Genomic DNA, 51,483 nt, shown 5'->3' on the forward strand with positions numbered 1-51,483 from the left:
CCTTGCCCGGATAGACCCAGATCTCGGCCTGCATGCCGTAGCGAAACATTCTATGCCCTTCCCTCAGGTCAAGCCCGTCACGACTGGCTTTGCCATGCTGTCTTGCTGGCAATGCTGACGATCGGCGAAACCATCCATGACATCCACAGCCCTGCAGGGAAGAGTCATTCTTCCCCGCGCAGCGCCGCCATTCCACTACCGCCTTGTCACGATAGACGGCCGCCGGGTTTCCCAGCCTTCCCGCTCCAGTTCCGGCACGCTGTGGTTCTCGCTGGGGTAGCCGATGCAGAAGTAACCGATCAGTGTCCACTCCGGCGGCACGTCCAGGATCGTCGCCATCTCGGCCGGATCGAGGATCGAGACCCAGCCCATGCCTATTCCTTCGGCTCGCGCCGCCAGCCACATCGTGTGGACCGCCATGACAGCCGAATAGTCTATGGTGGCTGGCATGGTCTGGCGGCCGAGCCCATGCCCTTGCTCGGTTGCGCGGTCGGCGAAAACCGCAAGCTGGCAGGGCGCCTCATTCAGGCCGGCAAGCTTCAGGCGCGAATACAGGGCGGCGCGTTCACCGCAAAAGGTTTGGAGTGCCTCCGCGTTGCAGCGCTCGAAGCAGGCCCTCACGGCGGCGCGGCATGCTTCGCTCTCGGCGACGACGAAGCGCCAGGGCTGGCTCAGCCCGACGGACGGTGCGGCGCTGGCAAGCTCGAGCAGCCGCTCCAGCGCTCCATCGGGGAGCGGCGTCGGCTTGAACCGCCTGACGTCGCGCCGCCACAGGAAGAGGCTGGCGAGCGCAGCGCGAAAATCGGCCGGGAACTCTGGGTTTGCGGTCATGGCGCGCTGCCTTTGTTGTGATTGCCCGGTTCGCCGGATGTTCGTCTTGTTTGCTTCGATCCAGGCGCTGATGAGGCGCTTCGAGCGACACTTCGTCTACCCGCATTGTCGCATTTCGCCGGCTGGCAACTTTCAGCTAAAGGCCGGACGGCATCGCCGCGATCTACGCCGTTGGACCTCGATCGGCAAAACAAAACCCGCCTCGGCAAGCCGGGCGGGCGTCGGTGCGAATCATCACCATATCCAAATTAGTAGCATAGCTGCCGGCACAAAGCAAGAACAAAATGTGGCGCCGCCGATGAAAACTGCCGATTTCAACTCTCGAGCGGGGCGATCGCTGCGGCCGCAACCGTGCGGCCGAGGCCGCCATGCAGATCGAGGCATCGTTCGAACCATTGCGCCACGACATCGCTGTCGTCGAGCAGCCGGTAGGGCGTGGCGATGCGCGCCCATTGCAGCGCGCCGAAAACGATGTAGTCGGCAAACAGCGGCGACCGGCCGCCGATGAAGGGCTGATAGCCAAGCATCGAGCGCAGCGGCTCCAGCGAGGCGCGGAAGCCGGCGAGCCCGGCGTCGCGGGTGGCGTAAACCGCCTCCAGGGGCTTGCCGAAGCGCTGCTCGCGGTTCTGCCGGAAATAGGCGGCGTTCGCCTCGTCCTGCATGGCGTGCAGGTCCAGTATCGCAGCGGTGGTGACGTAGGGATGGATGGTCAGCTGCGACCAGCGTTCGATAAAGCGCGCCGTCGCCTTGCCGCCGTCGCCGGAAAACAATGTCGGCCGCTCGGGATAGGTCTCCTCGAGATAGAGCGCGATGGCGAAGGAATCGGCGACCACCGTCTCGCCGTCGCGGATCACCGGAACGAGCTTCGAGACGCCGCCTTCCACCTTCGGCACTTCAAGGAAACGGGTCGGCACGCTGGTGATGTCGAGCCCTTTGTGGGCAAGCGCCATCGCCGCCTTCCAGCAATGTGGGCTGAATGGGCGGGCGGCATCGCGTCCGACAAGGTCATAGAGCAGAATGGTCATTGGCGGCAGCGTCCTTGCAGTCTAACTATGCCCGAAACAGACCCGCGCAGGGGGTCTCGCAGGTCGGGAGAAAATGAAACAGCATTTCAGGATGTTTGCGGCCTACAATCAATGGGCCAACGGCCGCATCTACGATGCCGCCGCCGATCTCGACGAGCAAGAGTTCGACCGCAATGTCGGCGTCTTCTTCGGTTCGATGATGGGAACGCTCAACCACCTCCTGGCAGCCGACCGTATCTGGATGAAACGCTTCACCGGCGAGGGCGACGCGCCGGCAAGGCTCGACACGATCCTGCACCGCGCCTTGCCAGGCTTGCGGCTGGCGCGCGAGGTCGAGGACAAACGGATCATCGACTGGGTCGACGGCCTGAGCGACAAGGCGCTGTCGGGCCGCTTCTCCTACATGACCGTCTCGGATATGCGCACCGTCTCGCAGCGGCTGGCGCCGGCGCTCGACCACTTCTTCAACCACCAGACCCACCACCGCGGCCAGGCGCATGCGATCCTGACCATTCTGGGCAAGCCAAGCCTCGGACTGGACCTGACGATGTTCCAGCGCAGCGAGGAGGGCAGGGCCTTCGCCTGAACCTGGGGCGGCTGGTGAAGCGGACGGAGGATAGAGGACGATCTGCCGAGATTGCAAAACGCGCCGAAACATTTTATGGAGCGGATGGTCGTGAGGGCGGCCGCTTCAGCAGCATTCAGCAGCAACAGCGAGAATTGGCACGCATGCCCAATGAACCCTTGCGCCTCGTGGCGTTCTTCGCCGTGGTCCTGGCGCTTCTCAACTCCGGTTATTATTTCCACCAGGGCGACATTGTCGCGACCATCTATTTCATGATCGGCGCCATTCTTGTGACCGCGGTAACGCGGATGAGCATCAGACGGCAGCTGATTTAGGACCGATCTTCTTATCTGGCCGCCATCTCGACGGCTGGTTCGCTTCGACTGCGATCGAATTGAAAGCAAAGTCTTAGGACTTCGTTTGCGCTGTTGCTTCAAGGTAGCCTGCTGAAGCAGGAGCAAAAGCATGCAGATCGATTTGTCCTCGACGAGCTGGGGCAGGGTCGTGGCCGTTACCGTCGCGGGCACGGCGGTCTGCATTGCAGCCGCATTCCTCGTCGATTCCTTCAATTTCCCATATTTGTCGCCGGAAGCGCTGTGGCGGGCGCAGCTCACAGACCTGCTGCTGCCGCTTGTCCTGGCCAGCTCGTTCTTCTTCTTCCTCATGTGGAAAATGCGCCAGCTGGCGATCGCGCAGAAGGTACTGGCCGTCGTCGCGGCGACCGACAGCCTGACGGCGGTATTCAACCGGGGTGCATTTTCCATGCTCGTCGAGGCCTATCTCGAACAGGCCCGCAGCCATTCCGTCGTCAATGCCGGAGCCTTGCTGATCGTCGATGCCGATCATTTCAAATCCGTCAACGACCGCCTCGGCCACGACTGCGGAGACCAGGCGCTCAAGCTGATCGCCAAGACAATCCAGGGCCAGCTACGCGGCGCCGACATCGTCGGCCGGATCGGCGGCGAGGAATTTGCGGTCTTCCTTCCCGGCGCAGATCCTTCGCAGTCCTGGCTGGTGGCGGAGACAATTCGCCGGCGCGTCCGTGAGGCGGAGTTCTCGCCTGGCGGCCGGCCCTGTCCTCTCTCGGTCAGCATCGGCGGCGTCGCCTTCAGCGGGCCGACCACCTACGCCGAGATGTTCGTGGTGGCGGACAAGCACCTTTACAAGGCCAAATCGAACGGCCGCGATCAGGTCAGTTTCGAAACCGCGGCAGCGGGCGACCCGCCGGGCGGCGGCCCGATGACGGTCCATTGATGGTCGTTTCTGTCAGGCGGCGTAGCCGCCGAGGCCCCGGGCGACCGGCTTGACCGAGACCGCCGGCTGGGCGGCCGGCCAGAGGATGCCTGCCGTTACGGCAAAGGTGATCAGGGCGTCGCGTGCCGCTTCGGCCGAGATATCGCCGGCACGTGCCGCCTCGCAGGCCTTCACCGCGGCGCCATAGCTCAGCCGGCGGCGCGAAGGCGGGAACTCGGTCAGGAATTCGTGCATCTCGGAGAACGAAGCGATCGTACGCTTGTAGCCGGCGCCAACGGTTAGGGCGACCGGGGTGGAAAACGTCCTGTCGTGCATTCTGGCCTCTCGAATGGGCGGAGGTCACGGCGGACGCCGTTCTCCGGTCTGGGGGTCGGGCAGAAACGCGGATCACGGCGCGAGGTTCCATGTTGCCGGGATTGTTTTTTCGCCGGCTCCGGGAGCGGTCGCCGGGCGAGCAGCGCCGACGTCGAGGCAGGTGCCTATTTCCACATGCCGCGCATGCGGGCGCCGAGGTCGACACGTACCTGCGGCTGGCGGCGCGGATCGTCTCTGGCCTGGACGCTGGCCCAAGCCAGCTGTTCGAAGGCGCCTAGGATCGAGCGCGGGATGAAGCGCGTGCGCGAGGCATAGACATGGCGGTCGCCGCGCGCCGCCTGGCCGTGGACGAAAAAGCGATGCGGCATGACCATGTGCAGGCTGTCCTTGGCCCGCGTCATCGCCACGTAGAGCAGCCGCCGCTCCTCGTCGACGTCCTCCTTGCTGCCGACGCCGAGATCGATCGGGATGCAGCCGTCGACGGTGTTGAGCACGAAGACGTTCTTCCACTCCTGGCCCTTGGCCGAATGGATCGTCGACAGGATCAGATAATCCTCGTCGCGGTGCGGCGGGCCAGCCTCGTCGCTGGTCGCGTCCGGCGGATCGAGTGTCAGCTCGGTGAGGAAGCGCTCGCGCGACGCATAGCCGGAAGCGATCTGCTCGAGCTGCAGGAGATCGGCCCGGCGCGTCGTTGCATCCTCGTGGATACGTTCCAGATGCGGCTCGTACCAGAGCCTGACCTGTTCGATGTCGGCCGGCCATTTTTGCGCGCCGGCGCGCAGGCCGCTATAGAGCGCGACAAAACCCGGCCAGTCGTCGGCGGCACGCTGCGGCGGCCGATAGCGGGCAAGCCCCATCGTCTCGTCGAGCGAATTTGCCATGGTCTCGACGATCGCATTGGCGGCCGAAGGGCCGATGCCCGGCAGAAGTTGCAGCACGCGAAAGCCGGCGACGCGGTCGCGCGGGTTTTCGGCAAAGCGCAGCACGGCCAGCAAGTCCTTGACGTGAGCTGCATCGAGAAATTTCAGCCCGCCGAACTTGACGAAGGGGATGTTGCGGCGCGTCAGCTCGATCTCCAGCGGGCCGCTATGGTGCGAGGCGCGAAACAGCACCGCCTGTGATTTGAGAACAGTGCCGGCCTCGCGTTCGGTCAGTATCGCCTGGCAGACATAGCTCGCCTGCTCGGTCTCGTCGCGCACGCTGACCAGCTTCGGCTTTTCCGCCGATTTGCGCTCGGTCCAGAGATTTTTGGTGAAACGCTCCGACGCTTCGCCGATCACCGCATTGGCCGCCGCCAGGATCGTCTCGGTCGAACGGTAGTTGCGCTCCAGCATGACGACCTCGGCCGGCTGCGCGAACTGCTTCGGAAAATCCAGGATATTGCGCACTTCCGCGGCGCGGAACGAATAGATCGACTGCGCGTCGTCGCCGACCACCGTCAGCCCCGATCCGTCGGGCTTGAGGGCCGTCAGGATCGAGGCCTGCAGCCGGTTGGTGTCCTGGTATTCATCGACCAGCACATGGTCGAAACGTGCACCCAGATGCGCGGCGATTTCCGGCTCGCCGGCCATCTGCGCCCAGTAGAGCAGCAGGTCATCGTAATCGAGCACGTTCTGCGCCTGCTTGGCCTCGACATATCGGGCGAACAATTGCTTCAGCTGTTCGGCCCAGCCGGCGCACCACGGGAACACCGAACCCAGCACCTCGCCGAGCGGCGCCTGTGCGTTGACGGCGCGCGAATAGATCGCCAGGCAGGTGCCCTTGGTCGGGAAGCGGGCTTCGGTCTTCGAAAACCCAAGCTCGTGGCGGGCGAGGTTCATCAGGTCGGCGGAATCCTCGCGATCGTGGATGGTGAAGGCCGGATCGAGACCGATCTCCAGCGCATAATCGCGCAGCAGCCTGGCGCCGATGCCGTGGAACGTGCCGGCCCAGCTCAGCGCATCGGTGATCACCGAGGCATCGCGCCCCAGCACCTCGCCGGCGATGCGCTCGACCCGCTTGGCCATTTCCGCCGCGGCACGGCGCGAAAATGTCATCAAAAGGATGCGGCGCGGGTCGGCACCCCTGACGATCAGATGCGCGACCCGGTGCGCCAGCGTGTTGGTCTTGCCGGAGCCGGCGCCGGCGATGACCAGCAACGGCCCGGCGATCTTGCCGTCGCCATGTTCGACGGCAAGCCGCTGCTCGGCGTTGAGCTTCGCCAGATAGGCCGGCTGGAAGGACGAATCACGGGCGGCGAGGTTCATCGCCCATCAAGCATCGTTTCTGCTTTGTTCGCAACGGTTTGCGGAGCCGGAATAGGGCTCGTGAACGAAGAAGCCTTGCGGGCAGGCCTGTCGACTAACGCTCGGGCTCGACGCCCATCCTTGCCGATTGCCGCCGCAGCGCCTCGCGATCGTCCTGTGGCGGCGGCAGCAGCAGCGGATCAAAATCGTCGGGCACCTCGTCGATCACTTTCTTGGCGACGCGATAGGCGACATAGACGATTGCCCCGGCGATGAGCAGACGGATCATGCCTTCCTCCATTGATTGTGCAGCAACCGGAGACGCGGCATTTTGTTCCCGGGCCCCCTGGCGAATGCAGGAACGACACCGGCCGCGCAACCAAATCGCCGACGCCTCGTTGTCGGGCGAGAGGAGACTGCGATGAAAAAGCGCTCAATCCTGCTGCTTATGGCAGCTCTGACTGTTGCGGGTTGCGACAACAACATCCAGCCGACCAAGGCCCCTGGCGACACGGTCGATCAGAACCCGCAGGTCGACAAGAATCCGGTGCCGAAGTCGACGACCGGCGGCGATCAGCCCGGCACGCCGCCGAAACAATGACCGCCTCAAATGGCGTCGGCGCCGGTCAAGGAAGGTGGCCGGCGCCGCTTGGGAGGAAGCTGATGGCGCCGGCCAGGCGGAGATCAGGCCCGCCGCACATCCAAGGATAGCCGAGTCTTTCCGCAGCGTCATGGTCGATAACGTACAGACGGCACGCCCCTGTGGACAAACCTGCCGGCCACAGCAGCGTTTGTTCATCACATAGTTCATTCTTCCCATGGAACAAACCAAGCTGCTGCGTGTTTGGATGTCGATCGGACGCTCCCAAGGCCGCCGTTCACGAAAGAGCCCGCTCTCCTTGTCCCCCCTCAGGATAGCGGGTTCTTTTTGCGTTTTGCGGGAAGTCGCGGCGCGCGGGGTCGACATCACCAGCTTTGTCGGTTTTCGCGGCTTATGCGGCGAACCGGGGCTCAAGCCCTTGCGAAGCATGGTTGTCCCGTGCAAAAGCCCGGCCATGCTGATCATCAACGACCTTTCGCTCCGCATGGCCGGACGCCTGCTTCTCGACCATGCCTCACTGACCTTGCCGGCCGGTAGCAAGGCTGGCCTTGTCGGCCGCAACGGCACCGGCAAGACGACCCTGTTCAAGGCGATCACCGGCGACCTCGCCTCCGAGACCGGCTCGATCAGCCTGCCCAAGAACACGCGCATCGGCCAGGTGGCGCAGGAAGCGCCGGGCACCGAGGAGCCGCTGATCGAGATCGTGCTCAAGGCCGACCTCGAACGGAGTGCGCTGCTCGAAGAGGAAAAGACGGCGGCCGACCCGCACCGCATCGCCGACATCCACATGCGGCTGGCCGATATCGATGCGCACTCGGCCGAGTCACGCGCGGCCACCATTCTCGCCGGCCTCGGCTTCGACGATGCCGCGCAGCGGCGCCCGGCCTCGTCCTTCTCCGGTGGCTGGCGCATGCGCGTCGCGCTGGCCGCCGTGTTGTTTGCCGAGCCCGATCTGCTGCTGCTCGACGAGCCGACCAATTATCTCGACCTCGAAGGCACGCTGTGGCTGGAAAACTACGTGTCGAAATATCCGCATACCGTGCTGCTGATTTCGCACGATCGCGACCTGCTCAACCGCGCCGTTAATTCGATCGTTCATCTCGACCAGAAGAAGCTGACCTTCTGGCGCGGCGGCTACGACCAGTTCGAGCGCCAATACACCGAGCAGCGCGAATTGCAGGAGAAGGGCCGCGTCAAGCAGGAAGCCGCGCGAAAGCACATGGAATCCTTTGTCGAGCGCTTCCGCGCCAAGGCATCGAAGGCGAGGCAGGCGCAGTCGCGCATCAAGGCGCTGGAGAAGATGAAGCCGATCGCCGCGATCGTGAACGACACGGTGCGGCCGTTCTCCTTTCCGGAGCCGGTGAAGACGGTGGCCTCGCCGATCATTGCGCTGAACAACGTCAATGTCGGCTACGTCGAGGGTGCGCCGATCCTGAAGAAGATGACGCTGCGCATCGATGCCGACGACCGCATCGCGCTGCTCGGCGCCAACGGCAACGGCAAGTCGACCTTCGCCAAGCTTTTGGCCGGCCGGCTGAAGCCGGAGACCGGCTCCATGACTGTGGCGCCCGGGCTGAAGGTGGCAATCTTCGCCCAGCACCAGCTCGACGACCTCAGGCCCGATGAAAACGCCTATGAACACGTCCGCCGGCTGATGCCGGACGCGCCGGAATCCAAGGTGCGCGGCCGCGTCGCCCAGTTCGGCCTGACCACCGAAAAGATGAATACCGCGGCCAAGGATCTGTCCGGCGGCGAGAAGGCGCGGCTCCTGATGGGCCTGTCGGCCTTCGAGGGGCCGAACCTTTTCATCCTCGACGAGCCGACCAACCATCTTGATATCGACAGCCGTGAATCGCTGATCCATGCGCTGAACGATTTTCCCGGCGCGGTCATCCTGATCTCGCACGACCGCCATCTGCTCGAAGCGACCGCCGATCGGCTTTGGCTGGTCAAGGACGGCGCGGTTAATCCGTATGACGGCGATCTCGAGGATTACAAGACACTGGTCACCGGCGTCTCCGGCGACCGCCGCGGCAAGCGCGAGGCGGACAAAGCGTCGAAGGCCGACCGCCGCCGCGATGCGGCCGCGCGCCGCGCCGCCTTCGAGCCGCTGGCCAAGGAAATCCGCGCCACCGAAGCGCTGATGGACCGCCTCCGCAAGCGCATCGACCTGATCGAGGACGAACTCGCCAACCCGGCCGTCTACGAAAAGGACCCGTCGACCGCGACAAGGCTGGCCAAGGAGCGCTCACAACTTGCGCAACAGCTGGCCGGCCATGAGGAAAAATGGCTGTCGATGTCGGCGGAGTACGAGGAAGGCACGGCGGAGTAGGACGATGTCGACAAAACTTTGGATCGAAGTTGCCAAGGTTTTGGTTGTCAATTCCGAAGCTGTCGCAAAATGCCCTGAGTGTGGAGACGGCAATCTGCTGGTCATCGACGCCGGAGCCGGATCATCGCATGTCGAGCGCCACATACATTGCCCGAAATGCGGCGCCTACAACGCCTTGCTCAAGCGCATTGATGGCGGGTAACTGGCCCTACACGCCGCCGCCATAAACGACTAGTTTGCTCCCATGAATCAGCACGCGAAGCTCAGAATCGGCCATTCGGCCTGTCCGCATGATTGCCCGTCGACCTGCGCGCTCGAGGTCGAGCTGCTCGATGAAAAGCGCATCGGTCGCGTCCATGGCGCCAAGGCCAACAGCTATACGGCCGGCGTCATCTGCGCCAAGGTCGCCCGTTACGCTGATCGCGTCCATCATCCCGACCGCCTGCTGAAGCCGCTGATCCGAGCCGGCGGCAAGGGCGAGGGCGCCTGGAAGGAATCCAGCTGGGAGGCGGCGCTCGACCTCGTCGCCGAAAGGTTCATAGCCGCCGAGGCAAAATATGGCTCGGAGACGGTCTGGCCCTATTACTATGCCGGCACGATGGGTCTGGTGCAGCGCGACGGCATCGAGCGGCTCAGGCACGCCAAGAAATATTCCGGCTTCTTCGGCTCGATCTGCACCAATCTGGCCTGGACCGGCTGGATGATGGGCGCCGGCGCGCTGCGCGGCCCCGACCCGCGCGAAATGGCAAAGTCCGACTGCGTGGTGATCTGGGGCACCAACGCCGTGGTCACGCAGGTCAACGTCATGACCCACGCCATCAAGGCGCGCAAGGAACGCGGCGCCAAGATCGTCGTCATCGACGTCTACGAAAATGCAACGATGAAGCAGGCCGATCTCGGCCTGGTGCTGAAGCCCGGCACCGACGGCGCGCTGGCCTGCGCGGTGATGCACGTGCTGTTCCGTGACGGCATGGCCGACCGCGCCTATCTGGAACAATACACCGACGATCCTCACGGTCTGGAAGCGCATCTCAGCACAAAGACGCCGCAATGGGCGGCTGATATCACCGGGCTTTCTGTCGACGAAATCGAGGCCTTCGCCCGTCTCGTCGGCACGACGAAGAAGACCTACTTCCGCCTCGGCTACGGTTTTTCGCGGCAGCGCAACGGTTCGGTCAACATGCATGCCGCGGCCTCGATCGCCGCGGTTACCGGCTGCTGGCAATATGAGGGCGGCGGCGCCTTCCATTCCAACTCAGGCATCTTCAAGCTCAACCAGGAACTGCTGGAAGGCACGCGGATGCGCGATCCCTCGATCCGCCATCTCGATCATTCGCGCATCGGCCCGGTGCTGACCGGGGCTGAGGATGCGCTCTATGGCGGCCCGCCGGTGACGGCGCTGCTGATCCAGAACACCAATCCGGTGAATGTCGCGCCGGAGCAGCGGCTGGTGAAGCAAGGTTTTCTGCGCGACGATCTGTTTTCCTGCGTGCACGAGCAGTTCATGACCGACACCGCCAAGCTCGCTGATGTGGTGCTGCCGGCGACGATGTTTCTCGAGCATGACGACGTCTACAAGGGTGGCGGCAACCAGCACATCACACTCGGGCCGAAGCTGATCGACCCGCCGGAAGGTCCGCGCACCAACCATTTCGTCATCGAGGAGCTCGGCAAAAGGCTCGGTGTCGCCGATCGTCCTGGCTTCGGCATGACCGAGCAGCAGCATATCGACATCATTCTGGGCAAGCGCGGGCTGGGCAGCTTTTCGAGCCTGAAAGAGCAGAAATGGGTCGATTTGCAGCCGGATTTCGCGGCCGCGCATTTCCTCGACGGCTTCGGCCATGCCGACAAGAAGTTCCATTTTCGCGCCGACTGGACGGGCCAGGCCGCGCCCAACCGGCCACCGAAAAGCATGGGCCTGTTCGGGCCGGTGGCGAGCCTGCCGGAATTCCCCGACCATGTCGACCTGATCGAAGTGGCGGACGAGGCGCACCCGTTCCGGCTGACCACCTCGCCGGCGCGCAATTTCCTCAATTCGACCTTTGCCGAAACGCCGGTATCGCAGGCAAAAGAGCGCCGGCCGGAGCTGCTCCTGCATCCCGATGATGCGGCGGCACTCGGCGTCGCCGACGGCGGCCGTGTCGAAGTCGGCAACCAGCGTGGCGAGGTGGTGCTGCACGCAAAGCTGTTCGACGGCATCAAGCGCGGCGTCGTCGTCGCCGAAGGCATCTGGCCGAACAGCGCCCATGAGCGCGGCGAGGGCATCAACGTGCTGACCGGCGCCGATGCGCCGGCGCCCTATGGCGGCGCCGCCTTCCACGACAACAAGGTCTGGCTGCGCCCGGCGGATTGAGCGTCGGAACGATATCTCCATCCGGCCGTTTTCGCGTGGCGGGTGGAGGCATTGTCATGGCAGAAGTGTTGCCGGCGCCGGATCCCATCGGAAGGACACTGTCGTCCGGCGAACTCGTAACCACGATGTCCCACTTTCATCGCGCCGAGATTGCGCGCATGGCTGGGTGGCGTGACCGCCTGGACCGGACGAGCAACTGGGCGATAACCGTTGTCGCAGCAATGCTGTCGGTTTCGCTTTCGACAGCCAGCGCTCACCATGGCGTGCTGCTGTTTGCCATGCTGCTTGTTCTGCTGCTGCTGTGGATAGAGGCCCGCCGATATCGCTTCTTCGACTTCTATCGGGCTCGCGTGCGCCAGTTCGAACGGCACTATTTCGCGCAGATATTCTCGCCGCAGCCGGACTTCGCGTCCGATTGGCTGTTGATCGTCGGCGAGAGCCTGCGCGCGCCGAAATTCCTGATTTCGCAACGCATGGCTTTGGCGCGCCGCCTGCGTCGCAATTACATCTACATGCTGCTGATCCTGCTGCTGGCCTGGATCCTCAAACTGTCGACCCCCAGTCTTCTGACCGAAGGTGTCCGCATCGGCTTCGTCGGGTCGATGCGTGAGGCGGTCGCCAGTGCTGCCTTGGGTCCAATTCCGGGCGCCGTCATCGTCGTGCTGGTCGCCGTCCTCTATGCGGGCCTGCTGGTGACAGCATTTCTGACAGAGAGCGACGACGGCGAACTCTCCTTCGGTGACGTCCACGTCTAGCAACGCAACGCCCTGTCTAGCAACGCAACGCCCTGTCGCGCGTTGTTGGACACGTGCATTGGGCGATGGGGGTTTCATGGCTTGGCAGGCTCCGACACGTTCCAGCCTGGCGCTGCTGGTTTGCGCTTTCGTCCCCGTGGAGGCGGCCTGGGCAGCGCAGACGCTCGTTGCCGGTACCCGGGCCTCGGGCATGGGTGGTTCGGGCGAAGGCGCTTTCGTCGCCGAGATCGTGCTTCTGCTGCTTGTCGGGCGCGGCTTGGGCGAAGTGCTGCAGCGTTATGGCCAGCCGGCAATCATGGGCCAACTGATCGGCGGCATCCTGCTCGGTCCTTCACTGTTCGGCTGGCTGTGGCCGTCGGCCCAGCACCTGATCTTTCCCAGTGATCCTGCGCAAAAGGGCATGATCGACGCCGTCTCGCAGCTCGGCATCCTGATGCTGCTTTTGCTGACCGGCATGGAGACGGACCTGCGGCTGGTGCGCCGGGTTGGCGCGGCCTGTTTTTCCATTTCGGCTACCGGCGTCGTGGTGCCCTTCATCTTCGGTTTTGCGCTGGCGCAGTTCCTGCCGGACGCATTGCTGGCTGACCCCACGCAGCGCACCGTCGCCGGGCTGTTCCTGGGCACGGCGCTGTCGATCTCGTCGGTCAAGGTCGTCGCCATGGTGGTGCGCGAGATGAACTTCATGCGCCGCAACCTCGGACAGGTGATTATTTCCTCGGCGATCATCGAGGACACGATCGGCTGGCTGGTCATCGCCGTAACCTTCGGCATCGCCACCAATGGCAAGCTACAGTTCGCGCCGCTGGTGACCACCATCGCTGCGGTGGCACTGTTCATGGTGTTCTCCTTCACCATTGGCCGCCGTCTTGTCTTCACCTTGATCCGCTGGACCAACGATCAATTCCGCAGCGAGTTTGCGGTGATCACCATGATCCTCATCATCATGGGAGCGATGGCGCTGATCACTAATCTGATAGGCGTCCATACCGTGCTGGGGGCGTTCGTCGCCGGCATCCTGGTCGGGGAATCGCCCATCCTCTCCAGCCATATCGAAGGTCAGCTTCGCGGCGTCATCACCGCCCTGTTCATGCCGATCTTCTTCGGCATGGCGGGGCTTTCCGCCGATCTCACAGTGCTCGCCGATCCAACCCTTGCCATGCTGACGGGCGCTCTCGTGATCATCGCCAGCATCGGCAAGTTTGGCGGCGCGTTCATCGGCGCCAAGCTCGCCGCCATGTCGCTCAAGGAAGCAATCGCCGTCGGCAGTGCCATGAACGCACGCGGCTCGACCGAGGTGATCGTCGCCAGCATCGGCCTGTCGATGAACATCCTGTCGCACAATCTCTTCACCATGATCGTCACCATGGCCGTGATCACCACCTTGGCCATGCCGCCGATGCTGCGCTGGGCGCTCGGCCGGCTGCCGGTTGGGCACGACGAGCAGCAGCGTGTCGAGCGCGAGGCGTTGGACGAATACGGCTTCATTTCCAGGCTGGAGAGGCTGCTGGTGCTGGTCGACGACAGCAGGATCGGCAAGTTCACCGCATATCTCGCCGGACTGGTCGGCGGAGGCAGCGGCATGCCCACCACCTTGCTTCGCCTGCCCACCACCTTGCTTCAGCCGAAAGACGGCCGAGTTGACAGGCCGACCGACAGCAAGGGACAGGAGCGCGCCCTCCAGGAAATCAAAAAGGGTGCAAAAAAGAGCGCTCAGGCGGTGAAACGGATCGAAGATACGCTTGTCGACAAAGTCCATCTGACGGCCCGCACCGAATTGGATGCCACGGGTGAGACGATTGCCGAAGAGGCCCGCAAGGGATACGGCCTGTTGCTGGTCGGCCTGGACAATGTGCTGACCGCCGATGGCGCCTTCGCGCCGGCCCTCAACGACATTGCCGCAGGATTTGACGGCCCGCTTTGCCTGGTCCTGAACGGCGGCAATGCTGGCGAAAAGATGCCGACGCTGAGGGCCGGCACCAGCATTCTCGTCCCCGTCAACGGTACCCAGGTGGCGCGTCGCGCCGCCGACCTGGCGCTGGCGCTGGCCCGTCCAAACCGGGCGCGGATCAAGGTTCTCTACGTCTCGCAAAAGGCAGCCAAGGGCCGCAGGTCGACATCGGTGTCGCATAGCCGCGAAGAGGCCGTCCTGAAAGACATCGCTGATCTGGCGGGCCGCTACGGCCTGCATATCGACACAGCGTTCCATACCCGCGTCACACCCGACAAGGCGATCACCCGGGAGGCGGCCAAAGGAGCGGCGATCGTCGTGATGGGCGTCACCCAACGTCCGGGTGAGGACCTGTTCTTCGGTGAAACCGCCGGCGCTGTTTTAGCCGCCTGCAACTGCCCCGTCGTGCTTCTGGCCAGCGCGCGGCCCAAGCACGACGCCGCCGGCGCCGAGCTGGCAGCGTGAATTTCACGGCGCCCATCGGCAGGAATGTCGATCGAGCCTCTGAAAACGCTGATCCGCCAAACGTAAAGAACTCGAACCGAACGGTTCGGTTCCGTTGACTGAGAGTACAGGAAAGGGTGAACGCCGGCTCAAAGAATGTTCGCGCGGCAAATCACCACTGACCGCATAACTAGTTGAAAAGAAGAAAGAACATTGTGGCGCATGGAGCTGCATGTCGAATTTCAAGCGGCCAATTTGGCGCACCCGTACAAAATTTTCGTGATTGGAAACGACAGACTTGCCGACCCATCTCGGGGTGGTCCGAGCGACGCGAATTCCTCCCGAGGCACGCCACTTGACGGACAGACCAAAGAACTACCGGAGTACCCGAAAATGACCAAGCTCGCTCTTACCGCCGCCGCCATCCTCGTTGCCACCGGCACTGCTTTTGCCGGCAGCGACCATTATGGCTCGGACAACGTCAACCAGCCGGCCGCTGCTGCTGCTGCCAACGTCGACAACACCTTCACCGGTTCGATCCGCAAGCCGGTCACTTCCGAGCATACCGGTGCCAAGATAACTTCCGAGTCGGTGGCGCCTGAATCCGGCCAAGGCATCTGGGGCCGCTGATTATAACGGCCTGCAACACAAAGAGCGGCGGGCTTGGCCCGCTACTCTTGCTTTCGCGTATCAACGGGCGTGTGCGCCGAATAGCATCCTGCGCCAATCGAATACTTTGATTTGCAGGTTTCATCTGTAGCCACAATCTCGGTTGCTGAAATCGTCCAGCAACGTGCACGTCGGAAAAAGCCGGGTGCGTATTCGTCGGCGCGGACAGCGCTCTCATCTCGAATGCGTCGAAAGCAACGACAACTCACGAATGACCAGTACACTGGAGTACCTGAAATGACCAAGACTGCTCTTACCGTCGCCACCATCGTCCTCGTCGCCACAGGCAGCGCCTTTGCAGGCAGTGATCACTATGGTTCGGACGGCGTCAACCAGCCGGCCGCGCCTGTTGGGAACGCGCCTGTCGGCACCATCGACAGCGGGTTTACCGGTTCCATCCGCAAGCCGCTGACGGCCGAGCACAACGCCGTCGACACCGAGGCGACGACCCGGTTCGGCACGGATCAACCCGTAGTGCCCCAATCTGGCCGGGGCAACTGGGGCCGATAGTTCCTCAAACCCCGGAGCACGAAGAGCGGCGGGCTTGGCCCGCCGCTTTTGTTTGTGCGAAGCCGGGTTTGGTCGAAAGGTCGGCGATCCCCCGGCCTGTCGGGCAGTCCCTAGCGAAGATCCTTCGGCCAAATGCAGTGCGTCAGTCGGGCGCTGCCGAAGGTGAGACCGGTCCAATCGCCGTCGACGTCGAACCGAGCCAGGCCCGCGGTTGGGTATTTCTCCGCCAGCTTCTTCAGCGCCGCTTGGTCCGATCCAGCCTCGGCAAGCCCGCGCGCGAACTCTTCCAGCCCGGGATTGTGGCCAAGCACCAGCAGTGTTCCAGTCCCCGCCTTTACTTGCCGCACCTTGGCGAGGATGTCCGCCGCCGCTGCCTCGTAGAGCGCCTGGGAAAATTTGGCCTGCACCTTCGCCGGCAATTCCGCCGAGACCAGCCGCCACGTGTCGCGGGTGCGCAGCGCCGGCGACACCAGCGCCAGCTCCGGCAGCCAGCCGCGCCGGGCCAGTTCGCGCCCGACCAGTGGTGCTGCCTTCAGCCCGCGCGCGGACAGCGGCCGGTCGAAGTCGATGAGGTCGGGATCGTCCCAACTCGACTTGGCGTGACGCAGGAGCAGCAGTTGCTTCATGGATTCAACTCAAGTCCAAGGGATGTCGGGCTGAAAGTCTTTCCCATAGCCGCCGCCATGTTTTGTGCCCATGGCGGTATCAAAACTCGCCCAAAGCGCACCAAAGATGAACAGGCCTACATGCCGTTCATCTTTATCCCATCTGACCAAAATGTCTGCTTCAGTGATGGCCCAATCGCCCGATCGAACGTGAATTGCACCGACGACGGGACCTACTCCTCCGTCCTCGATCCGACAGAGATAAAAATATGCCGTGGCACTTTTCGGATCGTCCGCCGCGTCGTACTCGAAGACGCCGGCCAGATCACGCTTTGTCCGGATCGCGCTGTCGAAAACGTCCATTTGCTTGTCCGCAATCTATCAAAACAGTGCCGAAGCGTCGCGGGCGCCGTGTACGGCGCGGACGATCTCGACGCGCTGTTCGGCCAGGCGATAAAGCACGAGATAGTTGCCGATCGTCAACGCCCGCACCTCGGCAGCGACGTCGGGCCTCTTGGGACCGGATTCCGGGAATGTGCCCAATTGCACGATGCGCACGGCAATAGCATCCAAAAAGCGGTCCGCGGCAAGCGGGTTGTCCCTTGCAATGCCAAACCAAATATCGATCAGGTCGTCTTCTGCCGCCGGGCTGCGGACAATGCGGACGTCAGCCATTCCGCCGGTTTTTGCTGGTGTTGCCCAACCGGCTGCGGGCTTTCTGTTTTATGTCCTCGATGTCGAACGGCGCAAACGGACCGCTCTCCAGCCCTTCCGTCCAGGCTTTCCGCAACCGCTCCGCTTCGGCCTCGCGCAAGGGCTGGCGAAGCCGCCATTCGCGCAGTGCCTCGCGGATCACTTCACTTGCCGAACCGTACTGCCCGCTGGCCACCGCGCCTTTGACCATGTCCAGCAGTTCCGGGGAAAGCGCTACGCTGACTTTTTCGACTGTCGCCATCAAGCCGTCTCCTCACGAAAACGGTAGCAAAATTTGCTACCAAATTCAAGAACTGACTCTTACGGCGTTATCCGCGCCAGGTGCTCGAGATCGGTCTCTTCGCGCAGCGGGTCGGGCGCGATCACCACCGACGTGGCGTTGTCGGCATCGTCGGCGAAGCGCGAAAACACCGTGCGGCCGCCTTCCATCCGCGCCTTGCCTTCGGCGACCAGCCCCAGCGCCAGCGGATAGAGCTGGTGCTCGGCCTTGAGCACGCGCGCGGCCAGCGTGTCCTCATTGTCGCCGACCATCACCGGCACGGCGGCCTGGGCGATGATCGGCCCGTCATCCATGTCGAGCGTGACGAAATGCACCGTGCAGCCATGGATGCGCATGCCTGCGCGGAGGGCCCGCGCATGCGTATCCAGCCCCTTGAAGGCAGGCAGCAGGGCAGGGTGGATATTGATCATGCGGCCCTGCCACTTCTCCACGAAGCGCGCGCCGAGGATGCGCATATAGCCGGCCAGCGCGACGATCTCGGCGCCGAACGACAAGAGGGCCGCATCGATCGCCTCGTCATGCGCTTGCTTGCTGGCATAGTCGGAGCGCGAAATCACTCTGGTGGCGATGCCGCGCGCCGCGGCGATGCCAAGGCCGGTGGCATTGGCGCGGTCGGAGATGACGCCGACGATCTCGGCCGGATAGGCCGGGTTGCTCGCCGCCGCAACCAGCGCCGTCATGTTGGAGCCGCGCCCCGAGATCAGTACGACCGTCCGTTTCCTGGTCATAGGCCAATCGAGCCCCGATAGATGACGCCGGCATCGCGGCGCGGCACGATCTGGCCGATCGGCGTCACCGCCTCGCCGGCCTCCTGCAGAACGGCAGCGACCTGCGCCGCCTGGCCGGAGGCGACGACCAGGATCATGCCGATGCCGCAATTGAAGGTCCGCATCATCTCTTCCGGCGCGACGCCGCCGGTCTTGGCCAGCCATGAGAACACCGGCGGCACCTCGATGGCGCCGAGATCGAGCTCGGCCGAAAAATCCTTGGGCAGAACGCGCGGGATATTTTCGGGAAAGCCGCCGCCGGTGATATGGGCCAGCGCCTTGATGCCATGGGTGTTGCGGATCGCCTTGAGGATCGACTTGACGTAGATGCGCGTCGGCTCGAGCAGCGCCTCGGCCAGCGTCGCTTCGTCATTGAACGGCGCCGGATCGTTCCAGCCAAGGCCGCTTACGGCGACGATGCGGCGGACCAGCGAATAGCCGTTCGAATGCAGGCCCGACGAGGCGAGGCCGAGCAGCACGTCGCCTTCGACGATGTCGTCGGTCGGCAGCAGCTGGCCGCGTTCGGCGGCACCGACGGCAAAGCCGGCAAGGTCGTAATCCTTGTCCTGATACATGCCGGGCATTTCTGCCGTCTCGCCGCCGATCAGCGCGCAACCGGCCTGCCGGCAGCCGGCGGCAATGCCGCCGACAATCGAGGCACCCTGGTCGGGATCGAGCTTGCCGGTGGCGAAATAGTCGAGGAAGAACAGCGGTTCGGCGCCTTGCACGACGATGTCGTTGACGCACATGGCGACGAGGTCGATGCCGATCGTGTCGTGCTTGCCGGCGTCGATGGCGATCTTCAGCTTGGTGCCGACGCCGTCATTGGCGGCGACCAGCACCGGATCGGTGAAGCCGGCGGCCTTGAGGTCGAACAGGCCGCCGAAGCCGCCGATCTCGCCATCGGCGCCCGGCCGGCGGGTTGCGCGTACCAGCGGCTTGATCTTCTCGACCATGAGATTGCCGGCGTCGATGTCGACGCCCGCTTCGGCATAGGTGAGCCCGTTCTTGCGCTTGCTCATTTCCGGCGCCTGCTCATCTGTTGCGCTTGCCTGTCGCTGGTTTCATTCGCGTGCGGGCTCTTCGCATGAACGGTTTTGCCCCGCAAGGCAAGCGCGCGATGAGGGTGTTTTCAGTTGGATGCCGGGGGAACCGGGCGCGATACACTCCAACAATAAAAAGAAATCCCTGCCAGAATTGCGGCGAGGCCTCCGACGGTGGCAAGAGACCTGATCTCACCGTCGAAGGGCAGGGTCCCATACGAGAAGCCGGCGGCGATCAACGCCGCCGCGGCAGCCCACAGACCTGGATTTGCAACGACTGATCTTGAGAAAACGAACGCGACGACAGCGGCGGTCAGCCAGAGGGGCCAAGAGACGACCACGCCCACGGCCAGCTCAAGAGCGAAGGCCCACAGGAGATCTTGCGTCGCCACCTTGCGGTGCGGGGCTCCCAAAAATGCGAAGACCAAAAGACTTTCTGTCAGTCCGGCCAGATAACAAAGCGTTACTCGCCAAGCGATTGTGATTCTCTGCGCCATCGTCATTCAGCAGTGGGGAAATAGGCTGTCGCTTCACGGGCTCTTCGCATGGGCAACAGCGTCTTGCAAGGACGGCAGCGGAATACCGGGCACTTACGTCTCTTCCAGGAAAGGCACCGCCGTTTCGTCCGTCCAGAGGCGACCGCCCTTGGGGAGGGTCTGCTGCTGTCCCATAAATCGTTCATCGTGCCCGCGTCCTCCCGGTGACTGGAAGAAGGCATATTGAACATGTCTTGGGTTCCAACGCGCCCCGGCTGGATGTCCCTCATGAACGTGCCGCCAGATCGAACCCCAACTGGGTTCCCAGATATCAATGAACTTGAGAAATAGGCCGAGCAAAACCTTTGTATTCACCGGTTCGGCTCCAGCTATGTAGCTAAACTCCAGCGAAGCATTGTTCTGGCTGTCTTCCGACAGATATTTGGACCAGGAACTGCAATGGACTGATGTGGACGCCTCTATATTTGCCTGGCGCTGGTTCCACAGCGACACATTGTATCCCAGTTCAGGAACGGGCTGTCTCGGAGGCATGTCCGTCTTGTTCCGGCCCTTTAACAGCCAGCGATGGAGAACCTCGCACGACGAGGTGTTGACCGGCTTGGAGGCGATTGCTTTTTTGAGCGATCTGCCGCGCGGGGCCCACCTCGCGAACCTGTCGTCGGCTTCGTCCAAGGCCCGGAAATGCGCCTGCAGCTGCGGGACCAGCTCTTCGGCGTCCTTTCTCCTCGCCCCCAGTAGACATAGATGTTGATCGACATGGCGTCCCCTCGAATACGGGAGACGTACCAGCTTTCTTGACTGGCGTCGCCAAAGGAGAGCGCGCGCGCTTCGGGCTCGCTTCCATTTGGTTAGTTCAATGCTGGCTAATCTTCACGCCCCCTCTGCGTTGATCGCAAATTGCGCGGCGAAAGCCCGGATATAGGCCGGCCGTGCTTCCCCGCGCGCTACATAGGCAGCCAAGTTTTGATATTCGTCCAAAATGCCTGACATTCTTAGTCGCAGCAGCACCGACACCATCAACAAATCGCCGGCGCTGAACGCATCATCGAGCCAGTCGGCGACACCCAAGTGAGCCGAGAGTTTGTCCAGCCGAGCGCGAACACGGTCCTTTACCAACGGCAAGCGCTCCTCGCTCCAAGGCTTGTCACGTTCGAATATTCTTGCCGTCGTTAATTCGAGGATCGGTGGTTCGACGGTGTTAAGTGCGGCAAACATCCACGTGATCGCACGCGCGCGGGCATTGCGATCCTTCGGCAGCAATCCCGCATGCTGCTCAGCAAGATGAAAGACGATCGAGCCGGTCTCGAACAGCGAGAGAGAACCTTCCTCATAGGTGGGGATCTGGCCGAAGGGATGGATCGCCAGATGTTCAGGCGCCTTCATCTCTGCGAAGGAAACAAGACGAACCTCATACGGCTGCCCCACTTCTTCGAGCGCCCAGCGAACGCGCGTATCACGCGCCAGTCCCTTGCCGCCATCGGGCGATCGTTCAAATGCTGTGATAGTGATTGTCATCGCGTCCGTTTCCTTGCCTGGGCAAATTTCCTTGGCTTCCTATCGTGAGACGAATGAGCCTCCCCGAAATCGACATCTGTCTTGACCTATTTCATTGCTGGCGCCCTCGTGGGGAGATTGGCAGCTTCTGTGTCGCTTCTCACTTGCCGTAACCCTCCATCTCCATCATGTATCGGCAAACAAGAGCGACGGGATATGCGTTTGACCATCCCCAACATGATCACGATCATGCGCTTCGTGCTGGTGCCGGCGGTGGTGCTGGCCATGCTGCAGGACCGCTGGGACTGGGCCTTTGCGGGCTTCCTCATTGCCGGCATTTCCGACGGCGTCGACGGCTTCATCGCCCGCCATTTCAATCAGTTTTCCAGGCTCGGCGCCTATCTCGATCCGATGGCCGACAAGCTGCTGCTGGTCTCGGTTTTCGTGGTCCTGGGCTTCAGCGGCGAACTGCCGCTGTGGCTGGTCGTTACCATGGTGTCGCGCGACGCACTGATCGTCTGCGCCGTGCTTTTATCCACCGTCATGGCGCATCCGGTCGAGATGAAGCCGCTCCTGGTGTCGAAGGCCAACACCGCGATCCAGATCGTGCTGGCGGCAGTGGTGTTGGGCGAACTCGCCTTCGACATCCGTCTCGATCCGCTGAGGCCGGCCCTCATATTGCTGTCCGGGGTCTTGACCGTGGCTTCGGCCGCGGCCTATCTCGTGGCTTGGCTGAGGCATATGAGCGGCTATGGCGAAGGCTCCACACCCGGCACCTGACGAACGGTCCATCGACGCTGAAGCTGAGGCTGCGGCAGCGGAAGCTGCGGCATCGGCGTCGTTTCGCCGCCAGATCCGCTTCTGGCTGGTCAGCGCCATCATCCTCGCCGTCTTCCTCTATGTCTTCAGCGGCATCCTTCTGCCGTTCGTCGCCGGCATGGTGCTCGCCTATTTCCTCGACCCTGTCGCCGACCGGCTGGAGCGGCTTGGCCTGTCCAGGCTGATGGCGACGGTGGTCATCCTCATCGCCTTTATCGTCGTCCTGGTACTGGCCTTCGTCATCCTGGTTCCGGTGCTCGCCTCGCAGATGGCTGATTTCGCCAGCAAGCTGCCGGACTATCTGACCCGGCTGCAGGGCCTGATCACCAGCTTCGACCCGAAATGGCTGGAAGAGAAATTCGGCGTCGACGCCAACGGCCTGCGCGAAGGCCTGAACTCGCTGCTGACCTCCGGCTTCGGCCTCCTGACCACCGTGTTCACCTCGATCTGGAGCTCCGGCGTGGCGCTGGTCTCGGTGGTCAGCCTGTTCGTCGTGACGCCGGTCGTCGCCTTCTACATGCTGCTCGACTGGGATCGCATGGTGACAATCGTCGACAGCTGGGTGCCGCGCGACTATGTCAAGACCGTCAGGACGATCGCCAGGGACATCAACACGGCGACCGCCGGCTTCGTGCGCGGCCAGGGCACGCTGTGCCTGGTGCTGGGCGCCATGTATGCCACCGGCCTGACACTGACGGGCCTGAATTTCGGCATCCTCATCGGTCTGTTCGCCGGACTGATCTCCTTCATCCCCTATGTCGGCTCGCTGACCGGCCTGGTGCTGGCCGTCGGCGTCGCCTTCGTCCAGTTCTGGCCGGACTGGACCATGATCGCAGCGGTGGCCGGTGTGTTCTTCGTCGGCCAGTTCATCGAGGGCAACATCCTGCAGCCAAGGCTGGTCGGCAAAAGCGTTGGCCTGCATCCGGTATGGCTGATGTTTGCGCTGTTTGCCTTCGGCGCGCTGTTCGGCTTCGTCGGCCTGCTGATCGCCGTTCCGGCTTCCGCCGCCGTTGCCGTTCTGGTGCGCTTCGCCATCGCCCGCTATCTCGAATCGCCGCTCTACAAGGGCCACGCCGACGAGCCGGTGCCGCCGCTGCAGGTGCGCCGCCGCGGGGGCGCGCGCGGTTGAGCCAGATGCCGGACAAGATCGATCCGCCGCGTCAATTGCCGCTCGATCTAGGCCACGGCACCGGCTATTCGCGCGACGAGCTCGTCGTCTCCAGCACCAACAGCCAGGCGGCGGCGCTTGTCGACCGCTGGCCGGACTGGCCGTCGCCGGTCGTTGTGCTGGCCGGGCCGGCCGGCTCGGGGAAAACCCATCTGGCCTCGATCTGGCGGACCCGCGCCGACGCGGTGAAAGTGGAGGCCGGCCGCATCGGCGACTGCATCGAAAATCTCGGCGCGCATCCGGCCCTGATCGACGATGTCGATGCCGGCCCGATCGATGAGCACGGCCTCTTCCACCTGATCAACGCGGTGCGCGGCGCCGGCTCGAGCTTGCTGTTGACGGCGCGGCGCTTCCCGTCCGCCTGGGGCGTCAGGCTGCCCGACCTGGCGTCGCGGCTGAAGGCGGCGGCGACCGTCGAGATCCACGAACCCGACGATCTTCTGCTGGCCGGCGTCATCACAAAGCTGTTCGCCGACCGCCAGGTCGAGGTCGAGCCGCATGTCGTGCAATATCTGGTGCGCCGCATCGAGCGCTCGCTGGCCACTGCCATGCGGGTGGTCGAACGGCTCGACCGCACCGCGCTCGAGCGCAAGACGCCGATCACCCGCGCGCTCGCCGCCGAGACCGTCAGCGCCATGGACGAAGGGCAGGGCGAGTTCGAGATTTGACGATTCCAGTGCCGCCACTGTCCCATTTCGGGAACAAAAGCTGGCATCTGTCTTGCAGCAAAGAGCTTGCCGGCTAATCCCGGTCCTGATTGCGTATCAAATCAGGTAGTAGGCTCGCCGGGAGATGGGTGGTTGGGGTTCTCGCCCGGCGAGCTTGCCTTTGGCAGCATCGAATCGATTGCGTCATTGCGCGGCTGGCCTCAGCTCTCTCCGCCTGCAATTACCGCTCGTTCCGTGCCAAAGCGCTTGCGATAGTCGCCGGGCACCAGGCCGGTTATCCTGGCGAATACCTTGCGGAACGAGCCGGGATCGTCATAGCCGACCTCCCAGGCGATCTGGTCGATCGACCGCATCGTGGTTTCCAGCATCTCGCGCGCCTTGCCGACGCGCAGGTGCTGGCAATATTCGGTCGGCTTGAGGCCGGTGGCGCTGCGGAACCTGCGCAGGAAAGTCCGCTCCTCCAGTCCGGCATGCCCGGCCATGGCCCCGAGCGTCACGTCGCGGGCGCCGTTCGCCTGCAGCCAATGCTGCACCTTGAGGATCGCTTCGTCGCCGTGGGTCAGCCGCGGCGCGAACGGGCTGTAAAAGCGTTGCTCGCGGCCCGGCGGGTCGACCAGCATGAAACGCGCCGTGTCCATCATGACGGTCGGCCCGAGCACCCTGTCCACCAGCTTGAGGCCGAGATCGGTCCAGGCCATGTAGCCGCCCGCGGTGATGATGTCGCCATCGTCGATGACCAGCCTGTCGGCATCGAGCAGAATGTCTGGAAAGCGTAGCGCCAGCGCGTCGCGATAAGCCCAATGCGTGGTCGCAGCACGACCCGACAGCAGGCCGGTCTCGGCAAGCACGAAGGCGCCGGCGCAGACCGAGCCGAGGGTCGCGCCTGCCGCATGACGGCCCCTGAGCCAGCCGGCATAGGGCGCGGCTGCTTCCCGAGCGATCGGATCTCCCAAGGTTGGCGGGATGATAGCCATGGCTGGTTCATTGTCGGCGCCGGGGTCGCTGTCGAAAGTGCAGACTACGGTCTGGCCCGCGTCCTCCAATTGCCAATGGCTGACGCGAAGCCTCAAAGCGTCCGGCGACCGATCGGCCGCCAGCCGGTTGGCCAGCAGAAAGAGATCGGTCAGGCCGAGCACGGCCGCTTCCTGCACGCCGGGATACAAGACAAGGCCGATTTCGATCAGATCAAGCGCAGCCGCCATTTGTCAGTTTTGCCACGTTGAATGTCCGTTTTGCCAATGCTCACCCTGGCCGCACTGTTATAATTTGTCCAGCAGAAGGGGGCTAAAAGCTTCCCTGTTACCCCCAACTTTTCCATTAAGGAGTAGGACGATGAGCACATTCACCACCCATGACGGCACCGAGATTTTCTACAAGGATTGGGGCAAGGGCCAGCCGATCGTGTTCCATCACGGCTGGCCGCTGAGCTCAGACGACTGGGACAACCAGATGCTGTTCTTCCTCGAAAAGGGCTACCGCGTCATCGCCCATGACCGCCGCGGCCACGGCCGCTCGTCGCAGACCGCGACCGGCAACGACATGGACACCTACGCTGCCGACGTCGCGGCGCTGGCGGCGCATCTCGATCTCAGGGATGCGATCCACATCGGCCACTCGACCGGCGGCGGCGAGGTGGCGCGTTACGTCGCGCTTTATGGCAGCGGAGGCCGTGTTGCCAAGGCGGTGCTGATCGGCGCGGTGCCGCCGATCATGGTCAAGACCGATAGCAATCCGGGCGGCCTGCCGATCGAGGTCTTCGACGGCTTTCGCGCCGCTCTGGCCGCTAACCGCGCCCAGTTCTACAGGGATGTGCCGGCCGGCCCGTTTTACGGTTTCAACCGCGAGGGCGCCAAGGTTTCGCCAGGGGCTATCGACAATTGGTGGCGCCAAGGCATGATGGGCGCAGCCAAGGCCCATTACGACTGCATCAAGGCCTTTTCCGAGACCGACTTCACCGACGACCTCAAGCAGATCGACGTGCCCGTCCTGATCATGCACGGCGACGACGACCAGATCGTGCCTATCGCCGACTCCGCGCTGCTTGCGGCCAAGCTGGTGAAGCGCGGCACGCTCAAGGTCTACAAGGGCCTGCCGCACGGCATGTGCACCACCCATCCGGAGATCATCAATCCGGATCTGCTGGCCTTCATCCAGGGCTGACGGCTTGCATATCGGACGGGCAGCGCGGGCTCGTGCTGTCCGTCCGTCGCTTAAGCATGACCGGCGACGGCAGACACGCTCGAGCGTGATCCGCTTGCGCTGCCGACGAGATTTGCTTGATGAATGGTCGGAGTGGAGAGATTCGAACTCCCGACCCTCTGGTCCCAAACCAGATGCGCTACCAGGCTGCGCTACACTCCGAACGGTCTGTTGCCTAGTGATTTCAGCCCGCCAAAGCAAGCGTAAAAAGCCATCGGCCTTGCTGCCGGCGGCATTGCGCAGTAATGACGGGCTAGTGCATGGCCAGAGAACAGTAATGTGGTCTCGGGGTCGTGTGCTTGCAACCAGCAATGAGGTGGTCATGTCAGCCCGCATTTTCAGCCCAGCCAAAACCGCGATGCAGTCCGGCAAGGCCAAGACCGGCTATTGGGTGCTGGAATTCGATCCGGAGCAGCGCAAGAAGATCGATCCGCTGATGGGCTACACCACGTCCGGCGACATGCGAAGCCAGATCAGGCTGACTTTCGACACAAGAGAAGAGGCGGTCGCCTATGCCGAGAAGGAAGGGCTCGCTTTTCGCGTCGAGGAGCCGAAGGAAATCAAGCGCCGCCAGATTTCCTATGCGGAGAATTTCCGCTATGACCGCAGGACGCCCTGGACGCATTGATCCTATGCCGGCCCTGCCGGCGCCCAACAAATCAGCCGGTCATGCGGCCGGCCAGCGGTCCCGTAGCTCAGCTGGATAGAGCACCGGCCTTCTAAGCCGATGGTCACAGGTTCGAATCCTGTCGGGATCGCCAATATCTTCAGGTCCATTCCGGACAGGTTCACTCGTCAGTCGCACAGGATTTTCCAACACATGACAGCGATGGGCGCGGCGGCATTGCTGATCCTGGTCCTGACCTATGCCGGCGTCGCAATCGGCAGGATACCCGGACTGCGCCTCGACCGGGCAGGCATCGCGCTGCTCGGCGGTGCGGCGATGATCGCCATCGGCGCGCTCGACATGGAAGACGCCTACCGCGCCATCAGCTTCGACACCATCACGCTTCTGCTCGGCATGATGATCGTCGTGGCGCATCTGAAAGTGTCGGGCGCCTTTCGCGCGCTCGGTGGGTTCGCCATCGAGCACGCCCATGCGCCATTCATGCTGCTGGTGATGGTGACGCTGTTGACCGGCGTCCTCTCGGCGTTCCTGGTCAACGACGCCATCTGCCTGGTCATGGCGCCGATCGTCGTCCATGTCACCCGCGTCATCAACCGCAATCCGGTTCCCTATTTGATCGCCACCGCCACGGCGTCCAATTGCGGCAGCGTCGCCACCATCACCGGCAATCCGCAGAATATGGTCATCGGCGCGCTGTCGGGGATTTCCTACCCGGCCTTTTCGGCGGCGCTGGCGCCGGTCGCGGCGTTCGGCCTCGTCGCCGTCATCGTCATCATCCGCATCGTCTACCGCGCCGAATTTTCGCGCAAGGCCGAGCTCAGCCCCGAAGTCTATCGCGGCCGCATGCTGCCGGGGCAGGTGGTGAAGGCGGTGGTCGTCTGTGTCGGTTTGGCGATCGCCTTCTTCGCCGGCGTTCCAGTCGCCAAGGCAGCGCTGATCGGCGGCGCCATTCTTCTTTTGACCCGCGCCATCAAACCTGAGCGCATCTATCGCGAGATCGATGGCCCGCTGCTGTTCATGTTCGCCGGGCTGTTCATCGTCGTCGCCGGGGCGGAGAAGACGCTGCTGACGCCCGATATCGTCGCCTCGGCAAAGGACCTCGGGCTGAATGATGTCTGGCGGCTGTCCGGCTTCACCGCAGTGCTATCCAACATCATGAGCAATGTCCCGGCCGTGCTGGCGCTGAAGCCGTTCGTGCCCGGACTGGAAAACCCCGAGCGGGCCTGGCTAGTCGTCGCCATGAGCTCGACGCTGGCCGGCAATTTCACGCTGCTCGGCTCGGTCGCCAATCTGATCGTTGCCGAGCACGCGCGGGTCTCCGGCAAACCGCTGGGCTTCATCGCCTTCTTCAAGGTCGGCCTGCCGTTGACCCTGGTCACGCTTCTTGTAGGGACGGCATGGCTGGCGGCCTAAAAGCGCGTCGCATTAGACCGGCCTGATGCGGCGCGCTTCAGGCTCTTTTTTATGCATGTCGTTATCGCAAAACCGCTGCACTTTTGCGCGACATGCATCAGCCAGTCAGGGCGATGTCACTGTCAGATGGCCTTTCATGTTGGGATGGAAGCGGCAGAAATAATCGACCGATTCCGCCTTCTTCACCGTCAGGCTCGCCGCCTTCTTCGGCGGGATCATCACTTCCCAGGCGCCGTTGACGGTTGCCGTGTGGGCGAACACGTCCTTGTTCACCCACCTGATCGTGTCGCCGACCTTCGCCTCGATCTTTGCCGGCGAAAACACAAGCTTCTCGATCGTCACCTCGATGGTGTCGGCCTTGGCCAGCTGGGCACCCATGGCCAATGCCAGCGCAACCCACAGATGCCGCCCCGACGCCATTGGCTCGATCCTCACTTCAGCATGCCGGCGACGTGTTCGGCGTGCTGTTCGTGGCCCTGGAATATTTTCAGACCGGTTTCCAGCAGGCTCTTCAGCTCGGCATTGCTGGCCGACGGGATCAGCAGAGTTTCGAGCGCGCCATTGACCTGCTTGTGGTAGGCCACCTCGTTGGCGACATAGGCCTTGTCGAACGCCGCGCCCTTGAGCTTGGCAAGCTTGGCTCGTTCCTCGGCCGCCGCCTTGGTCAGCGCCTTGCTGGTCGGATTGTCCTCAGGCGTGACCTTGAGCTTCTTGACCAGGTCGAGAGCCTGTTTGTTGACCGCCTCGTGATCTCGCACCATGTCCTTGGCGAAATCCACGACCTCCTTGTTCTTCGATTTCTTCAGCGCCTGCTTGGCCGCCTCGACGTCAAGCACGCCTGCTGTGTAGGCGATATGTGCGATCTGTGGATCGGTCGGTTTGTCGGCAGCTTGCGACAAGGGCGCTGCGCTAAGCAGGAAAAATGCGGCCAGTGCCGTGGTCGATCGAATAACCATGATGCTCTCCTTCGCCCCGACGCGGAACTGCATCGGGCTTCGTTTTCAGTGACGCTCATTGGATGCAGGTCGCCGCCAAACGTTCCCGCGAAAATCGGCGCGACCTATCCGGAAAGACCAAGCCGCTGCATCACGGCATTGGTCAGCCGTTCGCAGCGCCGGCCCGCGAAGGGAAAGGCGTCGAGCAGCACCGGGCCGATCTGGTCGTCCAGCGCCTTGCGCACCAGCGCGCGGGCGCGGTGCAGCCGGGTCTTGATGGTTTCTGGTCGCACGCCAAGCAGTTCGGCGGTTTCTTCGATGCTCAATCCCTCGATGACGCGCGCCACGAACACCATCCGGTAGGCATCGGGAAGACTGTCGGTTGCCCGTTCGACAAGCTCAAGGATCTGCCGTTGCGCCATCGTCCGCTCCGGATCGTCGCTCGGGTTGAGGGGAAACCGGATGATTTCGGCTTGCGGGTTTTCAGGCATCGCTACCATTCGCCGCCTTTTGCGCAAACGGCCGAGCGCTTCGTTGATGACGATACGCGATAGCCACGTGGCGAGCGAGGCATCGCCGCGAAAGGACTCGAGATGGGCAAAGGCACTGACATAGGCCTCCTGGACGATGTCCTCGGCCTCGCTGTCGTTACGCACGACGCCTCGGGCGATGCGGTAGAGCCTTTGGTTGTGCGTCTTGATGATGGTGCGGAATGCATCGCTATCACGTGCCAGCGCGCGGCCGACAAGCTGCATGTCGCCGGAAGCGGCGGGCGTTGCCGTCAACGCAGCAGGCATGGCCGATCTCCTGATAGGCTTCTCATCGGACATTGGATGAATCGGCCGACAAAAGGTTCCCGACCGATCCGCCGGCCGGCCTCGATCCGTTTCAAGCGCCGGCAGAGGCTATTCTAACGCCTCCACCACACCGGCGTCTCTATTTTGTAGACGCCGTGTCATCGGCTGATCGGTCGCCATGACATCACTCAGGATCGCAATTTTTCCAAGCTGTTACGCCGATTTCCTGACTCAGCCTGGAAAGGTGCTTGGCTCAGGCCTGTGCGGCCGCCGCCAGCCCGCGCGCCAGGTCGGCCTTCAAATCCTCGACATCCTCGAGCCCGATCTGCAAGCGCACCAGCGGCCCGTCATACGGGCCCTTGGCGATTGTGCGGTCGCCAAGGAATACCGGCACGGCAAGGCTCTCATAGCCGCCCCAGGAATAGCCGAGGCCGAAAAACTTCAACGCGTCGAGGAAGGCGTGCTGCTGCTTCTGTCCGCCGCCCGCGAGAACGATCGAGAAGATGCCGCTCGATCCGCAAAAATCGCGCTTCCACATGGCGTGGTCGGGATGACTGGGCAGCGCCGGATGCAGCACCTGCGCTACGCCCGGCTGACCCTCGAGCCAGCCGGCGAGGGCAAGCGCGCTCTTTTGATGGTGCTCCAGCCGCACGCCCATGGTGCGCAGGCCGCGCAGCACCTGGTAGACGTCGTCCGGCCCCGCGCAGCAGCCCATCGTGTTGAACGTCTCGCAAAGCTGCTTCCAGCAGTCCGCATTGGCCGACACGGTGCCGAGCAGCACGTCGGAATGGCCGGCCGGGTATTTCGTCGCCGCGTGGATCGAGATGTCGACGCCATGGTCGAGAGGGCGAAAGTAGAGCGGCGTCGCCCAGGTGTTGTCCATCATGACGATGGCGCCGGCGGCGTGTGCTGCCTTGGCGATGGCCGGTATGTCCTGCACCTCGAAGGTGTTGGAGGCCGGCGATTCGGTGAGTACCACCTTGGTGTTGGGCCTGAGCAGCGCCGCAATGCCGGCGCCGATGCGGGGCTCGTAATATTCGACCTCGATGCCCAGCCGCTTCAGCATCGTGTCGGCGAAATTGCGGGTCGGATGATAGACGGAATCGACGATCAGCAGATGATCGCCGGCCGACAGGAAGGCGAGCAGCGGCAGCACCACGGCCGCCAGGCCGGACGGCACCGCGACCGTGCCGGCGGAGCCTTCCAGCGCATCGATGGCGCTGGTCAGCGCATCGGTGGTCGGGGTGCCGCGCGTGCCGTAGGTGTATTTCTGGCTGCGCGCCGCCATTGTCGCGGCATTGGGATAGAGCACGGTCGAGGCATGCACGACCGGCGGATTGACGAAGCCGAAATAGTCATGCGGGTTGTTGCCGGAATGGGCGAGCCGCGTGTTGACGCCCATCTCGCTGTCGTCTTTTGCCATTGCTTTTCGTCCCATGGGTTGGTCGTTAGCCATAGTGCGGCGGCATTGGCCGCGCAACCGCACCGCACTCGCCAGGCCAAGGTCTTGAATATGCCAATTCAGCAACGAGCCGTGGGCCTGCGGGAAGGCTGCCAAGTGCGCTTGGCAACTCACGGTCGGACTTTGCCGGCTTTATTGGCGCGCTGGCCGATTTGCGAGCGCGTTTGTCTGCAATTTCAGGCATTTCAGGCGGTTGGTTTTCAAAGTCTTTCGGATTTGGTCATTTCCCTTGACCTCACAGGAATAATCGCCTTCGATGTTGTTCGTGAATGGGAGGCAGCGCGTCGGTTACGATGCGGGATTCCGGTAATGGGCCGGGATACATAGCTGCGTTCACACGGGAAAAAGTCAGGTTCGCCTGGAAAAAACAGAAAAGGGTCTGTGGGTCATGAAACACATTGCAATCGGCGTTTTGGGCGCCGCCGCGTTTGGATTCGCGGCTTCGGCGGCTTCGGCGGCCACGCTCGACGATGTCAAAGCGAAGGGCTTCATCCAATGCGGCGTCTCGACCGGTCTGGCCGGCTTCTCGGCGCCGGACGACAAGGGTGAGTGGCAAGGCATCGACGCGGACTTCTGTCGCGCTGTGGCAGCCGCCGTGTTCGGCGATGGCACCAAGGTGAAGTTTACGCCGCTCAGCGCCAAGGAGCGGTTTACCGCTCTGCAGTCGGGCGAGATCGACATCCTGTCGCGCAATACCACCTGGACCATCAATCGCGACACCGCACTCGGCCTGAACTTCATCGGCACGACTTATTACGACGGCCAGGGCTTCATGATCAACGCCAAGAAGCTACCGGGCGTGAACTCGGCGCTGCAGCTTTCGGGCGCGGCGGTCTGCGTGCAGAGCGGCACCACGACCGAGCTCAACCTTGCCGACTATTTCAAGTCGAACAAGATGGAGTACAATCCTGTCGTCTTCGAAAAGCTGGAAGAGGTTAACGCCGCCTATGACGCCGGCCGCTGCGACGTATACACCACCGACCAGTCGGGCCTCTATGGCATCCGCCTGACGCTCGGTGCGCCGGCCGACCACGTCGTGTTGCCCGAGATCATCTCCAAGGAACCGCTTGGGCCGGCCGTACGCCAGGGCGACGACCAATGGTACCACATCGTCAAGTGGACCTATTTCGCGTTGCTCGACGCCGAGGAACTCGGCATCACCAAGGCCAATGTCGACGAGATGAAGAACTCGGACAGTCCCGAGATCAAGCGCGTGCTCGGCCAGGAAGCCGACACCAAGATCGGCACCGATCTCGGCGTCTCTAACGACTGGGTCGTCAACATCGTCAAGGCCGTCGGCAATTACGGCGAGATGTTCGAGCGTAATGTCGGCTCGGGCAGCCCGCTGAAGATCGCGCGCGGCATCAACGCGCTGTGGACCAAGGGTGGCCTGCAGTACGCTCCGCCGATCCGCTGATCGAAAATGGATCCGGAAGGCAGATCGTCTGCCTTCCGGTCTCTCTTTCCAGGGGACTGTCGAATGGCATCGCAGGAAGTTCTTCGCGAGGAGCCAAGCCGCGGTTCCTTCATCAATGATCCTCGTGTCCGCGGAATATTCTTTCAAGCGCTGGTCCTCGTCCTGCTGGTAGCGGGGGTCTGGTGGGTTACCCACAACGTCATCGTCAATCTGACGCGCTTGCACATCGCTTCCGGCTTTGGCTTCCTCAGGGGCCGCGCCGGCTTCGACATCAGCGAAAGCGCGATCGCATATTCGTCGGATTCGACCTATTTCCGAGCCATCCTGGTTGGCTTCATCAACACCGTGATCGTTGCCGTCGTCGGCATCATCACCGCCACCATTATCGGTTTCATCGTCGGCATCGGCCGGCTTTCGCGCAACTGGCTGATCAGGAAGATCTGCACGGTCTATGTCGAGGTCTTCCGCAACATCCCGCCGCTGCTGGTCATCTTCTTCTGGTATTCCGGCGTCCTCGCCGTGCTGCCGCCGCCGCGCGAGAGCATCAATTTGCCGTTCGGCTCCTTTCTCAACCAGCGCGGCTTCTATTTTCCGCGCGCTGTCTGGGGCGAGGGCTCCTGGCTGATCCTGGTCGCCCTGCTCCTCGCCCTTGCCATGGCCTGGTTCGTCGCCCGCAAGGCGCGGCAGCGGCAGATGGCGACGGGCCAGCCGTTCCCGGTGCTCTGGACATCCATAGCGTTGATCGTCGGCCTGCCGCTGCTGGCCTACGCGCTGAGCGGCTTTCCTCTGACCTTCGAATTCCCGAAACAATCGACTTTCAACCTGGTCGGTGGCTTTCAGGTAAGACCGGAGTTCCTGTCACTCTATCTGGCGTTGTCCTGCTATACGGCCGCCTTCATCGCCGAGATCGTGCGCGCCGGCATCAGGGGCGTCAGCACGGGCCAGACCGAGGCGGCCGCGGCACTCGGGCTGCGCTCGGGATCGATCCTCAGGCTTGTCGTCGTGCCGCAGGCGATGCGCATCGTTATTCCGCCGCTGACCAGCCAGTATCTGAACTTGACCAAGAACTCTTCACTCGCCATCGCCATCGGCTATCCGGACCTGACGGCGACTGCCGGCACTGTCTTGAACCAGACCGGGCAGGCGGTTGAAGGCGTGGTGATCATGATGGCTGTCTATCTCGCGCTCAGCCTGATCACGTCGGCGATCATGAACGTCGTCAATGCCAGGATGGCGCTGGTGGAGAGGTAAGGCCATGCAGGAACACGACATGTCCTGGGTGCGGACGGAGATGGCGCTGGCCCAACCGGCGCCGTCGAGCGAGCGTGGCCTCACCGCCTGGATCCGCAAGAACCTGATTGCCACCACGGGCGACACCATTCTCACCATCGTTGGCATCGCGCTGGTCGCTGTGATCCTGCCCCAAATCATCAATTGGGCCTTCATCAACGCCCAGTGGACCGGACCGGACCGCTCGGTCTGCGCCACCGTGGCGCAAGGCGGCATCCAGCCGGATGGCTGGACCGGTGCTTGCTGGGCATTCGTCAACGCCAAGTTCGGCCAGTTCATGTTCGGCACCTATCCTATCGAGGAGCGTTGGCGGCCGATCGTGGTGGCCATCCTGTTCGTGGCACTGCTGGTGCCGTTGCTCATTCCGCGCGTACCGCGCAAGGGGCTGAATGCCATTCTTCTCTTTTTTGTACTGCCGGTCGTCGCCTTCGTTCTGCTGGTCGGCGGCATGTTCGGCCTGCCGCATGTCGAGACGTCGCGTTGGGGTGGACTGCTGGTGACGCTCAGCCTGTCGTTCGTCGGCATTGCCGTGTCGCTGCCGATCGGCATCGTGCTGGCGCTCGGCCGGCGCTCGAACATGCCGATCGTCAAGCTGCTGTGCGTGATCTTCATCGAGACGGTACGCGGCATCCCGCTGATTACGGTGCTGTTCTTTGCCAGCGTGATGCTGCCGCTGTTCCTGCCGGCCGGCGTCAGCTTCGACAAGTTCCTGCGCGCGCTGATCGGCGTGTCGCTGTTTGCCGCCGCCTACATGGCCGAAGTGGTGCGTGGCGGCCTGCAGGCGATCCCCAAAGGCCAGTATGAGGGCGCCGATTCGCTCGGCCTCAGCTACTGGCAGAAGATGGGCCTGGTCGTCATGCCGCAGGCGCTGAAGCTGGTCATTCCCGGCATCGTCAACACCTTTATCGGCATGTTCAAGGACACCAGCCTGGTCATCGTCATCTCGATGTTCGACCTCCTTGGCATCGTCAAGCAGAACTTCTCCGACGCAAATTGGGCGACGCCGCAGACGGCCAGATCCGGCCTGGTGTTCGCTGCCTTCATCTTCTGGCTGTTCTGCTTCGGCATGTCGCGCTATTCAATGTACACGGAACGCCGTCTCGACACCGGCCACAAACGCTAAAAAGGGACCTTGTCATGGCCATAGAAAACGCCGTCAGCGCGGAAGAGATCAAGGTCAATGCCGCCAAGATGCACATTTCCACCACCGATGTCGCCATCGACATCATCGCCATGCACAAATGGTACGGCGAGTTCCATGTGCTGAAGGACATCAATCTAAAGGTGATGCGCGGCGAGCGGATCGTCATCTGCGGCCCGTCGGGCTCCGGCAAATCGACGATGATCCGCTGCATCAACCGGCTGGAGGAACACCAGAAGGGCAAGATCATAGTCGACGGCAAGGAACTGACCAACGATCTGAAGAAGATCGACGAGGTGCGCCGCGAGGTCGGCATGGTGTTCCAGCACTTCAACCTGTTCCCGCATCTGACCATTCTGGAGAATTGCACGCTGGCACCGATCTGGGTTCGCAAGATGCCGCGGAAACAGGCCGAGGAAATCGCCATGCATTTCCTCAAGCGCGTCAAGATCCCGGAACAGGCCAACAAATATCCCGGCCAGCTTTCCGGCGGCCAGCAGCAGCGCGTGGCGATCGCCCGCTCGCTGTGCATGAACCCGCGCATCATGCTGTTCGACGAGCCGACCTCGGCTCTCGATCCGGAAATGATCAAGGAAGTGCTGGAGACGATGGTCGGGCTGGCCGAGGAAGGCATGACCATGCTCTGCGTCACCCACGAAATGGGCTTTGCGCGCAAAGTCGCCAACCGGGTGATCTTCATGGACCAAGGCCAGATCGTCGAGCAGAACACGCCGGCCGAGTTCTTCGACCACCCGCGCCATGAGCGCACGAAGCTGTTCCTGTCGCAGATCCTGCACTGATCCTTACTCCGGTTCGGACAAGACCGGCAGATCAAACCTCTCTGTCTTGCTGGCTTCGCGCGTATTCGACGAGCGCTGACCGTGCGCTGCGCGAGAAGATAGCAAGCGTGCTTCAGGCCGTTCGAGTGGTCACGTTGCAACCTGATAACTAAAGCCGGCCCGGATCATAAGCGCGCCGACTGCGTTCATTGCCATTGAGAGTTGTATAACGAGCCGCGTGGGCGCGTGCGGCGGCAGGTCACGGGTTCATCCTGATGCTCATCCAACCGATCGATTATTTCCTCGTCGTCTGGTTCGCGCTGGCGCTGGCTTCGACGCTTTACGTTGGCTTCGACCAATATCGCAACAATCCCGAGCCGGTGGTGATGAAATGGGGCTTCATCCTGGTCACCCTCTATATGGGTCCGCTCGGCTTGCTGCTCTACGTGCTCGCCGACAAGGAGCCCCGGCCGGGCGAGCATGAACTCTTCACCCGGCCGCTCTGGAAGCAGGGCGTCGGCTCCACCATCCACTGCGTCGCCGGCGATGCCACCGGCATCATTCTTGCCGCCGCCGTCACGGCGGCGCTCGGCCTGCCGATGTGGATCGACCTGATCGTCGAATATCTCGCCGGCTTTGCCTTCGGCCTGTTCATCTTCCAGTCGCTGTTCATGAAATCGATGATGGGCGGCACCTATTGGGAGAACGTCCGCAAGAGCTTCCTGCCCGAGTTCATCTCCATGAACTTCATGATGGCCGGCATGGCGCCGGTCATGAGCTTCCTGATGATGGGCCGCGACATGCGCGCGATGGAACCGACGGAGCTGCTGTTCTGGGGCGTGATGTCGATCGGAGTCATCGCCGGTTTTGCGCTTGCCTATCCGGCCAATGTCTGGCTGGTCGCCCGGGGGCTGAAGCATGGGCTGATGACGCAGCGTGCGCAGGCAGCCGGCATCGATGGCCGGGAGCAGCCTGCCACGAGGCAACATGCGCAGATGCAAATGCAGCAGGCCGACTCCAGCGGCCATCGCGGGCAGCACCACGACATGGTTTCCCACAAAGGCAAAGGCGGCGGCCATCACATGGATGCCACGACGCCGCAGGTCGCTGCCCTGGGTGCCGTCTCCCTGCTGGCGCTCGCCATCGGCATGGTCGCGCCGGCGAACTGGCTGAACCTGACGCTGTCGGCACGCGACGTCGGCGGGGTGATCATGCCGCGAGGCATGATCATGGATCGCGACACGCCAGCCGATACAATGCGCGACATGGCGGCTACCGATCCACGCCTCGTGGCCGCCTCTTATGGCCTGACGGCAAGGGGCGACCAGGAACTGCCGTTTCGGATGGAGAACGGCATCAAGGTGTTCGAGCTCAGGCCTTCAGTGGTCCGCTGGCAGATCCTGCCGGACGTCGCGGTCGACGCCTATGCCTATAACGGCCAGATTCCCGGTCCGCGAATTCATATTCGCCAGGGCGATCGGGTCAGGATCAACGTCACCAACGGCCTGCCTGAGGAAACGACGGTGCATTGGCATGGCTTGATCCTGCCGAACCAGATGGATGGGCCGGCCGAGATCACGCAGCCGCCGATCGAGCCCGGGCAATCCTATTCATACGAATTCACCGCGACCCAGCACGGAACCTATTTCTATCACCCCCATGCCAAGCCGGACCGGACCCAGGCGCTCGGCCTCTACGGTGCGCTGATCATCGATCCCGCCAATCCCGCCGACGAGGTCGCGGCCGACCATGATTACGTCATCGAGCTTCAGGAATGGCTGGTGCGGGAAGGGCTGACCTACCCGTCGATGCCGATGGATGGCGGCATGCCGAATTTCTTCACCATCAACGGCAAGGCCTATCCCTCGACCGAGACGATCCCGATGAAGGTCGGCGAGACGCTCAAGGTGCGGTTCATCGGCACCAACAACGGCTTCATCCATCCGATGCATATCCATGGCGGACCGTTCGAGGTCGTTGCCCGCGACGGTGAGACGGTCCCCGCTTCGGGTCGTTTCCTTGCCGACACGATCAACGTCGGGCCGGGTCAGCGCTACGACGTGATCTGGAAGGCGCAGCGTCCGGGCAAATGGCTGATCCATTGCCACATCCCGCATCACACCACGAACAACAATGTCGAGGAGAAGGGCGGCGGCGGACTGATGGTCGTGATCGATGTGACATGACCGGCGTCGCCTAGGCTCGTTCCAGCCGGTGCACCGGCCCGGACGCCATGCAGTGGCTGGGGCCAAATTTTCTCTCAAGCTGAGGTGATCTGCCAGACAGCGACGCCGGCAAGGGCGAGACCGGCGGCGCCCTCGATGGCCCGGGAGATGGTTTCGAACAGGCGTGGCTGGCGCGCGAAAAACTGTACAAGCCGTTCCCGAAACAGGATCGACAACACGGCGACACAGGACAGCGTCAGCGCCACGCCGACCATCATGGTGACGGCAAACAGGGCGCCCGCCGCCGGAACCCCCCTGGAGATTGCGAAAGTCATCGCGAAAAGCGTCAGCGGGCATGGGATCAGGCCTGCCGTGACGCCGACAGCCTCGCCCTCGTGCCTGTGATGATGGCTGTGGCTCAACGCGCGCCAGATCATCCAGACGCCAATGAGGCCGAGCAGCCCGCGACTGATATGCTCCAGAAGCGGAGCGCGGCCGACGCTGCCCAATGCTATTGAGACCAGTGGCAGCGAGAGAGCCGCAATCAGAACGGCAATCGTCACATGCGTGAACGATAGCGTGATAGATACGAGCAGACCACGCGAGACCTTCGCATCCGAACCGGCAAGATAAGTCGCCAGGACGGCCTTGCTGTGCCCCGGCGTCAGCGCATGGGCAGCCCCGAACACGACGCCCATCGGCAGGAAGGCCATGAACGCCAGCCAATTGCCTCCGGCCGCAAGCAGTTGGATCTGTTCGCCGAGCGTCAGATAGATCGTGCGCTGAAATTCGACGAGCGTCTGGAACATCGGACGAGACTAGCAGAAAATCGGCGAGCGTCAGTGCATGTGGCCGTGGTCATGCGTGTGCTCGTGAGGATGGCCGTTCTCTCCACGTTCCGTTGAAAACCGCACATTCGCCTCAGCCAGGGCGGGCATATGCTGGGATAGTTCGTCCTTCAGCGCTGCGGCGATCTTGTTGGCCGCCGACAGCGGCAGGGTTTCGTCCGCGGCAATTGCGATGTCGGCGTGCAATCTATGACCGATCCAGCGCGCCTTGGCATCGACAATGCGCGCGCCCGGAACATGCTCGGCGGCATGTCGGATTTCGTCTATCACACCGGGTTCGATTCCATCCAGCATGCGGGTCAGCACCGAGCGGGCCGATTGCCAGACGATACCGAAGATCGCAATCGTGATCAGCAGGCCGACGATCGGATCGGCCAAGGAAAAGCCAAACCAGACGCCGATGGCTCCGATGACCACGGCAAGGCTGGTAAGTCCATCTGTGCGGGCGTGGTAGCCGTCGGCAATCAGTGCCGCGCTGTTGATTTCGCGGCCGACGCGGATACGGAACACGGCAACCGCCTCGTTGCCGAGGAAGCCGACAATGCCCGCCGCAGTCAGCCAGCCCAGGTGTGTCACCGCTTGTGGATTGATCAGCCTGTCGATGGCTTGGTAGGCAGCGACTACAGCGCTGAACAGGATGATGAGCACGATGATGATGCCGGCCAGATCCTCGACCCGGCCCAAGCCATACGTGAAGATCCGCGACGGCTTGCGCCGCGCCAGAACGAACGCAATCCAGAGCGGGATCGCCGTGGTCGCGTCGCCGATGTTATGGATCGTGTCGGCCAGCAATGCCACGCTCCCCGACAACGCAACCACGACCATCTGCAATGCCGCGGTGATGGCCAGGATCACGAACGACCATTTGATTGCCCAGATGCCCCGGTCGGTGGTGGCAATTGTCGCGTCGATGACGCCATGGCTGTGACCGTGCGGACCGTGATCGCCGTGATGATGTGCGGCGTGCGAGCCGAACCCGAGCCAGTCCAGAATGCGGGCTACGATGGCATTCATAGATATTTCGCCAGCTGCTTGAGTTCCGCCAGCGAGTTGCCGCCGGTTTCGACGCTGTCGGTCAGGCAATGCTCGATGTGATCGTTGATCAGCTCGCGCTTGGCGCTGCTGATGGCCCTTTCGACGGCATGAAGCTGCTGCGCCAAGTCAACGCAAGGGCGATGCGCCTCGATCATCGCCAGCACCGCCGCAAGGTGGCCTTGCGCGCGCTTCAGGCGCTTTATGATGGAAGGATGCGAGGCGTGGAGGTGATCTGACATGCCTCAGCGTATCCTCCCGGGGAGGATACGCGTCAAGCTCTAAGTCAGCTGTGCAACTTTCGGAGGGGCTTCACCTTGAGCATTGCTTGTTCTATGCCTTTCCCATGAAGAAGCTTGCCCGTTTTCTTGGCCTGCTGGTCGTTGCAGCAGTCCTTGCGGTGGCATTGGGCACACTGCTGCCGCGCCCGCTCTGGCCGGCGGCAGTTGCCGATCCGATCGGCTCAAGCCACCGCATCCTGGTGCTGAAAAATCCGATCCACACCGACATCGCCATCCCGGTCGACGACGATGTGCGCCGGCGCTTCCATTTCCTGGTCGATGCCGGCATTCCAGCAGACGTGGCGGAGGTCCGCTACATCGTCTTCGGCTGGGGCGGCCGCGCCTTCTATCTCGAGACGCCGACCTGGTCGGAACTGAAGGCAGTGCCGGTGATGAAGGCGCTGACCGTCGATGCCTCGGTGATGCATGTCGACATTTCAGGCGAAATCGCCGAGCCGCATCCCGACGTCGCCGGCTTCGACATCGGCGAGGAGCGGTTTACGGCGCTGCTCGATTACATTGCGGGAAGCTTCCGGCAGGGACCGAGCGGGGCCATGCCGATCGAGAATGCGGCGTATTCCCGTTTCGATCGTTTCTTCGAAGGCAATGGCCGTTTCAACGCGCTGGTCGGCTGCAACACCTGGGCGGCGGCGGCACTGCGCACCGCCGGGCTGCGCACCGGCTGGTGGAACCCGCTGCCGGCATCGCTCGGCCTGTCGATGCGGCTTTACAATTGACCGGGCGACTTAGGACCGCCGAACGTCCTACGCCCGCCAGCCGTAGAGCCAGTCGAGATCGGCGGCGAGTTTTTCGGGCGAGCGCATCGCCAGGAACAGGTTGCGGGCCATCGCCACCGGCCCGGCCGCATGCCAGGCGAGGCGATTGACGGCGCCGCGGCGGGCGACCTGGGCGACGCGCGGCCGCCGCGCCTGTTCCCAGGCGACAAGCGCGCTGCTGAGATCGGCGGGCGAGGTGGCAACGAAACCGGCAAGGGTTACCGCGTCTTCGATCGCCATCGCCGCGCCCTGTGCGGCAAACGGCGTCATCGCGTGCGCCGCGTCGCCGGTCAGCGCGATGCCTTCCGGCGTCGTCCACCGCCGCTGCTCGACTATGTGGATCGGCCATGCCGTCCACGGCGCGGCCTCGTTCGCCAGGCGGACCAGCGCCGGCGCGGCGCTACGCATGGCGCTGGCGAGGATGGCGGGGTCGGCATGCCCTGACCAGCCCTCGGCGATGCGCTTGCCCTTGGTGAAGGCCGCGAGGTTGAAGACAGTGCCACGGCTGACCGGATAGGCGACCATATGGAAGCCTGGATGGAGGAATGCGGTAACGCAATCGGGCGCACCGATCGCCCTGAAGGCTTGTCCGGCAAGGCTGTCCGCGGCCACCGTGGCGCGCCAGGCAAGCTCGCCCGAGAATCGGCTTCTGCCGAATTCGGCCGCCTTGCGGGCAAGTTTTTCTCGCACCGACGACCAGACGCCATCGGCTCCGACCAGCAACGATGCTTCGGTTTCGATGGTCGTGCCGGCAATCTCGATTGTTGCGGTGATGCCATTCGGTCCGGTTGCGACGCCGCCGACGCGGGCACCGGTGACAAGCTCGACCTCGGGCCGCTCGGCTATCCGCTGCATCAGCGCTGACTGCAGATCCGCGCGGTGGGCAACGAGATAGGGCGCTCCCCAGCGCGTTTCGGCCGCCTGGCCAAGCGGTACGCGCGCCAGCTTGCGCAGCGTGGCGGCATCCTTGAGCACGACCGCCTCCGGGCGCACCGACGTCGGCAGCAGCCGATCGAGTACGCCGAGCTGCCGTAGGATGCGCGTCGCGTTGGGCGAAAGCTGGATACCGGCGCCGGCAGCCTCGAGGTGCTGCGCCTGTTCGAACAGTTTTACCCGATAGCCGCGCTCGGCGAAGGCCAGTGCCGCGGTCAGCCCGGCGACGCCCGCCCCGGCGATTACCACCTGCCGGGACTGCGTTTCCTGCATCAGGCTTGTCGCGGAAGAATCAGGCGGCCTGGTCGATATAGAGGCAGCCCGGCGGGTGCGTTTCCAATGCCTTCAGTTTCGGCGAATAGCGATAGAGCGTCGAGCAATAGGGGCAGACCTTTTCATTGTCGTCGCCCATGTCGAGAAATACATGCGGATGGTCGAAAGGCGGATTGGCGCCGGTGCACATGAATTCCTTGACGCCGATGTCGATTGCCGGGTAGCCCGCATCGTTCTGGAAATGGGGAATGGAACCGCCTGCCATCGTCGTCTCCTGATCTCGTCGATTGCATCTGGATCATAACCCGTCTCTTTGCAAGATCGATGAAATGAAACTGTCGCAAAAGCCTGTCAGAGGATAAGTTAAGCCGGTTACGGCTGTGCTCGTCGAACGGTGTGGGAAGAGCGGAAACCATGAACGAACTGAAGCCGGTGCAGAACGAATTCATCACCGTCGAGGCGGCGAGCCGCGAAGGCGGCAATCCCGACCGCTTCGTCAACCGCGAGTTTTCCTGGCTGCAATTCAACCGGCGCGTGCTCGAAGAGTCGCTGAACGCCAACCATCCGCTGCTCGAGCGTGTTCGCTTCCTGTCGATATCGGCCGCCAACCTCGACGAGTTCTTCATGGTCCGCGTCGCCGGTCTTGCCGGCCAGGTGCGCGAAGGCATCGTGCTGAAGAGCCCGGATGGGCGCACTCCCGAGCAGCAGCTCGAACAATTGCTGCGCGAGGTCGAGCGCCTGCAGGAGGACCAGCAGAACAGCCTTTCGGCGCTGATGCTGCTGCTCGACAAACAAGGCATCGAAAGCATCACCCGCGATGCGCTGACCAAGGACGAGAAGACCTGGCTCGAGGACCATTTCCAGGAGCAGGTATTTCCGGTCCTGACGCCGCTGTCGATCGACCCGGCGCATCCGTTTCCGTTCATTCCCAATCTCGGTTTCTCGATGGCGCTGCAATTGCGCCATCGCAAGAACGGCGAGGAAATGAGCGCGCTTCTGCGCCTGCCGGTGGCGCTGAGGCGCTTCATCCGTTTGCCGGATCGCAAGCATCATGTCCGCTTCATTCCACTCGAAGAGGCGGTCAGTCTCTATATCGGCAAGCTGTTCCCCGGCTATGAGGTCAAGGGCTCCGGCACATTCCGCATCATCCGCGACAGCGATATCGAGGTCGAGGAAGAATCAGAGGATCTGGTGCGGCTGTTCGAGACGGCGCTGAAGCGGCGACGCCGCGGCTCGGTCATCCGGATCGAGTTCGACCGGCTGATGCCGCCCGAATTGCGTGACTTCGTCGCCGGCGAGCTTGGCGTTTCGGCAAGCCGGATCAGCGTGCTCACCGGTCCGCTGGCGCTCAGCCAGATCTCGGAGATCGTCGCCGTCGCCCGCGACGATCTGAAGTTCACGCCCTACAATCCGCGCTTCCCCGAGCGCATCCGCGAGCATGGCGGCGATTGTTTTGCCGCGATCCGCGAGAAGGACATCATCGTCCACCACCCCTACGAATCCTTCGACGTCGTGGTGCAGTTCCTGCGCCAGGCAATGGCCGATCCGGAAGTGGTGGCGATCAAGCAGACGCTCTATCGCACCTCCAACGACAGCCCGATCGTACGCGCTTTGGTCGACGCCGCCGAGGCCGGCAAGTCGGTGACCGCGCTAGTCGAGCTCAAGGCGCGTTTCGACGAGGAAGCCAACATCCGCTGGGCGCGCGACCTCGAGCGCGCCGGCGTTCAGGTCGTCTTCGGCTTTCTCGAACTGAAGACCCACGCAAAGATGTCGCTGGTGGTGCGCCGCGAGGATGGCAGGCTGCGCAATTACGTGCATCTGGGCACCGGCAACTACCACCCGGTCACGGCACGCATCTACACCGACCTGTCCTTCTTCACCACCGATCCGACGATCGCGCGCGATGTCGCCCAGCTGTTCAACTTCATCACCGGCTATGCCGAGCCGGCCGAGCAGATGCGGCTGGCCATCTCGCCGTTTACGCTGCGCGACCGCATCCTCCAGCACATTTCGGATGAGATCAGCCACGCGCTGGAGGGCAGGCCGGCCCGCATCTGGATGAAGATGAACGCCTTGGTCGACCCGATCGTCATCGATGCGCTCTACGATGCCAGCCGCGCCGGCGTCGAGATCGATCTCGTCGTGCGCGGCATCTGCTGCCTGAGACCGCAGGTGCCCGGCCTATCGGAGAACATTAGGGTGAAGTCGATCGTCGGCCGTTTCCTCGAGCACAGCCGCATCTATTGCTTCGGCAACGGCCACGGCCTGCCCTCGGACGGGGCGATCGTCTATATCTCCTCGGCCGATCTGATGCCGCGCAATCTCGACCGCCGCGTCGAGACCATGGTGCCGATCACCAATCCAACTGTGCATGAGCAGGTGCTCGGCCAGATCATGCTCGGCAACATCATGGACAACCAGCAAAGTTTCGACGTATTGGCTGACGGAACCTCCCGGCGCGTTGTGCTGGAGGAGGGCGAGGAACCGTTCAACGCGCAGGAATATTTCATGACCAATCCGAGCCTGTCCGGACGGGGCGATGCGTTGAAGTCGCATGCGCCCAAGCGCATCGCGCAGTTCAAGCGCCGCAAGAAACAGAACGCAGCGACGGGCTGATGATTTCAGCGTCCCAGGGCCGGCTTCAGGACCGCCGACCGCTGTCCATCATCGATATCGGATCGAACTCGATCCGTCTTGTCATCTATGAAGGACTGGCGCGCTCGCCGACCTTGCTGTTCAACGAAAAGATGCTGGCCGGCCTCGGCCGCGGCATCGTTTCGACCGGAAAGCTCGATCCCGAGGCGGTGACGCGCTCGATGGAAGAGTTCCGCCGCTTCCGCGCGCTCTCCGACCAGGCCGGCGCCGAGCGCATATATGTGCTGGCGACCGCCGCCGCTCGCGAGGCCGTCAACGGCCCCGACTTCATCCACCGCGCCGAGGATGTGCTCAAGACCGAGATCCAGGTGCTGAGCGGCCGCGAGGAAGCCCATTATTCGGCGCTCGGCGTCATTTCCGGTTTCCATCCGGCCAACGGCATTGCCGGCGACCTTGGCGGCGGCAGCCTCGAGCTGATCGATATTGACGGTGAGACGATCGGTGACGGCATCACGCTGCCGTTGGGCGGCTTGCGCCTGCAGGACATGGCGAAGAACTCGCTGACCCAGGCGGCAAGGATCACGCGCGAGCAACTGGCGCGGGCGAAATTGCTGAAGGGCGGGCAGGGCAGGGCGTTCTACACGGTCGGCGGCACCTGGCGAAACCTCGCCCGGCTGCACATGGAAATGACCAACTACCCGCTCGGCGTCATGCACCATTACGAGATCGGCATCGAAAGCGCCGCGAACTTCCTCCGGCAGGTTGCCAAGGCCGAGATCGACAAGATCAAAGGCATCGAGGGCATCTCCAAGAACCGCCGCTCGCTGCTGCCCTATGGCGCCATCGTGCTGCAGGAGATCATGGCGGCGATGCAGCCGTCGAAGATCATCGTGTCGGCGCTGGGCGTGCGCGAGGGCTTTCTCTATTCGCTGCTCGACAAGGCCGAGCAGAAAGCCGATCCGCTGATCTCGGCGGCGGAAGAGCTTGCCCGCCTGCGCTCGCGCTCGGTCGACCACGCGCATGAGCTTGTCGAGTGGACCGGCAAGGCCTTCTCTGCCTTCGGCATCGACGAAACCAGGGACGAGGCGCGCTACCGCCACGCCGCCTGCCTGCTCGCCGATATCGGCTGGCGTGCCCATCCCGAATATCGCGGCAAGCAATCGCTCAACATCATCGCCCACGCCTCGTTCATCGGCGTCGACCATCCCGGCCGCGCCTTCCTGGCGCTTGTCAGCCTGTTTCGCCACGAGGGCGTGTTCAATGAAGCCGCGCCGGAAATCCGCGGACTGGCGACGCCGCGCTATCTCGAGCGCGCCCGCGTCTTGGCGGCGTTGCTGCGCGTCGTCTATTTGCTGAGCGCGGCAATGCCCGGCGTCATGCCGCGGCTGAAATGGGAAAACCGCGGCAATGGCGTGCTGGCGCTGGTGCTGCCGGCAGCACTGGCCGATCTTTACGGCGAGCGGCCCGCCGGCCGGCTGGCACAACTGGCAAGGGTCACCAATCGCCGGCTGGTGCTGGCGGTCGAGGGCGGGCCTAGCATGTCTGTCAAATAGACGCCCGCGCTGTCGCGTCGCGACCGTTGAGGAAAGAAGGGAAACGCCGTGAAATCCAGGCAGGTTCTTCAGCTGTTGGTTGCGGCGATCTTCGTCCTCTTCGCGGGCGCCGCCAGTGCCCAGACGCTGTACACCCTGTCCGTCGTGGCCAAGGGGACGTTCGATCTGGATCGACATTATCCCAAAGAGCCGGGCGTCAGAACGCCATTCAATTTTCATAGAATGCTTCGCGCACCCAAAAACAGAGAGAAAATAAACTACTTCGTGTTCAAGCCGAGCGCCGACATATTCAAGCTCATGAAATCCCTCTCGAAGAGCGATTTATTCTCACGCCTCGAGCCGTGTTCGAGAGGGGTCGATCGAACTCTTTCCGACAAGGCTCAGACCATCGGCGGGTCGATCAAGCCCATCGTGGGTCGGTCCGATCTGTTACCATACGTGAAGAGACAAGAACTGATTCAATCAGATGGTTATGTGTACGTCGCCATTGACAGCAATCTTCGAAATTACGTCAAGGACCCAAACGATTTTGGATCCGAGTGGGTGGCAATGGCGGTAAAGAAGAAACAGCTCTGTCTGTATGTGGGAGTGGGGGAGATGGGGTTCCGCGGTTTTGCGTCGGTGCCCGTCAATATAAGTCGCCTCGCAAATTTCGTCTTCCTAGACACCAAGTAGACAGGTGCGGGTGGCGCTCAGGCGCGGGCTCCAAGCATTCTGCCGTCGGCCGACCATGCACCCGCGCCAGCCATCGCCAGCGCCAGAAAACCGCCTGATATCGCGATGTCCTTCATCAGCATCTGCGAATGCATGAAGGTCAGCGTCGGATCGCCGCCGCCTTGGCCATAGTGGCCGATGAACGCTGTCGCGACGCAAAAGGCGGCGAGCAGCAGCGCCACGATCGGCGTCTTGAAGCCGACGAGGATGAGCAGCCCGGCGATCAGTTCGAACAGCCCGGTGCCCCAGGCAGCCAGCGTCGGCAGCGGCAGGCCAAGGCCGGCGAAATAGCCGGTCGTGCCGGCAATGTCGGTCAGCGCGTGGAAGCCGGACGGCACGAACAGTGCGGCGAACAGCAGTCGGGAAAGCAAAAGCAGCGCATTGCGGGGCATGGTAACCTCCGTTGTCGGCCGGGTGGCCAAGAGCCCGATCCTAGCAGAATTCCGGTCAGCGGACCGACAGGCACAAACGACAACGAAAAAGGGGCGCGGAAAATTCCGCGCCCCTTTTGTTCAGGAAATGCTGGACTGCTTCAGCCGCGCTTGGCGTCGATCGAATACGCGCCTGGGCCCGAGGAGGCGAGCACGAGGAAGCCGCCGGCAATGCCGAGGTTCTTCATGAAATTGATCATCTGCATCTGATCGGCCCAGCCGGTGTGGGCGACCAGCGCGGTGGCGACGGTGAAAATCGCCATTACCCAGCCGACGATCCGGGTCTGGAAGCCGACGAGGATGGCCAGGCCGCCAAGCAGTTCGATAAGGCCGACGACAATGGCGGTCACCATCGGCAGCGGCAGGCCAAGGCTGCCGAAATAGCCGGCGGTGCCGGCAATCGCCGTCAGCTTGCCGAAACCCGAAAGCAGGAAGATGACCGAAAGCAGGATGCGGCCGAGCAGGATCGTGCCCGAGGCGCCGGCGGCGGTGCCGGAACCGGCAAACGAAGTATTGGCGGACGTGTTGGTGGACATGTGTAACTCTCCAGAAGGATTTGGCCAAACGGCTTGGGATACCCGTCTAGTTAGCGCAGGCCGACTGTTCACCAAAGATGCCAGATTGGTTACGGATTGTTCACCAAGGTAACGTTTTCGCGATCAACATGGGTGTTGAGATCCAGGCATATCAACGCCCTAGCCTGGATGCGTCATGTCCTCCGGCCGCACCAGCCGCTCATAATCGGCTTCGCTGACCAGCCCGGTGGCCAGCGCTTCCTGGCGCAGCGTGGTGCCGTTCTTGTGCGCCGCCTTGGCGATCTTGGCGGCGTTGTCGTAGCCGATCGTCGGCGCAAGCGCCGTCACCAGCATCAGCGAACGGTCGAGTGCTGCCTTGATGTTGTCTTCGCGGGCCTCGATGCCGACGACGCAATTGTCGGTGAACGACACGGAAGCGTCGGCCAGCAGCTGTACCGATTGCAGGAAACAATAGGCCATCAGCGGATTGTATACGTTGAGCTCGAAATGGCCCTGACTGCCGGCGAAGCTGATCGCCGCATTGTTGCCGAACACCTGCACGCAAACCTGCGTCATCGCCTCGCATTGGGTCGGATTGACCTTGCCTGGCATGATCGAGGAGCCCGGTTCGTTTTCCGGCAGCGACAATTCGCCGAGGCCCGAACGCGGGCCGGAGCCGAGCAGGCGGATGTCGTTGGCGATCTTGAACAGCGCCGCCGCGCAGGCATTGATGGCGCCGTGCGAGAAGACCATGGAATCATGCGCGGCCAGCGCCTCGAACTTGTTCGGCGCGGTGACGAAATCGATGCCGGTGATCGCGGCGATGCGCGCCGCCACCTTTTCGGCAAAACCGACCGGCGCATTGAGGCCGGTGCCGACCGCGGTGCCGCCCTGTGCTAGCTCCTGCAGGCCGGGCACGGTCATCTCGGTGCGCTTGACCGACGAGGCGACCTGCGCCGCGTAGCCCGAGAATTCCTGGCCGAGCGTCAGCGGCGTCGCGTCCTGCGTGTGGGTACGGCCGATCTTGACGATGTGGGCGAAAGCCCTGGTCTTGGCCTCGAGTGCCGTATGCAAATGTCTTAGCGCCGGTAGCAGGTCGTGAGTGATGCGCTCGGCGCAGGCGATGTGCATGGCCGTCGGATAGGTGTCGTTCGACGACTGGCTCATGTTGACGTGGTCGTTGGGATGCACCGGCTTCTTCGATCCCATGACGCCGCCCAAAAGCTCGATCGCCCGGTTGGAAATCACCTCATTGGCGTTCATGTTGGACTGGGTGCCTGAGCCGGTCTGCCAGACGACCAGCGGGAAATGCTCGTTCAGCTTGCCGTCGATGACCTCCTGCGAGGCCTCGATAATGGCCTTGCCGATCGCCGGATCGAGCCGCTTCAGCTCCATATTGGCCTCCGCTGCCGCCCGCTTGACGATGCCCAGCGCCCGCACGATCGACGCCGGCTGTTTCTCCCAGCCGATCTTGAAATTGGCAAGCGAACGCTGCGCCTGCGCGCCCCAATAGCGGTCGGCGGCGACCTCGATGGGACCGAACGTGTCGGTTTCGGTTCTGGTCTCTGGCGCGCTCACGAAGTCTCTCCGGTTTGCAATTTGCAAACGGCGTATCGCGTTGCACAAATGCCTTCAAGCGGAGATTGCGGGTGACGGGAATGCAAATCGGTTGAAGGTGCTGGCAATCTCCCCACTTGAGGGGGAGATGTCGCCGAAGGCGACAGAGGGGGGCGGTAGGTCTTGACGCAACTCCCATAGCGGACGGAACAGGCTGGTGTTCCACGCGAGACGACCCCTCTGGCCTGCCGGCCATCTCCCCCTCGAGGGGGGAGATCGCAATCTTACCCCGCCGTGTATCCTCCATCCACGGCGAAGATTCCGCCGCTGGTCCATGCTGCTTCGTCGCTGGCGAGATAGACCGCGATGCCGGCAAGGTCGCTGGTCCGGCCGATGCGGCCGAGCGGATAGCTGCGCTCGACATAGGCCTTGAGCTCGACTTGCGCGGCCTCAGGCAGGTTTTCGATCGACCTGCGCCGCATCGCTGTGTCGACCGTGCCGGGCGCGATCGCGTTGACCCTTATGCCGCGCGGCCCGAGCTCGAAGGCGAGCGACTTGGTCAGCGAATTGAGCGCGCCCTTCGACAGCGAATAGAGGCTGGACGGCCGCTTCGGGATCATCTTGTGCGCGAAATAGGACGAGATGTTGATCACCGAAGCCGCACCCGGCGCGAGATGCGGCAACAGCCGTTGGGTGAGAAAGAATACCGCCGTGACGTTGAGCGCGAATGACTGCTGGAACTGGTCCTCGCTGACGGTCTCGAACGGCACAAGGAACGCTACGCCGGCATTGTTGACGAGGATATCGACAGGTGGGCCGCGCCTGGCATGCTCGACCACGGCATCGATGCCGGCAACGGCCGACAAATCGGCCGACAGCGTGTCGACATTATCCCCGAGCTGCTTGCGGGCGGCGTTGAGTTTTTTGTCGTCGCGGCCGACGATCAGCACGTCCGCGCCTTCGCGCAAGAAAGCCTCGGCGATTGCCAGCCCGATCCCGTCCGAGCCGCCGGTGACCAGTGCCCGTTTGCCGCCTAGTCTCATCCAACACTCCCGCGCATTGCCGTCTTGTCTGATAAGGAGAACAGCGCCGTTGCCAATTGTGGTCAAGCCGCCGGCCTATCCTACAATATGAACTTTCGGCTGATGCGCCTGTCTATTCGGCAGCGGCTGCACCGCGCCGAACAGCCAGCCGCGTAGCGACGAAATCCTTGACCTGATGAATGGCCTGTTCACGCGTGACGCTGCCTGGCTGCAGGCCAAGCCGCAACCACAGCCCGTCGATCAGGGCGGTGACGCCGAAAGCGATCTCGTCAGCATCGCGTGCCGGCGCCAGACCGCGCAGGCCAGATAGCAGGTTGGAGCGCATGCGCGCATGGATCACCTTCTGAATGCGGGCAAGCTTTTCGTCGCGCGGCACCTCCGCGCAAAGCGAAAGCCAAGCGTGGCAGAGGGACGGCTGGAAGAGATGCGGCTCGAAATTGCCTTCGATGATGGCCTCTATCCGCTGCATTGGCGTGCGCGCCTGTCTCAGCCGCTCGACCACCGCATGCCGCAGCACCAGGTTCGATTCGCGCATGGCATGCTCGAACAGCTCCCGCTTGCTGTTGAAATAGTGCAGCACGATGCCCTTCGACGCACCGGCCTGTGCCGCCACTTTTTCTATGGTCGCGCCAGCTATGCCTTCGCGCTGAAGCACGGCAAAGGCGGCTTGCCGCAGCTCCTTGCGGCGTATGTCGCTGAGACGCTTGAGTTTCACGGGCCAGGATCCATATGTGGACGGCGCCCTGCCTGCAACGGTTGTTTTGCGTCGTTTTCGATCGCTTGCGTCCATATGTCCGGCCTTTGAGCACGGTCCTTGCGGCCGC

56 protein-coding genes and 2 tRNA genes (1 of these 58 running past the window's edge) are annotated in these 51,483 nt (G+C 62.9%); 27 read left to right on the top strand and 31 right to left on the bottom strand.

Annotation, left to right across the window (positions count from 1 at the left end; genetic code table 11):
* The 3 genes from NKI08_RS17530 to NKI08_RS17540 form a co-directional block, all read right to left on the bottom strand.
* Positions 1 to 49 carry the 5' portion of a DUF1905 domain-containing protein gene (locus tag NKI08_RS17530; RefSeq protein WP_352771121.1) on the bottom strand. Its footprint begins 248 nt before the window's first position, so 49 of the gene's 297 nt are visible here — the first part of the coding sequence; it begins with the start codon at positions 47 to 49; the stop codon falls past the left edge of the window.
* A 146-nt stretch (positions 50 to 195) separates the two neighbouring features.
* Positions 196 to 831: a 5,6-dimethylbenzimidazole synthase gene (bluB, locus tag NKI08_RS17535; RefSeq protein WP_352771123.1), complete on the bottom strand. Its 636-nt coding sequence runs from the start codon at positions 829 to 831 to the stop codon at positions 196 to 198.
* Between the two features lie 314 nt (positions 832 to 1,145).
* Positions 1,146 to 1,856: a glutathione S-transferase family protein gene (locus tag NKI08_RS17540; RefSeq protein ID WP_352771125.1), complete on the bottom strand. Its 711-nt coding sequence runs from the start codon at positions 1,854 to 1,856 to the stop codon at positions 1,146 to 1,148.
* Between the two features lie 73 nt (positions 1,857 to 1,929).
* Here NKI08_RS17540 and NKI08_RS17545 point away from each other — a divergent pair, with 73 nt between their 5' ends.
* From NKI08_RS17545 to NKI08_RS17555, 3 genes are all read left to right on the top strand, one after another.
* Positions 1,930 to 2,442, top strand: coding sequence for a DinB family protein (locus NKI08_RS17545; protein ID WP_352771127.1), 513 nt, complete (start codon positions 1,930 to 1,932; stop codon positions 2,440 to 2,442).
* Positions 2,443 to 2,456: 14 nt separating this feature from the next.
* The gene (locus tag NKI08_RS17550) at positions 2,457 to 2,756 is read left to right on the top strand and encodes a hypothetical protein (protein WP_352771129.1); all 300 of its coding nucleotides are present in this window, start codon (positions 2,457 to 2,459) and stop codon (positions 2,754 to 2,756) included.
* A gap of 130 nt (positions 2,757 to 2,886) precedes the next feature.
* Positions 2,887 to 3,675: a GGDEF domain-containing protein gene (locus NKI08_RS17555; RefSeq protein ID WP_352771131.1), complete on the top strand. Its 789-nt coding sequence runs from the start codon at positions 2,887 to 2,889 to the stop codon at positions 3,673 to 3,675.
* Between the two features lie 12 nt (positions 3,676 to 3,687).
* Here the strand turns inward: NKI08_RS17555 and NKI08_RS17560 are convergent, their stop codons facing one another.
* The 3 genes from NKI08_RS17560 to NKI08_RS17570 form a co-directional block, all read right to left on the bottom strand.
* Positions 3,688 to 3,990, bottom strand: a complete 303-nt coding sequence (locus tag NKI08_RS17560; RefSeq protein ID WP_023677662.1) for a DUF982 domain-containing protein — start codon at positions 3,988 to 3,990, stop codon at positions 3,688 to 3,690.
* Between the two features lie 164 nt (positions 3,991 to 4,154).
* Positions 4,155 to 6,236 carry an ATP-dependent helicase gene (locus NKI08_RS17565; protein ID WP_352501874.1) on the bottom strand — a complete coding sequence of 694 codons (2,082 nt, stop codon included), beginning with the start codon at positions 6,234 to 6,236 and terminating at the stop codon, positions 4,155 to 4,157.
* A gap of 94 nt (positions 6,237 to 6,330) precedes the next feature.
* Positions 6,331 to 6,504 carry a hypothetical protein gene (locus NKI08_RS17570; protein ID WP_023677660.1) on the bottom strand — a complete coding sequence of 58 codons (174 nt, stop codon included), beginning with the start codon at positions 6,502 to 6,504 and terminating at the stop codon, positions 6,331 to 6,333.
* A gap of 132 nt (positions 6,505 to 6,636) precedes the next feature.
* On the opposite strand from NKI08_RS17570, the gene NKI08_RS17575 reads away from it, so the two are divergent.
* The 8 genes from NKI08_RS17575 (at position 6,637) to NKI08_RS17610 (ending at position 15,827) form a co-directional block, all read left to right on the top strand.
* Positions 6,637 to 6,816 carry a hypothetical protein gene (locus tag NKI08_RS17575; RefSeq protein WP_023677659.1) on the top strand — a complete coding sequence of 60 codons (180 nt, stop codon included), beginning with the start codon at positions 6,637 to 6,639 and terminating at the stop codon, positions 6,814 to 6,816.
* Positions 6,817 to 7,270: 454 nt separating this feature from the next.
* The gene (locus NKI08_RS17580; protein ID WP_352501875.1) at positions 7,271 to 9,148 is read left to right on the top strand and encodes an ABC-F family ATP-binding cassette domain-containing protein; all 1,878 of its coding nucleotides are present in this window, start codon (positions 7,271 to 7,273) and stop codon (positions 9,146 to 9,148) included.
* Positions 9,149 to 9,152: 4 nt separating this feature from the next.
* Positions 9,153 to 9,350 (top strand): hypothetical protein, encoded by a 198-nt coding sequence (locus tag NKI08_RS17585; RefSeq protein ID WP_352501876.1) that lies wholly within the window; start codon positions 9,153 to 9,155, stop codon positions 9,348 to 9,350.
* Between the two features lie 42 nt (positions 9,351 to 9,392).
* On the top strand, positions 9,393 to 11,501 hold the full coding sequence (locus NKI08_RS17590; RefSeq protein ID WP_352771135.1) for a molybdopterin-containing oxidoreductase family protein: 2,109 nt from the start codon (positions 9,393 to 9,395) through the stop codon (positions 11,499 to 11,501).
* A gap of 56 nt (positions 11,502 to 11,557) precedes the next feature.
* The gene (locus NKI08_RS17595) at positions 11,558 to 12,256 is read left to right on the top strand and encodes a DUF2270 domain-containing protein (RefSeq protein ID WP_352472615.1); all 699 of its coding nucleotides are present in this window, start codon (positions 11,558 to 11,560) and stop codon (positions 12,254 to 12,256) included.
* A 190-nt stretch (positions 12,257 to 12,446) separates the two neighbouring features.
* A complete protein-coding gene (locus tag NKI08_RS17600) occupies positions 12,447 to 14,669 on the top strand; it encodes a cation:proton antiporter domain-containing protein (RefSeq protein ID WP_502899638.1) in 2,223 nt (740 codons plus the stop codon).
* 372 nt (positions 14,670 to 15,041) lie between these two features.
* On the top strand, positions 15,042 to 15,278 hold the full coding sequence (locus tag NKI08_RS17605; protein WP_352457659.1) for a DUF680 domain-containing protein: 237 nt from the start codon (positions 15,042 to 15,044) through the stop codon (positions 15,276 to 15,278).
* Between the two features lie 276 nt (positions 15,279 to 15,554).
* Entirely contained in the window at positions 15,555 to 15,827 is a 273-nt protein-coding gene (locus NKI08_RS17610) for a DUF680 domain-containing protein (RefSeq protein ID WP_352472618.1), read from the top strand.
* 110 nt (positions 15,828 to 15,937) lie between these two features.
* On the opposite strand, the gene NKI08_RS17615 is transcribed toward NKI08_RS17610, so the two are convergent.
* From NKI08_RS17615 to NKI08_RS17655, 9 genes are all read right to left on the bottom strand, one after another.
* The gene (locus NKI08_RS17615) at positions 15,938 to 16,453 is read right to left on the bottom strand and encodes a SixA phosphatase family protein (RefSeq protein WP_352684972.1); all 516 of its coding nucleotides are present in this window, start codon (positions 16,451 to 16,453) and stop codon (positions 15,938 to 15,940) included.
* Positions 16,454 to 16,462: 9 nt separating this feature from the next.
* Positions 16,463 to 16,795, bottom strand: a complete 333-nt coding sequence (locus NKI08_RS17620; protein ID WP_352771139.1) for a hypothetical protein — start codon at positions 16,793 to 16,795, stop codon at positions 16,463 to 16,465.
* A gap of 18 nt (positions 16,796 to 16,813) precedes the next feature.
* Positions 16,814 to 17,107, bottom strand: a complete 294-nt coding sequence (locus NKI08_RS17625; RefSeq protein ID WP_352771141.1) for a type II toxin-antitoxin system RelE/ParE family toxin — start codon at positions 17,105 to 17,107, stop codon at positions 16,814 to 16,816.
* The gene (locus tag NKI08_RS17630; protein ID WP_352457662.1) at positions 17,100 to 17,387 is read right to left on the bottom strand and encodes a type II toxin-antitoxin system ParD family antitoxin; all 288 of its coding nucleotides are present in this window, start codon (positions 17,385 to 17,387) and stop codon (positions 17,100 to 17,102) included. The genes NKI08_RS17625 and NKI08_RS17630 overlap by 8 nt, the downstream gene beginning before the upstream one ends.
* Before the next feature lie 59 nt (positions 17,388 to 17,446).
* Positions 17,447 to 18,154, bottom strand: a complete 708-nt coding sequence (purN, locus tag NKI08_RS17635; protein ID WP_352771144.1) for a phosphoribosylglycinamide formyltransferase — start codon at positions 18,152 to 18,154, stop codon at positions 17,447 to 17,449.
* Positions 18,151 to 19,215, bottom strand: a complete 1,065-nt coding sequence (gene purM / locus NKI08_RS17640) for a phosphoribosylformylglycinamidine cyclo-ligase (protein ID WP_352771146.1) — start codon at positions 19,213 to 19,215, stop codon at positions 18,151 to 18,153. Before purM ends, purN begins: the two co-directional genes overlap by 4 nt.
* A 110-nt stretch (positions 19,216 to 19,325) precedes the next feature.
* Complete coding sequence (locus NKI08_RS17645) at positions 19,326 to 19,739, bottom strand: hypothetical protein (RefSeq protein WP_352771148.1); 414 nt, start codon at positions 19,737 to 19,739, stop codon at positions 19,326 to 19,328.
* 87 nt (positions 19,740 to 19,826) lie between these two features.
* Positions 19,827 to 20,591: an Imm52 family immunity protein gene (locus NKI08_RS17650; RefSeq protein WP_352771189.1), complete on the bottom strand. Its 765-nt coding sequence runs from the start codon at positions 20,589 to 20,591 to the stop codon at positions 19,827 to 19,829.
* A gap of 12 nt (positions 20,592 to 20,603) precedes the next feature.
* A complete protein-coding gene (locus tag NKI08_RS17655) occupies positions 20,604 to 21,248 on the bottom strand; it encodes a glutathione S-transferase family protein (protein ID WP_352541636.1) in 645 nt (214 codons plus the stop codon).
* Positions 21,249 to 21,449: 201 nt separating this feature from the next.
* Here NKI08_RS17655 and NKI08_RS17660 point away from each other — a divergent pair, with 201 nt between their 5' ends.
* Genes NKI08_RS17660 through hdaA form a run of 3 tightly spaced genes read left to right on the top strand, consistent with a single transcriptional unit; the run spans position 21,450 to position 23,882 of the window.
* Positions 21,450 to 22,007 carry a CDP-alcohol phosphatidyltransferase family protein gene (locus tag NKI08_RS17660; RefSeq protein ID WP_352469229.1) on the top strand — a complete coding sequence of 186 codons (558 nt, stop codon included), beginning with the start codon at positions 21,450 to 21,452 and terminating at the stop codon, positions 22,005 to 22,007.
* Positions 21,979 to 23,175: an AI-2E family transporter gene (locus NKI08_RS17665; RefSeq protein ID WP_352501884.1), complete on the top strand. Its 1,197-nt coding sequence runs from the start codon at positions 21,979 to 21,981 to the stop codon at positions 23,173 to 23,175. The genes NKI08_RS17660 and NKI08_RS17665 overlap by 29 nt, the downstream gene beginning before the upstream one ends.
* A gap of 5 nt (positions 23,176 to 23,180) precedes the next feature.
* Positions 23,181 to 23,882, top strand: a complete 702-nt coding sequence (gene hdaA / locus NKI08_RS17670; RefSeq protein ID WP_352472673.1) for a DnaA regulatory inactivator HdaA — start codon at positions 23,181 to 23,183, stop codon at positions 23,880 to 23,882.
* A gap of 200 nt (positions 23,883 to 24,082) precedes the next feature.
* Here the strand turns inward: hdaA and NKI08_RS17675 are convergent, their stop codons facing one another.
* Entirely contained in the window at positions 24,083 to 25,084 is a 1,002-nt protein-coding gene (locus tag NKI08_RS17675) for a GlxA family transcriptional regulator (protein ID WP_352492622.1), read from the bottom strand.
* A gap of 130 nt (positions 25,085 to 25,214) precedes the next feature.
* On the opposite strand from NKI08_RS17675, the gene NKI08_RS17680 reads away from it, so the two are divergent.
* On the top strand, positions 25,215 to 26,042 hold the full coding sequence (locus NKI08_RS17680) for an alpha/beta fold hydrolase (protein WP_352771151.1): 828 nt from the start codon (positions 25,215 to 25,217) through the stop codon (positions 26,040 to 26,042).
* 124 nt (positions 26,043 to 26,166) lie between these two features.
* Here NKI08_RS17680 and NKI08_RS17685 read toward each other — a convergent pair.
* Positions 26,167 to 26,243 (bottom strand) — tRNA-Pro (locus NKI08_RS17685).
* Positions 26,244 to 26,403: 160 nt separating this feature from the next.
* On the opposite strand from NKI08_RS17685, the gene NKI08_RS17690 reads away from it, so the two are divergent.
* The 3 genes from NKI08_RS17690 to NKI08_RS17700 all read left to right on the top strand — a co-directional run bounded on the left by NKI08_RS17690 (position 26,404) and on the right by NKI08_RS17700 (position 28,122).
* Positions 26,404 to 26,709, top strand: coding sequence for an ETC complex I subunit (locus NKI08_RS17690; RefSeq protein WP_023677641.1), 306 nt, complete (start codon positions 26,404 to 26,406; stop codon positions 26,707 to 26,709).
* A gap of 56 nt (positions 26,710 to 26,765) precedes the next feature.
* A tRNA-Arg gene (locus NKI08_RS17695) sits at positions 26,766 to 26,842 on the top strand.
* Positions 26,843 to 26,901: 59 nt separating this feature from the next.
* On the top strand, positions 26,902 to 28,122 hold the full coding sequence (locus NKI08_RS17700) for an anion transporter (RefSeq protein ID WP_352569726.1): 1,221 nt from the start codon (positions 26,902 to 26,904) through the stop codon (positions 28,120 to 28,122).
* A gap of 105 nt (positions 28,123 to 28,227) precedes the next feature.
* Here NKI08_RS17700 and NKI08_RS17705 read toward each other — a convergent pair whose 3' ends face one another.
* The 4 genes from NKI08_RS17705 to NKI08_RS17720 all read right to left on the bottom strand — a co-directional run bounded on the left by NKI08_RS17705 (position 28,228) and on the right by NKI08_RS17720 (position 31,277).
* Positions 28,228 to 28,542 carry a cupredoxin domain-containing protein gene (locus tag NKI08_RS17705; protein ID WP_352771154.1) on the bottom strand — a complete coding sequence of 105 codons (315 nt, stop codon included), beginning with the start codon at positions 28,540 to 28,542 and terminating at the stop codon, positions 28,228 to 28,230.
* Between the two features lie 11 nt (positions 28,543 to 28,553).
* Entirely contained in the window at positions 28,554 to 29,078 is a 525-nt protein-coding gene (locus tag NKI08_RS17710) for a DUF4142 domain-containing protein (RefSeq protein ID WP_352771156.1), read from the bottom strand.
* Positions 29,079 to 29,182: 104 nt separating this feature from the next.
* Positions 29,183 to 29,854 carry an RNA polymerase sigma factor gene (locus NKI08_RS17715; protein ID WP_352771157.1) on the bottom strand — a complete coding sequence of 224 codons (672 nt, stop codon included), beginning with the start codon at positions 29,852 to 29,854 and terminating at the stop codon, positions 29,183 to 29,185.
* A 253-nt stretch (positions 29,855 to 30,107) separates the two neighbouring features.
* Complete coding sequence (locus tag NKI08_RS17720; protein ID WP_352771159.1) at positions 30,108 to 31,277, bottom strand: cystathionine beta-lyase; 1,170 nt, start codon at positions 31,275 to 31,277, stop codon at positions 30,108 to 30,110.
* Positions 31,278 to 31,704: 427 nt separating this feature from the next.
* On the opposite strand from NKI08_RS17720, the gene NKI08_RS17725 reads away from it, so the two are divergent.
* The 5 genes from NKI08_RS17725 (at position 31,705) to NKI08_RS17745 (ending at position 38,129) form a co-directional block, all read left to right on the top strand.
* Entirely contained in the window at positions 31,705 to 32,733 is a 1,029-nt protein-coding gene (locus NKI08_RS17725; protein ID WP_254820740.1) for an amino acid ABC transporter substrate-binding protein, read from the top strand.
* A 63-nt stretch (positions 32,734 to 32,796) separates the two neighbouring features.
* Entirely contained in the window at positions 32,797 to 33,984 is a 1,188-nt protein-coding gene (locus NKI08_RS17730) for an amino acid ABC transporter permease (RefSeq protein WP_352472636.1), read from the top strand.
* Positions 33,985 to 33,988: 4 nt separating this feature from the next.
* Entirely contained in the window at positions 33,989 to 35,146 is a 1,158-nt protein-coding gene (locus tag NKI08_RS17735; RefSeq protein WP_352541629.1) for an amino acid ABC transporter permease, read from the top strand.
* Between the two features lie 68 nt (positions 35,147 to 35,214).
* Positions 35,215 to 35,964, top strand: a complete 750-nt coding sequence (locus tag NKI08_RS17740) for an amino acid ABC transporter ATP-binding protein (RefSeq protein ID WP_031212005.1) — start codon at positions 35,215 to 35,217, stop codon at positions 35,962 to 35,964.
* Between the two features lie 254 nt (positions 35,965 to 36,218).
* The gene (locus NKI08_RS17745) at positions 36,219 to 38,129 is read left to right on the top strand and encodes a multicopper oxidase domain-containing protein (protein WP_352771162.1); all 1,911 of its coding nucleotides are present in this window, start codon (positions 36,219 to 36,221) and stop codon (positions 38,127 to 38,129) included.
* A gap of 74 nt (positions 38,130 to 38,203) precedes the next feature.
* Here NKI08_RS17745 and NKI08_RS17750 read toward each other — a convergent pair whose 3' ends face one another.
* From NKI08_RS17750 to NKI08_RS17760, 3 genes are read right to left on the bottom strand one after another with little or no spacing between them, the layout of a single operon-like run.
* Positions 38,204 to 38,917 (bottom strand): HoxN/HupN/NixA family nickel/cobalt transporter, encoded by a 714-nt coding sequence (locus NKI08_RS17750; RefSeq protein ID WP_352771164.1) that lies wholly within the window; start codon positions 38,915 to 38,917, stop codon positions 38,204 to 38,206.
* 30 nt (positions 38,918 to 38,947) lie between these two features.
* A complete protein-coding gene (locus NKI08_RS17755; protein ID WP_352928274.1) occupies positions 38,948 to 39,970 on the bottom strand; it encodes a cation diffusion facilitator family transporter in 1,023 nt (340 codons plus the stop codon).
* On the bottom strand, positions 39,967 to 40,230 hold the full coding sequence (locus NKI08_RS17760; RefSeq protein WP_023719742.1) for a metal-sensing transcriptional repressor: 264 nt from the start codon (positions 40,228 to 40,230) through the stop codon (positions 39,967 to 39,969). Before NKI08_RS17760 ends, NKI08_RS17755 begins: the two co-directional genes overlap by 4 nt.
* Before the next feature lie 104 nt (positions 40,231 to 40,334).
* Here NKI08_RS17760 and NKI08_RS17765 point away from each other — a divergent pair, with 104 nt between their 5' ends.
* The gene (locus tag NKI08_RS17765) at positions 40,335 to 41,006 is read left to right on the top strand and encodes a TIGR02117 family protein (protein WP_352771166.1); all 672 of its coding nucleotides are present in this window, start codon (positions 40,335 to 40,337) and stop codon (positions 41,004 to 41,006) included.
* Between the two features lie 27 nt (positions 41,007 to 41,033).
* On the opposite strand, the gene NKI08_RS17770 is transcribed toward NKI08_RS17765, so the two are convergent.
* Together NKI08_RS17770 and NKI08_RS17775 are read right to left on the bottom strand one after the other, a co-directional pair.
* Positions 41,034 to 42,251 carry an FAD-dependent monooxygenase gene (locus tag NKI08_RS17770; RefSeq protein ID WP_352771168.1) on the bottom strand — a complete coding sequence of 406 codons (1,218 nt, stop codon included), beginning with the start codon at positions 42,249 to 42,251 and terminating at the stop codon, positions 41,034 to 41,036.
* Between the two features lie 19 nt (positions 42,252 to 42,270).
* Positions 42,271 to 42,516 (bottom strand): zinc-finger domain-containing protein, encoded by a 246-nt coding sequence (locus tag NKI08_RS17775; RefSeq protein ID WP_352771170.1) that lies wholly within the window; start codon positions 42,514 to 42,516, stop codon positions 42,271 to 42,273.
* 149 nt (positions 42,517 to 42,665) lie between these two features.
* Between NKI08_RS17775 and NKI08_RS17780 the strand changes: the two genes are divergently transcribed.
* Genes NKI08_RS17780 through NKI08_RS17790 form a run of 3 tightly spaced genes read left to right on the top strand, consistent with a single transcriptional unit; the run spans position 42,666 to position 47,074 of the window.
* Positions 42,666 to 44,867, top strand: coding sequence for an RNA degradosome polyphosphate kinase (locus NKI08_RS17780; RefSeq protein WP_352472643.1), 2,202 nt, complete (start codon positions 42,666 to 42,668; stop codon positions 44,865 to 44,867).
* Entirely contained in the window at positions 44,867 to 46,399 is a 1,533-nt protein-coding gene (ppx, locus tag NKI08_RS17785; protein WP_352771173.1) for an exopolyphosphatase, read from the top strand. The genes NKI08_RS17780 and ppx overlap by 1 nt, the downstream gene beginning before the upstream one ends.
* A 48-nt stretch (positions 46,400 to 46,447) precedes the next feature.
* The gene (locus NKI08_RS17790; RefSeq protein WP_352771175.1) at positions 46,448 to 47,074 is read left to right on the top strand and encodes a hypothetical protein; all 627 of its coding nucleotides are present in this window, start codon (positions 46,448 to 46,450) and stop codon (positions 47,072 to 47,074) included.
* A 17-nt stretch (positions 47,075 to 47,091) separates the two neighbouring features.
* Here NKI08_RS17790 and NKI08_RS17795 read toward each other — a convergent pair whose 3' ends face one another.
* From NKI08_RS17795 to betI, 5 genes are all read right to left on the bottom strand, one after another.
* A complete protein-coding gene (locus tag NKI08_RS17795) occupies positions 47,092 to 47,505 on the bottom strand; it encodes a DoxX family protein (protein WP_352771177.1) in 414 nt (137 codons plus the stop codon).
* 140 nt (positions 47,506 to 47,645) lie between these two features.
* Positions 47,646 to 48,080: a DoxX family protein gene (locus NKI08_RS17800; RefSeq protein ID WP_352501902.1), complete on the bottom strand. Its 435-nt coding sequence runs from the start codon at positions 48,078 to 48,080 to the stop codon at positions 47,646 to 47,648.
* Between the two features lie 159 nt (positions 48,081 to 48,239).
* Complete coding sequence (gene fumC / locus NKI08_RS17805; RefSeq protein ID WP_352771180.1) at positions 48,240 to 49,637, bottom strand: class II fumarate hydratase; 1,398 nt, start codon at positions 49,635 to 49,637, stop codon at positions 48,240 to 48,242.
* Positions 49,638 to 49,900: 263 nt separating this feature from the next.
* Positions 49,901 to 50,659, bottom strand: coding sequence for an SDR family NAD(P)-dependent oxidoreductase (locus NKI08_RS17810; RefSeq protein WP_352771182.1), 759 nt, complete (start codon positions 50,657 to 50,659; stop codon positions 49,901 to 49,903).
* A gap of 112 nt (positions 50,660 to 50,771) precedes the next feature.
* Positions 50,772 to 51,374 (bottom strand): choline-binding transcriptional repressor BetI, encoded by a 603-nt coding sequence (gene betI, locus NKI08_RS17815; protein ID WP_352501904.1) that lies wholly within the window; start codon positions 51,372 to 51,374, stop codon positions 50,772 to 50,774.
* Positions 51,375 to 51,483 lie beyond the last annotated feature (109 nt).

Source organism: Mesorhizobium sp. M0768, assembly GCF_040320195.1.
GTDB lineage: Bacteria > Pseudomonadota > Alphaproteobacteria > Rhizobiales > Rhizobiaceae > Mesorhizobium.

Bases quoted from the DNA above. Each gene is read 5' to 3' on its own strand.
- NKI08_RS17590 (WP_352771135.1), top strand. From the start codon at position 9,393: ATGAATCAGCACGCGAAGCTCAGAATCGGCCATTCGGCCTGTCCGCAT.
- purN (WP_352771144.1), bottom strand. From the start codon at position 18,154: ATGACCAGGAAACGGACGGTCGTACTGATCTCGGGGCGCGGCTCCAAC.
- NKI08_RS17750 (WP_352771164.1), bottom strand. From the start codon at position 38,917: ATGTTCCAGACGCTCGTCGAATTTCAGCGCACGATCTATCTGACGCTC.
- NKI08_RS17625 (WP_352771141.1), bottom strand. From the start codon at position 17,107: ATGGCTGACGTCCGCATTGTCCGCAGCCCGGCGGCAGAAGACGACCTG.
- NKI08_RS17765 (WP_352771166.1), top strand. From the start codon at position 40,335: ATGAAGAAGCTTGCCCGTTTTCTTGGCCTGCTGGTCGTTGCAGCAGTC.
- NKI08_RS17645 (WP_352771148.1), bottom strand. From the start codon at position 19,739: ATGACGATGGCGCAGAGAATCACAATCGCTTGGCGAGTAACGCTTTGT.
- NKI08_RS17725 (WP_254820740.1), top strand. From the start codon at position 31,705: ATGAAACACATTGCAATCGGCGTTTTGGGCGCCGCCGCGTTTGGATTC.
- NKI08_RS17740 (WP_031212005.1), top strand. From the start codon at position 35,215: ATGCACATTTCCACCACCGATGTCGCCATCGACATCATCGCCATGCAC.
- NKI08_RS17770 (WP_352771168.1), bottom strand. From the start codon at position 42,251: ATGCAGGAAACGCAGTCCCGGCAGGTGGTAATCGCCGGGGCGGGCGTC.
- NKI08_RS17605 (WP_352457659.1), top strand. From the start codon at position 15,042: ATGACCAAGCTCGCTCTTACCGCCGCCGCCATCCTCGTTGCCACCGGC.
- NKI08_RS17735 (WP_352541629.1), top strand. From the start codon at position 33,989: ATGCAGGAACACGACATGTCCTGGGTGCGGACGGAGATGGCGCTGGCC.
- NKI08_RS17795 (WP_352771177.1), bottom strand. From the start codon at position 47,505: ATGCCCCGCAATGCGCTGCTTTTGCTTTCCCGACTGCTGTTCGCCGCA.
- NKI08_RS17700 (WP_352569726.1), top strand. From the start codon at position 26,902: ATGACAGCGATGGGCGCGGCGGCATTGCTGATCCTGGTCCTGACCTAT.
- NKI08_RS17555 (WP_352771131.1), top strand. From the start codon at position 2,887: ATGCAGATCGATTTGTCCTCGACGAGCTGGGGCAGGGTCGTGGCCGTT.
- NKI08_RS17545 (WP_352771127.1), top strand. From the start codon at position 1,930: ATGAAACAGCATTTCAGGATGTTTGCGGCCTACAATCAATGGGCCAAC.
- NKI08_RS17620 (WP_352771139.1), bottom strand. From the start codon at position 16,795: ATGGACGTTTTCGACAGCGCGATCCGGACAAAGCGTGATCTGGCCGGC.
- NKI08_RS17810 (WP_352771182.1), bottom strand. From the start codon at position 50,659: ATGAGACTAGGCGGCAAACGGGCACTGGTCACCGGCGGCTCGGACGGG.
- NKI08_RS17665 (WP_352501884.1), top strand. From the start codon at position 21,979: ATGGCGAAGGCTCCACACCCGGCACCTGACGAACGGTCCATCGACGCT.
- bluB (WP_352771123.1), bottom strand. From the start codon at position 831: ATGACCGCAAACCCAGAGTTCCCGGCCGATTTTCGCGCTGCGCTCGCC.
- NKI08_RS17565 (WP_352501874.1), bottom strand. From the start codon at position 6,236: ATGAACCTCGCCGCCCGTGATTCGTCCTTCCAGCCGGCCTATCTGGCG.
- NKI08_RS17600 (WP_502899638.1), top strand. From the start codon at position 12,447: ATGGGTGGTTCGGGCGAAGGCGCTTTCGTCGCCGAGATCGTGCTTCTG.
- NKI08_RS17560 (WP_023677662.1), bottom strand. From the start codon at position 3,990: ATGCACGACAGGACGTTTTCCACCCCGGTCGCCCTAACCGTTGGCGCC.
- NKI08_RS17595 (WP_352472615.1), top strand. From the start codon at position 11,558: ATGGCAGAAGTGTTGCCGGCGCCGGATCCCATCGGAAGGACACTGTCG.
- NKI08_RS17705 (WP_352771154.1), bottom strand. From the start codon at position 28,542: ATGGCGTCGGGGCGGCATCTGTGGGTTGCGCTGGCATTGGCCATGGGT.
- NKI08_RS17615 (WP_352684972.1), bottom strand. From the start codon at position 16,453: ATGAAGCAACTGCTGCTCCTGCGTCACGCCAAGTCGAGTTGGGACGAT.
- NKI08_RS17655 (WP_352541636.1), bottom strand. From the start codon at position 21,248: ATGACAATCACTATCACAGCATTTGAACGATCGCCCGATGGCGGCAAG.
- NKI08_RS17540 (WP_352771125.1), bottom strand. From the start codon at position 1,856: ATGACCATTCTGCTCTATGACCTTGTCGGACGCGATGCCGCCCGCCCA.
- ppx (WP_352771173.1), top strand. From the start codon at position 44,867: ATGATTTCAGCGTCCCAGGGCCGGCTTCAGGACCGCCGACCGCTGTCC.
- NKI08_RS17780 (WP_352472643.1), top strand. From the start codon at position 42,666: ATGAACGAACTGAAGCCGGTGCAGAACGAATTCATCACCGTCGAGGCG.
- NKI08_RS17745 (WP_352771162.1), top strand. From the start codon at position 36,219: ATGCTCATCCAACCGATCGATTATTTCCTCGTCGTCTGGTTCGCGCTG.
- NKI08_RS17610 (WP_352472618.1), top strand. From the start codon at position 15,555: ATGACCAAGACTGCTCTTACCGTCGCCACCATCGTCCTCGTCGCCACA.
- NKI08_RS17570 (WP_023677660.1), bottom strand. From the start codon at position 6,504: ATGATCCGTCTGCTCATCGCCGGGGCAATCGTCTATGTCGCCTATCGC.
- NKI08_RS17715 (WP_352771157.1), bottom strand. From the start codon at position 29,854: ATGCCTGCTGCGTTGACGGCAACGCCCGCCGCTTCCGGCGACATGCAG.
- NKI08_RS17690 (WP_023677641.1), top strand. From the start codon at position 26,404: ATGTCAGCCCGCATTTTCAGCCCAGCCAAAACCGCGATGCAGTCCGGC.
- NKI08_RS17575 (WP_023677659.1), top strand. From the start codon at position 6,637: ATGAAAAAGCGCTCAATCCTGCTGCTTATGGCAGCTCTGACTGTTGCG.
- NKI08_RS17630 (WP_352457662.1), bottom strand. From the start codon at position 17,387: ATGGCGACAGTCGAAAAAGTCAGCGTAGCGCTTTCCCCGGAACTGCTG.
- NKI08_RS17675 (WP_352492622.1), bottom strand. From the start codon at position 25,084: ATGGCGGCTGCGCTTGATCTGATCGAAATCGGCCTTGTCTTGTATCCC.
- purM (WP_352771146.1), bottom strand. From the start codon at position 19,215: ATGAGCAAGCGCAAGAACGGGCTCACCTATGCCGAAGCGGGCGTCGAC.
- NKI08_RS17680 (WP_352771151.1), top strand. From the start codon at position 25,215: ATGAGCACATTCACCACCCATGACGGCACCGAGATTTTCTACAAGGAT.
- NKI08_RS17585 (WP_352501876.1), top strand. From the start codon at position 9,153: ATGTCGACAAAACTTTGGATCGAAGTTGCCAAGGTTTTGGTTGTCAAT.
- NKI08_RS17760 (WP_023719742.1), bottom strand. From the start codon at position 40,230: ATGTCAGATCACCTCCACGCCTCGCATCCTTCCATCATAAAGCGCCTG.
- NKI08_RS17730 (WP_352472636.1), top strand. From the start codon at position 32,797: ATGGCATCGCAGGAAGTTCTTCGCGAGGAGCCAAGCCGCGGTTCCTTC.
- NKI08_RS17755 (WP_352928274.1), bottom strand. From the start codon at position 39,970: ATGAATGCCATCGTAGCCCGCATTCTGGACTGGCTCGGGTTCGGCTCG.
- NKI08_RS17710 (WP_352771156.1), bottom strand. From the start codon at position 29,078: ATGGTTATTCGATCGACCACGGCACTGGCCGCATTTTTCCTGCTTAGC.
- NKI08_RS17775 (WP_352771170.1), bottom strand. From the start codon at position 42,516: ATGGCAGGCGGTTCCATTCCCCATTTCCAGAACGATGCGGGCTACCCG.
- NKI08_RS17800 (WP_352501902.1), bottom strand. From the start codon at position 48,080: ATGTCCACCAACACGTCCGCCAATACTTCGTTTGCCGGTTCCGGCACC.
- hdaA (WP_352472673.1), top strand. From the start codon at position 23,181: ATGCCGGACAAGATCGATCCGCCGCGTCAATTGCCGCTCGATCTAGGC.
- NKI08_RS17580 (WP_352501875.1), top strand. From the start codon at position 7,271: ATGCTGATCATCAACGACCTTTCGCTCCGCATGGCCGGACGCCTGCTT.
- NKI08_RS17720 (WP_352771159.1), bottom strand. From the start codon at position 31,277: ATGGCAAAAGACGACAGCGAGATGGGCGTCAACACGCGGCTCGCCCAT.